Genomic DNA, 57671 nt, shown 5'->3' on the forward strand with positions numbered 1-57671 from the left:
GAGTATTTTTTTTCATGTTTTCAAATCGGAAACATGTATTTGGCCTGCTTTTTTGTCTGAAAAAGCTGAGTAGTTACTGTTTTTTTATACAAAAATATGTTTGTTTTATTAAAATAATATTGTTATAGATTCGGTATACACTTATAATTTTATATATATTCTGAATATTCTTTATAAAAAAGGAGGGGGAATATTGGAAGATATTGTAAATTGGATAAATAATATTGTTTGGAGTCCCGCACTTGTTTATTTATGTTTAGGAGTAGGGTTATATTTTTCCATTCGAACGAGGTTTTTACAAGTAAGGCATGTAGGAGAAATGGTGAAGCTGACATTTCAAGGAGAAAAATCAGAGGCTGGTGTTTCTTCATTCCAAGCGTTAGCACTTTCGTTATCAGGACGCGTTGGGACAGGAAATATCGCTGGAGTAGCAACAGCAGTTGCCTTCGGTGGCCCAGGAGCTGTATTTTGGATGTGGGCAGTGGCTTTTTTAGGAGCAGGATCAGCTTATGTAGAATCAACACTCGCGCAAATATATAAGACGAAACACCAAGGACAGTTTCGCGGTGGCCCTGCTTATTACATTGAAAAAGGTTTAGGTGTGAAATGGTATGCATTAGTATTCGTTGCAGCGACAATTATTGCAACGGGGCTCTTATTGCCAGGTGTGCAAGCAAATAGTATTGCCGTAAGTTTAGAAACAGCTTTTGGAATTAACACTACCGTATCAGGGGCTTTATTAGTAGTTGTATTAGCTATTATCATCTTCGGTGGCGTAAAGCGAATCGTTAACGTTGCACAGGTTGTCGTACCGTTTATGGCAGTTGGTTATATTTTAGTAGCTTGCGTTATTGTTGCTATGAATATTGAAAAATTGCCAGAAGCATTTATGTTAATTATAAGAAGTGCTTTTGCATTAGAAGCGGCTTTCGGTGGTATTATCGGTTTAGCAATTTCTTGGGGAGTAAAACGTGGTATTTATTCCAACGAAGCAGGACAAGGGACTGGACCACATGCAGCAGCTGCTGCGGAAGTATCACATCCAGCTAAACAAGGTTTAGTGCAAGCATTTTCCGTTTACATTGATACATTATTTGTTTGTTCAGCAACAGCATTTATGATGATTATTACAGGCATGTATAACGTATTTGATGCAAGCGGAAAAAACTTTATCGTAAATAAATTAAATGGTGCTCAGCCAGGACCAGGATATACACAGGCAGCGGTAGAATCTGTTTTCCCTGGATTTGGAAACGGTTTCGTTGCCCTCTCACTGCTATTCTTTGCATTTACAACAATTATGGCGTATTACTACATTGCAGAAACGAATATCGCGTACTTAAATCGTGATAAAGACCGCCCTTGGATGTCTATGGTACTAAAGTTTGTATTTTTAGGAGCTGTATTCTACGGCTGTATAAAAACAGCAGCAACGGCTTGGGCTTTAGGTGACATCGGTGTAGGAATTATGGCATGGGTAAATATCATTGCGATTTTACTATTACAAAAACCTGCATTAGTCGCATTAAAAGATTATGAAAAGCAGAAAAAAGAAGGAAAAGATCCAGTATTCGATCCAGGGCCATTAGGCATTAAAAATGCTGATTTCTGGGAGCATGAATATGGGAAAGATAAGAAAGAAGAAGTATCTTAATGAACACTCCCCCACTTAGCAAAGCTTGAAGTGGGGGTTTCTAACGTTTCGACCTAACGGACGATTAACGTCAGGGGAGTTAACACATTAGCGAGCTGTTTGACGCCTAACCCCTCTATCCCATTTGTCCATGCATTTGGGACTACTTTTCGTAAAATGTTAGCCGCAGCATTTACATCTGCATTAATTAAAGTTTTATTTGCTGAACGATATATGCCGCGCTCTATTCGTTTTCCTGAAAAAGTTGTATTTTGGTCATTTTCTCCATACGTTGGAATGAAGTCGTTATCCAGAAAACTTGCTTTCGATGTATATGATTCTTCAGTTACAACAACTTGAATGCCTACAGCATTTGCTTTGTATGTAATCATTTGAATCAGTAAATTATGTGGGATATGACAAAACGATTGGTTATTTCTTTTTCCCATATTCGTTTCTTGTTTCCAACTTTTGTTTTGACCAATAACGATTTTACAAACTTCTTCTTCTTGAGCTAGTTTTACGATATGGTGACTAACTTTATGGAAGACGTCTTTTATTTTCAAGTAACGTTTTTGATGAAGTTTTTCTATCCTTTTAGAAGTAAAAGGTCCTTCATTAGTTTGTTTTCCATTTCTAAGAATGCTTGTAAAATGACTCTTCATTTTGTTGTAATATTGATTTATGCTTTTGACATGTTTGCCCTTAACAAGGACAGGTTTCATACCTGTGTTTGTTACGATGGTTGCAAGGTTATCAATCCCTAAATCAATACTCATATAACGAGCATTCTCTTCAATAATTTGTTGTTCAGAAGGAACATCAATTACCAATTCCACTACATATTCATTGTATTTTGGAATCACACGAACTTGTTTCAGTTTACCTTCAGTGAAACCTAGTTTCCTAATATTTAATTGTAATTTTGTCTTTGGAAACTTTAAAAATCTACCGTTTTTAATAATGCAATCTTGGTTTGTATACAGAATCTCTTTTTCAGAAGAACGAATATACTTTGGAATCCTAGGCATTCCAGCATATTTGTTTGGATTCTTTTTATAGTCTTTTAAACTAGCAAAAAAAGATTTCCAATTTTGGAACAGACCTTTCATGATTGACTGGCTACATTGCGTAGGCAAAGCTCGATAATCATTTTGAATCATAACCTTAAATAGTGCATCTAGAAAGTTGTAATCTACATAAGGTTTTTCAAAATTAGGTTCTGAAAACAAATTACATTTAATCTCTTTCTGTTCTTCTTTAGGCTTTAATTTCTCTTTTTCCAATTTCTTCTCATAGGCAAGACGTTGTGTGTCATTCATCTTACCAATATTTTTATGAATATTATCCAGAACTTCTTTTTGCAAAGGCTGCAACTCTTTTTCTTGTGTTAATCCAGTGTACACCTGGCGTATATAAAAGTTTGTGGTGTTGTACATGTTCTTAGCGTTATGACAACATTCTTGAAAATAAGAATACATACGATGCCCTTTTTTAATCCAAATTTGAAGAGTTTTATAGTTTGATGGATTTTCCTTTGTCATTTTATTCACCTCCTTGTTAAGGATATTATAGCAAAAATAGAACGTATGTTTCTGTTTTTTTCTTGAAAATAAAATATTTCTTTCGATTCACCTCACCACCTTCACTTACGTTTAGAGGTGGGAGTTCTCTCGAAAGGCATGATAGAAATGAAGGAGCAAAGGGAAAATCCCTTTGCTTTTTTTATGGGCAAAATGAGGCTGGAAGTTATTTTTTTGCCTATTTTTGAATATAAAAAGAATGTACATGCTTTGTTAAGGGAAGGGGGGAGTATGTTGATAGAGTTTCGTAATGTAAATAAATATTATGGTACCTTTCAAGTTTTAAAAGATATTAATGTACAAGTGAAAAAAGGTGAAGTGGTAGTAGTTGTTGGGCCGTCCGGATCAGGAAAAAGTACGTTGCTTCGGTGTATAAATCAGCTAGAGACAATTACAGACGGAGAGTTAATTGTACAAAATACGGAGGTACACAATGTCAAAACAGATATGAATGAATTACGCCGAAATATTGGGATGGTCTTTCAACATTTTTATTTATATCCACATAAAACGGTTCTTCAAAATATTACACTAGCACCGATTAAAGTAAATAAAGTTTCAAAAGAGGAAGCTGAGCAAACAGCGATGTTTTATTTAGAGAAAGTAGGAATTCCTGAGAAGGCTAGTGTATACCCGCATCAATTATCCGGAGGACAACAGCAAAGGGTAGCAATTGCTAGGGGGCTCGCAATGCAGCCGGAAATTATGCTATTCGATGAGCCTACGTCTGCTCTTGATCCAGAGATGATCGGGGAAGTGCTTGATGTTATGAAGACGCTAGCTAAAGAAGGGATGACAATGGTCGTTGTCACGCATGAAATGGGATTCGCGCGAGAAGTAGCAGATCGGATTTTGTTTATGGATGAGGGTCAAATTATTGAAGATACAACACCAGCGCAATTTTTTGCAAGTCCTGAACGAGAAAGAGCGCGTCTATTTTTAAGCCGAGTGTTAAACCATTAAAGGAGGAATTTCATGCTTAAAATGAAAAAGTTGTTTACGTTAATCGTATTTTCATGTTTATTCGTACTTGTCGTTGCCGGGTGCGGAAGTAAAAAAGATGAGGCGAAAGAAACGAATACGAAGCAAGGTGGGGCCATTGAGCAAATTAAAAAGCGCGGGAAGCTAGTAGTTGGGGTGAAGAATGATACGAACTTATTTGGCTTGAAAAATCCTTCGACAGGACAGGTAGAAGGGTTTGATGTTGATATCGCAAAGGCGCTTGCGAAAAAAATTCTTGGAGATGAAAAGAAATTAGAATTAAAAGAAGTAACGTCTAAAACGCGTATTCCACTACTGAAAAATGGTGATATTGATGCGATTATCGCGACAATGACAATTACGGAGGAGCGTAAAAAAGAAGTAGATTTTTCAGATGTATATTTTAAAGCAGGGCAATCGTTACTTGTGAAAAAAGGAGTCGATATTAAAAGTATCGATGATGTGAAAAAGGGTGTGAAAGTGTTAGCTGTAAAAGGTTCAACGTCTACAAATAATATTCGTCAAAAGTCACCGGAAGCGACCGTATTAGAATTTGAAAATTATAGTGAGGCATTTACGGCGTTAAAAGCAGGTAAAGGCGATGTCTTAACGACAGATAACGCAATTCTTTACGGCATGGCAAAACAAGATTCAAATTATGAAGTTGTAGGGAAAATTTTCACAGATGAACCATACGGAATTGCAGTGCAAAAAGGTGCAGATGATTTAACGAAAGAGATTAATAGCTTGCTAAAAGATATGAAGGCGAGTGGAGAGTACGACAAATTGTATGAGAAATGGATTGGGCAAAAGCAAGAGAAGTAAAGTGATAGTTTAATGAATGGAGCTTTATTCTCATTGATAAATAGTAAGAGGATGGGGGATACTCATCCTCTTCTTGTAAAGAAAGAGGGGAGAATATGTGCCTGATTTTTCTATATTAACGAATAACATTGATATGTATGTAGAAGGCTTCAAATATACAGTGATGTCTAGTGTAATTGCATTAATAGGAAGCTTTATTTTGGGAGTAATTTTGGCTGTAATGCGTATTGCACCTATTCGTATTTTAAATTGGTTGGGAGCTACTTTGGTGGAATTTGTAAGAAATATTCCACTCGTATTAATTGCATTTATATTCTATTTCGCTTTACCTGTAATAGGAATTACTTTAAATGGTTTTGTAGCAGGAACAGTTACGCTTACCGTATATACGGCAGCGTTTATTGCGGAAGTTATTCGCGCTGGTATTCTATCAGTCGCGAAAGGTCAGATGGAAGCAGCACGTTCCTCAGGATTGACTTATACGCAAGCAATGTACCATGTTGTTTTACCTCAAGCGATGAAAATCGTAATTCCTCCTTTAGGAAATCAATTTCTCAATTTAGTAAAAAACTCTTCCATACTCGGAATTATCGCTGGTACCGATTTGATGTATCAAGGAGATTTAATTTCAACGAAGACGTTTGTTACGTTCGACGTCTATATATTTGTCGGGATGTTTTATTTAATATTAACAATTCCGCTCAGTATGCTAGTGCGTTATTTAGAAAAACGCTTAGCAAAGGAGGCGGTGTAAATGGATTTTAAGGGAGCAATTACAGGAGATCATATTCTGTTTTTATTAAAAGGATTACTTATAACGTTAGAGGTAGCGCTCGTTGCAATTGTACTTAGTTTTATTATTGGTAGTGTAATAGGGATATTACGCTACATGAAAATACCTGTCGTCTCACAAATATTAGGAATTGTTGTTGAAGTAATTCGAAATTTACCGCTACTTTTAATTATATTTTTCACGTATTTTGCACTTCCAGAAGCAGGCTTGAAATTAGAAATTATAACAGCAGCAATTGTTGCTTTAACAATATTTGAAGCAGCAATGATATCTGAAATTGTTCGAAGTGGTCTATTATCTATTGAAAAAGGACAGATTGAGGCCGCAAGATCTTCAGGATTAACGTATGTTCAGGCGCTGTGGCATATTATTTTGCCACAAGCATTAAGAAGGATGGTCCCGCCGCTTGTCAGTCAGTTTATATCTTTGCTCAAAGATACATCATTAGCAGTTGTTATATCATTGCCAGAGCTTATGCATAATGCTCAAATTATTAGCGGACAGAATGTAAATTATATGATCCCAACGTTTATAGTAGTAGCTTGTATGTACTTTATCGTAAATTATAGTTTATCAATTTTATCGAGAAGATTAGAACTCCGTTAACCTTTACAATATATGTAAAGGTTTTCCCTTGTTTATCCTTATTTTCCTCTAATTAGAATCTAAATCTCGCGATAATTCGATTTTTTTGTATTGTTTTATCAGAAAAGTTTTAATTTTATATAGAAATTGTAATCGCTTTCGTGTATATTTTTATTATCAGAAAATTTTAACAAGATATAGGGGTATCGGTAGGGGGAGGATTTAGATGCAGCAACCAACGAATGAGAAATTACATCGTACGATGAAGAGTAGACATTTATTTATGATCGCACTAGGTGGTGTAATCGGTACTGGTTTTTTCTTAGGTTCAGGTTACACCATTAATCAGGCTGGACCAGGGGGAGCCATCCTTTCCTATTTAGTGGGCGGATTTATTATGTATTTAACAATGCTTTGTCTTGGAGAGTTAACGGTAGCGATGCCAGTTTCAGGTTCTTTCCAAAAGTATGCGACGAAGTTTATTGGACCAGGAACAGGCTTTATGATTGGCTGGCTATATTGGCTTGGCTGGGCAGTGACAGTAGGTTTAGAATTAACGTCAATCGGTTTAATGATGAAAAGATGGTTTCCGAATGTTGATGTTTGGGTGTGGTGTCTCGTATTCGGCGTTATTTTATATGCTTCAAATGCAATCTCAGCGAAGAGTTATGCTGAATTAGAGTTTTGGTTCTCTAGTATTAAAGTAGTTACAATTCTTGCCTTTGTTGTTCTTGGTGGTAGTGCATTACTAGGGTTTATATCATATGACGGAAAAGAAGCGGCACCTCTTTTCTCTAACTTTGTAAGTGATGGTGGATTATTCCCGAATGGACTAGCTGCCGTATTACTTACGATGATTACAGTTAACTTCTCGTTCCAAGGAACAGAGTTAATCGGGATTGCAGCAGGAGAAAGTGAAAACCCAGAAAAAACAATTCCACGTGCGATTCGTAATACAGTATGGCGCATTATGTTATTCTTCATTTTAACAATGACGATTTTAGTAGGGTTAATTTCTTGGAAAGAAGCTGGCGTAATTGAAAGTCCATTCGTAGTCGTATTTGATAAAATTGGTATTCCATACGCAGCTGATATTATGAACTTCGTTATTATTACAGCGTTACTATCTGTAGCGAATTCAGGATTATATGCGGCAACTCGTATATTATGGTCACTTGCAAATGAAGGAATGGCACCAACATCGTTCCAGAAAGTAAATAAGCGTGGTATTCCAATTACAGCATTAGTTGTAACGATTGCAGTAGCTGGCCTTTCTTTATTCACAAGTTTCCTTGCAGAAGATACAGTATACATGTACTTATTATCTATAGCTGGTTTATCGGCTGTTTCAAGTTGGATCATTATTGCTCTATCTCAACTTCGCTTTAGAAGTCAGTATATAAAAGGCGGAGGCAAGTTAGAGGACTTAAAGTATAGAACACCGTTATATCCAATTGTTCCTATTTTAGCTTTACTTACAAATAGTATCGTTGTTATTAGTTTAGCGTTTATTCCAGAGCAAAGAATGGCGTTATACTGTGGTATTCCATTTATCATTTTCTGCTATATATATTATTATATGAGTAAGAAACGGAAGAAACCGATGAAAGTGGAGATGGAAGCGAAGTATGAAAATAAAAATTAAGCATGATGGTATAGAGGCAGATTTATCGTATGGTCCATTAGCGATTGGAAAAGAAAATGGGTATTCACCGTTACAATTACTCGTTTCTTCTATCGCAGGATGTAGTGCAATTGTCTTTCGAACAATTTTAGAAAAGAAACGTATTACATACGATACGTTTACAATTGAAACGGAAATTGGTAGAAGTGAAGCTTTATCAAAACCAGTTGAAAGTGTTCATTTGCACTATAAAATTAAAGCACAAAACATTACAGAAGAGCAATTGGATAAGGCACTACAACTTGCAGTGAAAAATTGCACGATTGTTCAATCGGTAAAAGATAGTATAAAAGTTACGGAAACAATTGAACTAATAAAGTGAAGCATAAAAACGTGAGAATACGGCTCTCACGTTTTTTTGTTTTAGAGAGAGGAGAAAGTGTAATGGAATAATTAGACTGAAAAAGCTGCTTATATTTAGCAGCTTTTTCAGTCTTCATACATATGTAAAATTTCTTTCGCGCGCATACGTAAACCGTCTATCAATTCTTTCGGTTCTAAAACTTGTGCATCTTTTCCAAGTCTATAAAACAAAGGGGTAATAAAATTGATTTCTCCTTTATCAATTGTTGAATGTATATATCCTGTCTGGTCTTCGTTTACTACTACGAATTCTTCAAGGTAAGGAACGCTTTTACATTGGCGCACACCTTCTGCTGTTAATGAGACATGTAACTGGGTAGGAGTGTGTACTACGTTAGAGCTCGAGTCGAACCATTTTTCTAAATTCATGAACGTATCTTCATTTTCTTCTGTTGATAATATAGAAAGAATACGATCAACGCGATACAGTAATACTTTTTTTCTGCTGAAGTCATAGGATGGTAGGTACCATAGCCCATCATGAGCGTATACACCGATAGGATGAACATGTTTTATTTTTATCCCCGATTTAGATTCGTATTGAAAGTGTAAATTTTTATTTTCAATAGCCGCAGTTAGTACTTCGTTTAAAAGAGGTGTATTAATTGTTCTCTTCGGATTCCAAAACGCGATATAAGAACGTATTTTATCAACTTTCGCTTTCGCATCATGCTGTAGAGAGCTATACAGTTTATGTGTAACAGAATTGATTTCTGTGTTAAAAGGTAAGTCTCGATAGTAACTTAAAGATTGAAAAGCAAAAAAGATGGATACTGCTTCTTCTTCGGTAAATAAAATAGGCGGAATGACTCTATTCGTTAATACTTTATATCCTCCGTTACGACCTTGTTCTGCGTAAAGGGGTAATCCCATATCACTTAAATCTAAAATATATCTATGGACAGTACGAACAGAAATGTTAAATTCATCAGCTATTTCCTGAGCTGTAAATGTTCTTTTCGCAGAAGCGAATATAAGAATGTCTAGTAAACGTTTTGCTTTTGACAACTATCTCACTCGTTTCTTTTTTTAACATGACATGAATTGTCATGTTTTAAGGTTAGTATAGTGTGTATAAGGTCATTTTATCAATATACGTTGTAAGGAGGAAAAGAGATGTCACGTGAAATTGTTTTATTTATAGCCGCTAGTTTGGATGGATATATTGCGAAAGAAAATGATGATTTAGAGTGGTTAATGGAAACGGAAGGAGAGGGAGATAACGGTTATACAGAAATGTATGAAACGATTGATACAATAATTATGGGAAAAAGAACGTACGATTATGTAGTAGAGCATATAGAACCATTCCCGTATTTAGATAAAAAATGTTTTGTTTTCTCTAACTCAGAAAAAGGTTCAAACGAACACGTGGAGTTTGTAAATGAAGATGTAGTGGAGTTTACGAAAAGGTTGAAAGAGCAAGAAGGATCTAAAATATGGATGGTCGGTGGAGGGAGTCTACTAAGAGAATTCTTTAAGAATAATTTAATTGATGAATATGTTGTTACGATTACACCGCATATATTAGGTTCTGGAGTTCCGTTATTTCAAGACAAGAATCCAGAAATTAATTTAACTTTAACGGATACGAAACGTTTTGGGCAATTTGTAAATTTATATTATGAAGTAAAATGATAAAAAAACACGACTACTATCAGTAGTCGTGTTTTTGTATAGATGCAATGAAATGATAAAGCAAGACCCATGATCGACTTCGCTCGTTACAGTAATATTCCCGCCGTGTAGTTCTACAATTTCTTTTACGATAGATAGTCCTAAACCAGTTCCGCCTGTAGCTCGTGATCTTGCTTTATCAACTCGATAAAAACGGTCGAAAATGTGAGGGAGGTCTTCAGGCGGAATACCTTCGCCTTCATCTTCAATTGTAATGGAAATACGTTTATGTTCTTCTGTAACAGAAATATTTATATGAGAATGCTCTTGTGAATGTCTATAAGCGTTATTTAAAATGTTTACTACAACTTGTTCAAATCGCTGTTCATCTAAGTTTATTAGCAGTGTAGGAGGACAAGAGAAAGAAACTTTAATGTATCTTTCTTTATACATGGCATTTACTTTTTCGGCTATGCGAGTAAGGAAGGTGTGTAAATATACTTCCTTTACTTGAATAGAAAAGTTATGTTGTTCCATTTGTGCAAGTGAAAATAAATCTTGAACTAAGTTCGTAATATAATCAGACTCATCTTTTATAATAGATAAATATCGCAAACGTTGCTCAGGAGATGTGTTTTCCTTTAAAGCAATGTCAGCATAACCTCTTACGTATGTTAACGGCGTTCGTAATTCGTGAGCAACACTTGCTAGAAATTCACTTCGCTCTGTTTTCATATAATGTAAATCATTAGCAAGCGTTTGAATAGACGATGCTAGTTCACCAATTTCGTCATTTCGATTAGTCGTTAACGAAACGGATAAATCGCCTTTACTCATTTTTTCAGTGGCATGTTTCATGTGTAACAATGGTTTTGTTAACAACCGTGATAAGAGAAAGATGGTGATGACTGTTAATAGAAACGTAATGACTCCTGCAATAATGAATTGTCTTGTTAGCCCGTTAACCATTTCCTCGATTGATTCCGTTCCGAGAAACATATATACGTAGCCTTCCGTTTTTCCTGCCACTATAATGGGGCTAACTGTACATATATAATTAGATGTTTTCCAATGATTCTCTATAATTGCTCCGTCATGATCTGTCCGTGTTTGCATCTTTTCAATATGCTTTTTTATAGTAGTAGTTATTTCGTTGGATTTAGCTAGCACATCCTTATTGGCATTTGTAATAACGACAGTGGTTTCGGCTTCAGATTCCATTAGGGCAACATGGGAGATTGTTTGCTTATCAAAATACTTTTCAAGGACATCTCGGTGACTATTTCCACGCTTTAATAAAGCTGTCATTTCTTCATTTACTCTATTGTTGACAAGGCTATAATAAAGCAAGACAAATAGAACACTTTCAATTAAAAGTGTAACAATTAAAAAATAAAATCCGAGTTGAATAGATATTCGCTTCATCGTTTTGCTCCTTAATCTAGAGTATCAACCCATCGATACCCGACTCCGTAAACAGTTTTTAAATGATGATCAATAGGGAAATTTACTTTTCGTAATTTATCACGCAAATTACGAATATGTGAATCGACTGTTCTATCTTCTGTATTTGTATTTAGTCCCCAAATTCGTTCAATGAGCTGATCGCGGCTTAATACGTAGTTCACATGACGTAAAAATAACCCGAGTAAAGAGAATTCGATTGGAGTGAGAAGAAGTTCTTCATTATAGACAGAAACGAAATACTTTGCCTCATCCCATAAAATGCCGTGATATTGGATTTGCGCGTGTTGATTCGTTCGCCTTAAAACAGCTTCAATTCTTGCGAAAAGCTCTTCTTCATGGAAAGGTTTCGTTACGTAATCATCCGCTCCAAGTTTTAACCCTTGGATGACATCTACCGTTTGATCACGAGCCGTTACCATAATGATAGGAACGTTACTAAAGGATCGAATTCTTTTGCACGTTTCCCATCCATCCATCTTTGGCATCATAATATCGAGTAAAACAAATTTGAAATTTCGATTTTCTATATGTGAAATAGCTTCTTCCCCGGACACTGCACATACGCAGTTATATCCGATTGGAGTAAGATAAAGCGTTAATAATTCAAGCATTCTCGGCTCATCATCTACGAGTAGTATATCGACCATAGAGTACCTCCGCATTTGTAGTTATTACTTAAATTGTAAGTCAAAATCATGAAGAAATGGTGCAGATTATCATGCATCTGCATAATTTCTTCAGAATTGCTTGTTATTGTAAAGTTGAAATTCCATTTTAGGTAATCATATTGGCTCGAAAACGATTCATATGGAGGCGGTATAGTGAAAAAGATGACCCGAATCTTTGGGATAACAATAATTACAGCAGTTGGTCTTGCTGCATGTGGACAAACGAACACGGATCATAAAAACCATGAATCTAAAGAAGAGAAAAAAACAGAGCAAACGGAAATGAAAATGAATCAGGAGGTAACTGCGCCGAAAGAAATGAACGAAGGTGCATCGAATGATTTATTAACGACAAGTTTAAAAAATGTAACGAGATTAAACACAAACGATCCTTTGCAAATGGCAGTAGTAACTTCGCAAACGATATGGCCAGCAACGCATAAAGAGAATCAGCCAGGCGCTGTTATTTTAGTGCCAGTAAACGAGTGGCAATTAGGTATTGCGAGTGCGGATCTTATTCACCATCCGAATAACGGTCCAATTTTATTTATAGAAAAAGAAAAGGTACCCGAAATGACGTTAAAAGAAATAAAACGATTAAATCCGCTCGGAACGAAAGATGGAACACAAATTATGGTGATGGGGGATGTAGGTCCATCTATCCTTGAGCAATTAAAAGCATATAAAGTAAAGCAAATAAAAGAAACGGATCCAGCTATATTTGCTAAAGATGTGGATAAAGAATATGCTGATATAACAGGAAGTTATCCAAATAGTGTTATTATCGGTTCGTCTGAAGAAGAAGGGCGTTTATACACAACACCAGCTGTAAACTGGATTTCTCATATGCCAGAACCGCTTTTATATACAGAAAAAGATAAGGTGCCAGAAGCGACGATAGAGGCATTAAAAATGAGAAAAGATAAAGCGAATATATATGTATTAGGACCAGAAAAAATTATTTCAAAAGCAGTAGAAAAAGAGTTAAGTAAATACGGGAAAGTAACGCGTATTAGTGGGGAGACTCCAACAGAAAATTCGGTTGCATTTGCGAAGTTTAAAGATGAAAAAACGAAATTTGGCTGGGGGTTCACAAAACCAGGTCACGGTTTATCATTTGTTTCAAGCAAAACACCAGATTTAGCAGTTGCAGGAGCACCATTTTCACATATGGGTAAACACGCACCTATTGTATTGTTAGAAGAAGGGAAAGCTTCACAACCAGTGTATGACTTCCTTGCTAGTATTCAGCCGAAGTTTAAAGATGACCCAACGCTTGGACCATATAACCACGGCTTCTTATTAGGAAGTACGAGTGATATTTCATTTGAAACACAAGGTATATTGGATGAGAGGCTAGAGATTGTTCAAGAAAGTGGTCAAGGGCACGGTGGACATTAATAAAGTGAGTAAAGGCGCTGCTAAGGTAGCGTCTTTTTCTTTAGGAAACTTTTACATAGCAAAAATCTCTCTACTCGTTATATAATATCCTTCGTGCAGTCGGCCGAGATTTTCTTATGGAGAAAATCAAATGATAAAAGAGTAGAGGAGTGGTATTTTGTTTCAAACGATAAAAAATGACTGGTTCTCCAATGTGAGAGGAGACGTGCTATCGGGAATTGTCGTTGCTTTAGCGTTAATTCCTGAAGCGATTGCTTTCTCAGTTATTGCAGGCGTGGACCCGACCGTTGGGTTATACGCAGCTTTTTGTATTGCAGTTACCATTTCATTTGTTGGCGGACGAACTGGGATGATTTCAGCTGCAACAGGTGCAATGGCATTATTAATGGTCACGCTCGTTAAGGATCATGGTTTGCAATACTTATTTGCTACAACAATATTAACCGGTATTGTCCAAATTATTTTTGGCGTGTTCAAACTGAGCTCATTTATGAAGTTTGTTCCTAAATCTGTTATGAGTGGTTTTTTAAATTCACTTGGAATTTTAGTTTTTACAGCGCAATTGCCACATTTTAAAAATGCAACTTGGCAAATGTATGCACTTGTCGCATTAGGACTTGTAATTATATATGTATTTCCACGTATTACGACAGCTGTACCGTCTACACTTATTTCCATTATTATTGTGACAAGTATTGCACTTATGAGCGGATTACAGTTAAAAACAGTAGGGGATATGGGAAGCTTGCCGAAAGAATTACCGTTCTTTAGCATGCCTGACGTGCCTTTTACACTTGAGACATTAGGGATTATTTTACCGTACGCAGTTATGCTTGCAATTATCGGTTTACTAGAGTCTTTATTAACAGCTTCAGTTTTAGATGATATGACGCATACGGAAAGTAATAAACATAAAGAGGCACGTGGTCAAGGTATCGCAAACATTGTCGCTGGTTTCTTCGGAGGAATGGCAGGATGTGCAATGATTGGACAATCTGTTATTAATATTAAATCAGGTGGACGAGGTCGTTTATCAACATTTGTAGCGGGTGGATTTCTAATCGTATTACTGTTCGTTTTAGGTGATTATGTCGTTCATATTCCGATGGCAGCTTTAGTTGCAGTTATGATTATGGTTTCAATTGGAACATTTGATTGGAACTCTGTAACAACGATTCATAAAGTACCAAAAGGAAACGCATTTGTTATGATCGTAACAGTTGTGATTGTCTTAATTACACATAATTTAGCATTAGGTGTAATTATCGGAACAGTAATTAGTGCGGTTTTATTTGCATTCAATATGGCAAAGATTCACGTGAAACATTTATATATTGAAAATAAGAAAATATACGAAATTCATGGTCAACTTTTCTTTGCATCTACAGCAGACTTTATAAATAATTTTACATTTGAGGAAGATGTAAAAGAAATTGAGTTGAATTTTACTCACGCACACGTATGGGATGATTCAGCAGTAGCCGCAATTGATAAAGTTATCATGAAGTATGAACAAAGTGACGTGAAAGTAAGTATAACGGGATTAAATGAACGAAGCTCGAAAATTATTTCAAATTTAGCTACTTATAATAAAAGAATCGCAAGTTAGAAGCCTCCTTTTTAGGGGGCTTTATTATATAATACGGGTAGGATAACGAAAAGGGGATTCAGCATATGTACAAACAAATTATATTAGCATGTGACGGTTCTGAACATGCACTTCGAGCAGCGGAACATGCAACATATATTGCGAAATGTAGCGAAGAAACAAATGTTGAAGTTGTGTACGTAGTAGATAATAGAACGGCAAAATCAGATATTATACAAGGTCAAACAGATTTAGAAACAATATCGGCTAGTCGAAAAGATAAATTAAAAGAGATTGAAGGTTTATTAAAGAAAGAGAACATTTCTTATAAAATTACGATATTACATGGCGATCCAGGAGATACGATTGTTCAATATGTAAATACAGGGGATATAGATCTCGTTATCGCTGGCAGTAGAGGGTTAAATACATTGCAAGAGATGGTACTTGGTAGTGTCAGTCATAAAATAGCAAAGCGTGTAAAATGCCCGGTGATGATTATAAAGTAAATTGAATGAGATATTTTGTAGTGTAAGCAAGACCTTGATGTAATTCGAGGTCTTTTTTGACGTATAAAGGGAGAGAGCTTGGACATACTAGATATATAAGTTTAAAGGGAAATTATTAACTTACAAATTTGTAAGTTAGTTGTTAGTAAAATCGATGTTACTCTTATTTTCCCATTGGTAAAATAAGAGTATCAAAGGGGAGATAGGGAGGATGGAAGCAATGAAATCATTTCAAAATTTATCATACAGTCAAGGGGTAAGCTTAATTTGTTTAGGAGGATTTGCTGCATCTGTTACGTTAGCTGTTGTAATAAAGATGATTCATCAAATCTTTTAATCTTACAGTAGGAAAGGAATTGGTTGTTATTAATAGTGAGAGAAGGGTTAGAAATAAAAAATAGCTCCTAGCATGTATCTCAGTGCTAGGAGCTATTTTCTTATTTCTCTGTTTCTGCTTTATCGCTTGTTACGCTAACTTTACCCCATTTGTATTGATCTTCTGGTGTATATTTATAATCTTTTACGCGATTATTTACACCTTTTAAATCAAATTTATAATGAAGTGGAATTAATGGTACTTCGTCATGAACTAATTTTTGCCATTTATCGTATACATCTTTACGGTACTTTTCATCAGCAGCTTCTTTAGAAATACCCTGTTTTAATAATTCTGTGTTTTTGTCAGTAGACCAACGTGTGTAATTGAACGCTGCATTTTTAGCCCAAATACCAGAAGGGTCTGGATCAGATGCAGTTCCCCAAGCGGCAGCGAAAAGATCAACTTTTGGATCATCTTTTTTAATCATATCGTAGAAGGAGTTGAATTCGTGTAAGCGACCATCAAGAAGTTCTACTTTTAGGCCGATGTCTTTCCAAGATTGAATAAAGAATTTTGCAAGTGGTTCACTTACATCGCTACCACTCATTGATAAGAAATTAGCTTTAAATTCTTTACCATTCGGATCTTCACGGAATCCATCTCCGTTCGTATCTTTATAGCCAGCTTCATCTAATAACTTTTTAGCTTTTTCTACATCTTTATCATAGGCACCAACTTTATTGTTATGATATTTTGGTAGAGATGGTGGGATTGGTGAGTTAGCTGGATAACGTAGGCCATGATATAATTTTTCACCAATTTCTTTTCTATCAATAGCATAAGCCATTGCTTGACGTACACGAACATCTTTAAATTTCTCCTTATCCATCACTACTTCTTCTTTTTCTTTATCCATATGGCCTAACTTAAAGCCGATATAGCTATAGTATAAATCGGTTTTACCGACTAATTGTGCATTTTTTAATTTACTTACATTTGGATACTGATCTGCACTTACTTCAGCAATGTCAATATCACCATTTTTTAAGGACGCGTTAACAACGGAAGGGTTAACAACTTTTAAAACCATGCTTTTCAGCTTTGGTTTTCCGCCATAATAGTCATCAAAACGTTCAAATTCAACGGATTCTCCAGGAGTAATTTTCTTCACTTTAAAAGGTCCGAAACCAATTGGGTTTTTACGGATTTTATCAGACTCTGCTAATTTATCGATTGGTACATCTCCTAAGTATTTCTTATGAAGAGGATATGCCCAAAGTCCAGTTTTCACTGAAGGATTCGGTTCTTTAAACGTAATCGAAATTGTTTTTGGATCCGTTACCTTGATACCTGAAATTTTTTCGGCTTTTCCATTGTGGTAATCTTCCATACCTTCAATCATTTGCATTTGAGTGTCATAGCGAGAACCAGCATATTGTTTGCTACCAATTACTAGATAAGAGTATTCTAAATCCTCAGCAGTAACAGGGTTTCCATCATGCCATTTTACATTATCTTTAATTTTTAGTGTAATTGTCTTTTTATCTTTAGAAATTTCATATGTAGCAGCACCATCATTCGTGTATTCCCAGTTTTCGTCATTTGATAATAAAGATTCATCAAAAATTGTAATGACCTGGTTATCAGGATCTCCTTCATATACAGCGAAGTTCAAAAGTCCTTCAAATGGTGTGTTAGAAACAAGACCATATGTTAATGAACCATCTTTAATTTCCTTTTTATCATTTTTAACAGATGCACTAAATTTATTTGTATCTACTTTTTTTGTGCTGCTCGTTTTTTCACTACCACCACTGCCCCCACATGCTGAAAGTAGTAATGTTGAAACTGCAAGTGTACTTAATACTTTGAAAAACTTTGGCTTATTTGTCATTTCTTCCACCCCTTATCCTTTTCTTTGTCTTGCGTCGGCCGAACGGCGTAGCGCTTGACCAATAAAATTTATACACAGCATCAATGTTAAAATCATGATTGATGCGGGTAACCAAATCCACCATTTCTCTTGTAATACATCTGGATTTCTAGCATAACTAACAAGTGTACCAAGGCTTGGTGTACTTTCTGGTAGACCAAATCCTAAGAAGGTTAGACCAGATTCAATACCGATGTTTCCAGCAAGGTTTAATGTAACGCTAACAATGATAATGGAACTTAAGTTAGGTAGTACTTGGAAAAGAATGATCTTCCAGTTTGGTGTTCCTAAAGTTTTTGATGCAGAGACATAATCGAGTTCTTTTTCAGTTAATACTTTTGAGCGAATTAATCTTGCCTTTCCTGTCCATAAGAACACGCTCATAATTAAAATGAAAGTGAAGATATTGAATGTAGGAACAAGTGTAATAAATACAATTACAAGCATTAAAAATGGTAAAACCATAACAAAGTCGATAATGCGCATAATGATATTATCAATTGCTCCTCCAAAATAACCGGCAATTAATCCAATTGAAAGGCCAATTACACAAGAAAGAATAGTAATTGCTAATCCAATTGTAAAGGAGTTACGTGTACCAATAATAAGTTGGCCGAAAATGTCGCGTCCTCCGTAATCTGTTCCTAACCAATGTTCAGCAGAGGGAGGAGCATAAATAGCGAATAAATCAACTCGTACAATATCTTCTTGTTTCATAATAAAAGATGTTGCGTAGACTGCTAGTAATAAGATTGCTAGGAAAATAAGTGAAAACATTGCTAATTTATCTTTACGAAGTTCTCGCCACATAATAGAGAAACCAGAAGGGCTTTTTTCGTAATGAATAACTTCAGTTTGTTTTTCAGGGTTTGCTAACATAACGTCATCTCCTTTCTTTAATCAATACGAATACGTGGATCGACGATGCTTAGAATAATATCTGAAAGGAGAGTTCCAAGTAACGTTGCAAATCCAGTAAACATAACGAGTGCAGTTATTACACTAAAATCACGCTGAGAGATAGATTGTATAAATAGTTGTCCAATTCCTGGATAGCTAAAAATACTTTCTAAAAAGATGGCACCGCCAACTAATCCTGTAATTTCATAGCCTAAGAAGGCTGCAATTGGTAAGAATGAATTTCGTAAAATATGTCTAGAATAGATTTTTGATTCTGGAACACCCTTTGCTCTTACTGTACGCACAAAATCTTTATGTTTCGTATCAATAATTTCGCTTCGTAAATATTGAACCGTACCAACTGTCGCAATTAATGCACCAGATAAAGCTGGTAATAGCATGTGATTCAATTTGCTTAAATAGTAAGCAAATGTACCTGTTGCAACTTGAGGATCAACGCTACCGCCGGTTGGGAATATTGCAAACTTAAATCCGAATAGGAAGAGCATAATTAATGCAAATATAAATAGTGGTGTAGCAAAACCTAGATAGTTGTAAATGGTAATGAGTCGATCAGCCCATGTATCATTCCACCGCCCACTTATAACTCCTAGTGGTATGGCAATTAAATAGGTAAGGATAAGAATAACAAGTGCTAAAGATACTGTATTTCCAAGTCGTTCTCCAATTAAATCGGTTACTTTCATTTTATGTGCATAGGAAATACCGAAGTCACCTTGGGCTGCATTTTTAATCCAGCGAACATATTGTGTTGCAACTGGGTCATTTAATCCAAGCTTTTCACGTTGTTCTTCAATCACTTTTGGATCCGCTTTTGGATTCATTGCTCTGCCGGTTAAGGCATCGCCTGGCATTGCCTTAGCTAATAGAAAGACAAGTACACTTAACACGAATAATTGCGGGATCATCACTAAAAATCTCCGTAATATAAACTTCCACATGTTTTATCACTCCCTTATGGTAATGCCACCCGGTGCGTTGGCGAGATTGCTTTTAAGTCATAAGCACGACCGTTTTCATTGAAATAATTTTCGTATGATTTCTCGTATTCAGAGCTTACTTGTTGACGGAGCTTACGCTGTCTCTCTCTGTTTTCAGGACGAATATCAGGAATTGCTGATATTAGGCGCTTCGTATAAATATGTTGCGGATTACTATAAATTTCTGCACTAGTTGCTTCTTCGACAATGCGTCCGCGATACATAACACCGATACGATCACACATATGACGAATTACACCTAAATCATGACTAATGAATAAGTATGTTAGTCCGAGCTCAGCTTGTAAATCTTGCAAGAAGTTTAATACTTGTGCTTGTACAGAGACGTCAAGCGCAGATACTGGCTCATCAGCAATAATAAGCTTCGGTTTTAATGTAAGAGCACGTGCAATACCAATCCGCTGCCTTTGCCCGCCGGAAAATTCATGTGGATATTTATAAATTGACTCTGGATTTAGACCAACTTTATCAAGATATTCTTGAACCGCTCTACGTTCTTCATCAGGTGAGAGCTTCTCAAAATTTCGAAGAGGCTCAGCAATAATGTCGAGAACACGTTTCTTCGGATTTAATGATGAATAAGGATCTTGGAAAATCATTTGAATATCTTTTCGTTGTTCACGTAGCTCGGAGCGACTTAATTTTGTTAAATCTCTATTATTAAAATGAATGCTACCCTCTGTTGCTTTCGTTAAATGCATAATTGCTTTACCCGTTGTTGATTTGCCACTTCCAGATTCACCAACGATCCCGTATGTTTCACCCGGTTGTAATTCAAAACTTACACCATCGACAGCACGCACGTAATCTAATGTGCGGCCGAAGAAACCACCTTTAATTGGAAAATGTACTTTTAAATCTTCTACTTTAAGCAGTGCCATGAGCTACGTCATCTCCTTTCTTATCTTGGAAGTTGAAATGCTTGTAGCAAGTACAACGTACCCAATGGTCTGGTTTTACTTCATGTAAAATTGGATTTTCCTCGTGTTGATCAGGTCTAATCCATGGAATTCGAGCTTGGAAGCGACAACCTGTGCGAGGAAGCTTCGCTAACGAAGGAACGACCCCTTGAATTACATGCAATTTTTCTTTTTCACCATACGCAGATGGAATGGAGTTTAATAGAGAACGAGTATATGGGTGAAGAGGGTTGTTAAAAATCTCTACAACTTTTCCTGTCTCTACAACTTGTCCAGCGTACATAACGACGATACGATCTGCTGTTTCTGCGACAACACTTAAATCATGAGTAATTAAAATGATGCCCATTTTCGTTTGTTCTTGAATAGATTTTAGTAAGTCTAAAATTTGTGCTTGGATGGTTACGTCAAGAGCCGTTGTTGGCTCATCCGCAATAATGAGTGCTGGGTTACAAGCAATTGCAATTGCGATAACAATTCTTTGTCTCATTCCGCCAGATAATTCGTGTGGGTATTGTTTATATGTAAGTTCTGGTTTTGGAATACCAACTTGATGAAGTAGTTCTAAGGTGCGTTCTTTTTTTTCAACTTTTGAAAGGCTTGTGTGGTAGTCTAAGTTTTCTTCGATTTGTTTTCCAACTGTCATAAGAGGATCGAGTGCTGTAAGAGGTTCTTGGAAAATCATACCGATGTTTGATCCGCGTACTTTATTCATCTCTGCGGCTGACATAGTTAGTAGATCCTTATCTCTATAGTTAAGCTGCCCTTGTAATTTTGTATTTGCTTCATTATGCAGTCGCATAATAGAAAGGGCAAGTGCACTTTTTCCGCAACCTGATTCACCAACTATCGCGACAATTTCATTTTCATGGACAGTTAACGAAACATCATCAACTGCGGCATGATAGTGATCTTGTATGCGAAAGGAAGTCTGTAAGTTTTCAATGCGAAGAAGTGGATTCTTCATGGCTATCCCTCCATCTTTTCTGAAAAGACTAAATATTTTGTATGTTGTTGTTATTTTAATATAAATTGACAATGTTTGACAAGCATAAGTTGAGAAAATATTCAAAAATCTTTTTATACAGAGATTGAATGCTGTTATATAAGGGATTGAAGTTAGTTGAAAACGCTAACATATATGTGAGAGGGAAATAAATCTTTTGTAAGAAAAAAGTATTATATGTAGAAAAAAGAGAGGTGTTCTGGAAAGAACAGTCTCTCTTTTTTTGATAAGAATAATATTAGTACTTAAGCTTGTTTTGGTTTTGCAGATCCTGTCTTTAAAGTAAGAGCAAGGAAGAACATTGCAAGTACACAAGATACAAGTAATAAGATGAATCCGCCATCCCATCCGAATGCATCGACGATAAAGCCCATAGCTGCGCTAGCAAAAGTAGCTCCACCTAGGTAACCGAAGAACCCAGTTAAACCAGCGGCAGTTCCAGCAGCTTTTTTTGGTGCTAAGTCTAGTGCGTGTAGGCCGATTAACATAACAGGTCCGTAAATTAAAAATCCAATCGCGACAAGTGCGATACTATCAACCATTGGATTACCAGGAGGGTTTAGCCAGTAAACAAGAACGGCGATAAATACACCAACCATAAATAAAATACCAGCAGGTGCGCGGCGCCCTTTAAATAGTTTATCACTCATCCATCCGCAAAGAAGTGTACCTGGAATACCAGCCCATTCATATAGAGCGTAAGCTGTACGGGAGCTACTATGAGTGAAACTTTTTTCCTCTACTAAATAGGTAGGAGCCCAGTCTACAACGCCGTAACGTACGAAATAAACGAAAACGTTCGCGATAGCGATGTACCATAAAAATTTATTGTTTAGTACGTATTTAAATAAAATTTCTTTTACTGAAAGTTCGCGTTCTCGATCTTTTACTTTTTCATCTGATGGATATTCTCCAGTATGTTCTTCGATAGAAGGTAATCCACAAGATTGAGGTGTATCTCTCATCGTAATTAATACATAAATACCAACTAAAATTGAAAGAATACCTGGGAAGTAAAAAATACTCTTCCAGTCATTTGCGAAGAAGTATAAGCCTAATGTCACAAGAGAAGGCATAAGCGCGCCACCGACATTATGAGCAACGTTCCAAATAGACATTTTTGTACCACGTTCACTAATAGAGAACCAGTGAACCATCGTACGACCACAAGGAGGCCATCCCATACCTTGTACCCATCCATTTAAAAACTGAAGGACAAACATAAGTATAATGCTCGTTGTAATGAAAGAAAATGAGCCGAAAATAATATTAATGATACCTGATAAAAATAGCCCAGCTGCTAAAAAGTAGCGAGGATTACAACGGTCGGATACGATACCCATAAGAAATTTACTTAATCCGTAAGCGATAGATACTGCTGAAAGGATAACCCCAAGTTCCCCTTTACTAAAGCCTTGTTCGATTAAGTATGGCATCGCTAGTGAAAAGTTTTTTCGAACAAAGTAGTAACCTGCGTAGCCGATGAAGATACCTAAGAATACTTGTAAACGTAATTTACGGTATTCGCTATCAACGCGATCAGCTGGTAAGCGTTCCGCGTGGGGCGCAGGCTTAAATAATTGTGTGAAAAACATAAAATGAAAATCCTCCCCTAATGAATTCGAAATGTTGTAAGTCAGAGAGAATATAAAAAGGCCATGAAATATAAAAAAGTTTCCTTTTTTATGATTCATAGCCGTATACTCCGATTCTCCGTGACTGTCAATATTAACTTCGTCGAAAATTATACAACTTTGTGACAGAAATGTAAACGTTTTTATAAATAAAAAGTGTTGACGGATTTTGTTCGTGGGATTAATATTTAAATATGTTAAATATTTTATTGCTTAAATAAGAGGTGGATAACATGCCAAATGATATGACGCATATCGATAAAATTCAAGCTCTTGCCTTTTCAATTGGAAAGAAAATGCAGACGGAGTTATTAGAACAAATGCAAGCAACAGGACTTACACCACCGCAGTTTTATATTTTAAAGATTTTAGATCATTACGGTGCTTCAAGAGCGACAAAATTAGCAAAAAAGATGTATGTAAAGCCTAGTGCAATTACAGTGATGATTGATCGCCTAATTGACCAAGAGCTTGTAGAACGCTATCACGACAAAGATGACCGTCGTGTTGTCATCATTGAGTTAACAAAAAAGGGGAAAGCTAGAGTAGAAGAGGCAATGACCGCTCGTAATGAGCATATTGCAAAATATTTCTCACATTTAGAATTACAAGAAAGAGAAGATTTGTTACGCCTCTTTGAGAAGTTAGAAACAATTATTTGCGGGACACAAGAGAAAAAAGAGAATAACTAAGAGGAATTGAGGAGATTACATGGAGCAACAAGAAAACATAAATAGAAAGTTGCTGTTAATTGGTTTAATAATCGCGATGCTATTTGCTGCATTAGATGGAACGATTGTTGGTACAGCAATGCCGCGTATCGTCGGTGAACTAGGCGGATTAAGTTTAATGACGTGGTTAACAACAGCTTATATGTTAACATCAACGACAGTTGTACCAATTGCAGGTAAATTAGCGGATTTACTTGGCCGTCGTAACGTATATATTACAGGACTAGTTATCTTTATGGTTGGTTCGGCGTTATGTGGTATGGCAAATGGTATGACGGAATTAATTATTTTCCGTGGTATTCAAGGTCTTGGTGGCGGTATTATGATGCCAATGGCTATGATTATTATCGGAGATATGTTTACGGGAAAAGAACGTGCGAAATGGCAAGGTATTTTTGGTGCGTTATACGGTCTTGCTTCTGTAATTGGACCACAAGTGGGTGGTTGGATTGTAGACGCAGTGAACTGGAGATGGGTATTCTACATTAACTTACCAGTTGGTATTTTAGCAACAATCTTTATTGCAATGGGATTAAAGTCACATAAACAAACAGGACCGATCAAGATTGATATTGCTGGAATCTTTACGATGATTCTCGGTGTTGTAAGTTTATTACTTGCATTAACGTTTGGCGGAAAAGATTATCCATGGGATTCTTGGCAAATTATAGGTTTATTTGCATTAGCTCTAATTGGTATTATTAGCTTTGTTATCGTTGAAACGAAAGCAGAAGAACCGATTTTACCGATGCATTTCTTTAAAAATCGCACGTTTACAATACTGAATGCGATTGGTTTCTTTATGAGTATCGGAATGTTCGGTGCGATTATGTTCGTACCATTCTTCATGCAAGGAATTGTAGGAGTAAGTGCTGCTGAATCAGGAACAATTATGACACCGATGATGATTACAATGATAGTGATGAGTATTATCGGCGGTCAACTTGTATTAAAAGTTGGTGTGAAACCACAAATTATTACAGGGATGCTTATTATGGCTGGTGGTTTCTGGTTATTAACAACGATGGATATGCACACGACTAAACTTACTGCTACTTTCTATATGAGTATTATCGGTTTAGGAATGGGTCTTGTTATGCCGACATTAACATTAGCGTTACAAGAAAGTTTCCCGAAAAAAGATCTTGGAGTCGTAACATCATCAAGTCAGTTCTTCCGTCAAATCGGTGGAACATTTGGTATTACAATTTTAGGGTCAATCATGAATAACACTTCAGGTACAACATTAACAAATAAATTAGTACCTGTATTAGATACGTTCCCGAAAGAAGCGGGCCAAATGGTAACGAAATTTAAAGATATGATTCACACAGATCCACAAGGTTTATATTCGATGCTATTTAGTCCAGAAGCATTAAAACAAATGCCAGAAGCATTCGCTAACAGCATTGTACCAATCTTGAAAAACTCTTTAGTAGACTCACTTCATACTGTATTCTTAACAGGATTAGTATTTATCATAGTAGGCGCTATCTTTACAATTTTCTTACAGAAGATTAAACTGTCAGATCGTAAAAAAGATGCTGAAGAGCCAGCTACAGAGGAAAAAGAACAAACTGTATCCTATTCGTAATGAAAAAGCATCGCCTTATGGCGGTGCTTTTTTGAGTATAACCTTAAAAGCTTTTTCGTGAGAAATGATTGACGTATTTCTAGAAATACGTTATATTATTTTCTGTAAACGGTTACATGGAATGGAATGGAGAGGAAAGAGAATGAGTACGATTAAAGACGTTGCGAAATTAGCGGGAGTATCTGTGGCGACCGTTTCCAGAGTGTTAAATAAAAATGGATATGTTCATGAAGATACATTAAAGAAAGTAGAACGAGCGATTGAGATGCTAGATTATAAACCTAGTACAGTAGCGCGTTCATTGTATAATAAAAAATCACGTTTAATTGGCTTAGTTGTTCCAAATATCGTGAATCCATTCTTTCCAGAAGTTGCACGTGCCGTAGAAGATGTAGCGCATAAACAAGGATACACAGTTGTCCTTTGTAACTCTGATGAGAGTTTAGAGAAAGAAAAGCAATATATTGATGTACTTAGGCAAAATAATGTGGATGGATTTATTGTAGCAACGAATCCACAAAATAGTGTTAATTACATGAAGTTGTCTGTTCCAGTTGTTGCAATTGACCGTATGTTTAATGAGCGTATCCCTACTGTATATGCAGATAACTATGCAGGGAGTCAGGCAGCGACAAAGCTATTAATAGATAAAGGCTGTAAACATATTGCGCATATTCGTGGACCGCGTGATGTAAGCACTGCTAATGAACGTTTTGAAGGTTTTGTAGACGTTATTACACAAAATAATCTTTCTTATATGATTGCGGAGAGTACATTTGATCCAGCTAATAGTGAGCGTGTAGCAGTGGAATTATTAGAAGAATACCCACATATTGATGGAATTGTTGCTGGAAATGATTTAATCGCAATAGGTATTGTAAAGGCTGCACTCCAAAAGGGGATTTCTATTCCAGATGATTTACAAATTATCGGATTCGATGGAATTTCTTTAACAGAAATGATGTATCCATCTATTACAACTGTTGCACAGCCAATTTATGAAATGGGAAAAATTGCAACAGAGCTGTTGTTAGAGCAGATGGAAGGAAGCGTATTAGAAGAGAAACACTATCGTTTACCGATTGAAATTATAGAACGAAATACAACGAAGTAAGGAGATGAAACAGATGCCAAATATTGCAGTGGTAGGTAGTATTTCAATGGACTTAGTGGCTGTTTCAAAAAAACGTCCGAAAGCAGGAGAAACAGTAATTGGTGAAGCATTTCATACAATCCCAGGAGGGAAAGGAGCCAACCAAGCAGTTGCTGCAGCTAGATTAGGCGCAAATGTAGCGATGGTTGGAGCGGTTGGAAACGATAATTATGGAACTGTAGTTAGGAACAATTTAGAGAACGAACGCGTTTTTATCGACTATGTGGTACCGGTTACAGATACGGCGACAGGAATTGCTCATATCGTTTTAGCAGAAGAGGATAACAGTATTGTTGTCGTGCAAGGGGCGAATGCTCTTGTAAATGAGTCGGTTGTAGATCGTTCAAAAGATCTTCTTATAAAAGCAGATATGGTTGTTCTTCAACTAGAGATCCCACTTGAAACAGTAAAATATGTATTGGCTATTTGTGAGGAGCATAATATTCCAGTTATGTTAAATCCAGCGCCAGCACAAGTGTTATCAGAAGATGTTTTAGAAAAGGCAACTTATATTACACCAAATGAACATGAGTGTCGCATCGTATTAGATGATTTCACGTCACCAATTGAAGGTTTACTGGCTAAATATCCAAATAAACTATTGATAACAGAAGGTTCTAAAGGTGTTCGTTTCCATAATGGTACGGAGATTGTACATGTTCCTAGCATCGCTGTTGATGTAGTAGATACGACTGGAGCTGGTGATACATTCAATGGTGCATTAGCAGTTGCGCTTTCTGAAGGAGAAACACTTCAAAAAGCAATTCGTTTTGCGAATATTGCTGGTGGTCTTTCTGTAACGAGACTTGGAGCACAGGGCGGTATGCCAACGAGAGATAGAGTACGTGAAGTGCAGGTGATTGTCGGATGAAAAAGCACGGTGTATTAAACAGTGAGATTGCATCAGTCCTTGCTTCACTTGGACATACAGATACGATTGTAATCGCAGACTGCGGGTTACCAATTCCTGACGGAGTAAAACGAATTGATTTAGCTGTTGAGATTGGAAAACCTAGCTTTTTAGACGTATTGCAAGTGGTAGCTAATGATATGGCAATTGAAAAAGTAACGTTAGCAGAAGAAGTCATTAATAATAATGCGGAAGTAAATAAAGAAATCGAGCTGAAATTAATAGAGCCAGCATTTGAATATGTATCGCATGAACAATTTAAAGAGCACACGAAGAAATCGAAAGCAATTATTCGTACAGGAGAGGCTACTCCTTATGCCAATGTAATTTTACATGCAGGCGTGATTTTTTAATAAAAGGAAGTGATGGGAATGCGTATTGAAATGAAAAATATTTCAAAGGCGTTCAATGGCAATCCTGTTTTGAAGAATGCACAGTTTATGATTGAAACAGGGGAAGTCCATGCATTGATGGGGGAAAATGGAGCGGGCAAATCAACGCTCATGAAAATTTTAACAGGTGTATACAAAAAAGATGGTGGAACAATCACGATTGATGGACAAGAACGAACTTTTAAAAATGCGAAAGAAGCAGAAGAGTACGGTATTGCATTTATACATCAAGAATTGAACATATTATCGAATTTAACAGTAGCTGAAAATATGTTTCTCGGTAAAGAGTTAATGTATGGGAAGACAGGTATTTTGCGTACGCGTCAAATGAACGCGATTGCGCAGCAGCAACTAGCGGAGTTAGGGTTACATGTAAAAGGCGCTATGTTGGCAGGAGAGTTATCGGTTGGACAACAGCAAATTATCGAAATTGCGAAAGCGTTAATGACAAACGCGAGCGTTATTATTATGGATGAACCTACAGCTGCATTAACAGATCGTGAAATTGAAACGTTGTTTACTGTCATTAATAAATTACGTAAAGAAGGCGTTTCGTTCGTTTATATCTCACACCGAATGGAAGAAATTTTTTCAATATGTGATGCCATTACGATTTTACGTGATGGGGAATACGTAGGAAAGAGACTCATTCCGGAAACATCATTTGATGAAGTAGTGAGTATGATGGTGGGGCGCAGCATTGGTGAACGTTACCCAGAGCGAAATAGTCAAATTGGCGATGTCATTTTTGAGATGCGTAACGGAACGAAAAAAGGGAAGTTTGAAAATGTTTCGTTTCAAGTAAGAAAAGGTGAAATCCTTGGTGTTGCTGGCTTGATGGGAGCTGGCCGTACAGATATTATGAAAGCGATATTTGGATACGAACCTTTAGATTCTGGCCAAATTTTTATAAATGGACAAGAAGTAAAGATTGATAGTCCGATAGATGCGATTAGACAAAGAATAGCTTTTATTACAGAGGATAGAAAATCTGAAGGGTTAGTTTTAGATTTCTCAATTCGAGAAAATTTAGCTTTACCGAATTTAGAAAGTCTTTCAAAGGGAAGTGTCTTAAGTAACGAACTAGAACAACAGTTTACAGCGGATATGATGAAACTTCTTAATGTGAAAGCAGCTAGTGGAGAGCAAGCGGTGAAATCTCTTTCTGGTGGAAATCAGCAAAAGGTTGTTATTGCAAAATGGCTAGGTATCCACCCGCAGTTACTCATTTTAGATGAGCCAACAAGAGGTGTAGATGTTGGAGCGAAAAAAGAAATTTACTCTATTATGAATAAGCTTACTGAGCAAGGCGATGCCGTTATTATGGTATCATCTGAGCTTCCAGAAGTTTTAGGAATGAGTGATCGTGTTCTTGTTATTCATGAAGGAAAGGTCGGCGGCATTTTAGAGAAAGATGAGGCATCACAAGAGTCTATTATGGCACTAGCTACAGGGGGAGAGTAAGGATGGCTAAGAAGGGGAATGTATTACAACAACTCGGTTCTTTAATCGGTTTAGTATTAATTATCGTCGTAATTACAGCTTTAAATCCGGCATTTATTGAGATTCCAAATTTATTTAATATACTGCGTCAAGTATCGATTAATGCGCTTATTGCATTCGGAATGACCTTTGTAATTTTAACAGGGGGTATTGACTTATCGGTAGGTTCTATTTTAGCATTATCAAGTGCACTTGTTGCTGGAATGATGGCAAGTGGCATGGACCCGTTCCTTGCGATGGCAGTTGGATTATTAGCTGGTCTTGTAATGGGAATTGTAAACGGTATCATCATAGCGAAGGGAAAAGTAGCTCCATTTATTGCAACTTTAGCAACAATGACTATTTTTCGTGGGTTGACGCTTGTTTATATGGACGGACGTCCGATCACTGGTCTGGGTGATCATTTAATGTTCCAAATGTTTGGCCGCGGTTATTTTCTTGGTATTCCGGTACCAGCTGTTACAATGATGATCGCTTTCGCAGTACTGTACTTCATTTTGAAGAAAACGACATTTGGTCGCCGTACATTTGCAATTGGTGGAAATGAAGAAGCAGCAGCATTATCAGGTATTAATGTTACGAGAATTAAAGTAATGATTTACGGTCTTTCCGGAATTTTGGCAGCGCTTGCAGGTATAGTCTTAACATCACGACTAGATTCTGCACAGCCAACTGCAGGTACTTCTTACGAATTAGATGCAATTGCAGCAGTTGTATTAGGTGGAACAAGTCTTTCTGGGGGAAGAGGATGGATTGTTGGTACATTCATCGGTGTACTTATTATCGGTGTACTAAATAACGGTTTAAATTTATTAGGTGTATCTTCTTTCTTCCAACAAGTTGTAAAAGGACTTGTAATCTTACTAGCTGTATTAATTGATCGCCGAAAAGAAGCGTAATGGAGGGATAGTTCATGAAGAAATGGTTACTTATACTCGTTGCATGTATTATGGTCATTACTGCTGGTTGTTCAATGGAACCACCAGAATGGGCAAAGGATTCTAGCGATAAAGGTCGAAATAAAACTATTAAAGTTGGATTCTCTGTTTCAACTTTAAACAATCCATTTTTTGTGACTTTGAAAAAAGGAGCAGAAAAGCAAGCGAAAGCAAGCGGCATTGAATTGATTGCTGTTGATGCACAAAATGATGCAGCAAAGCAAACAAATGATGTTGAAGATTTAATTCAAAAAGGTGTCGATGTAGTTGTTATTAATCCAACCGATTCAGATGCTGTTGCTTCAGCAGTAAGTGCGGCAAATGCAGCGAATGTCCCTGTTATTACTGTAGACCGCGTTGCAAATTCAGGTAAAGTTGTTTCTCACATTGCCTCTAATAATATTGAAGGTGGTCAAATGGCTAGTGATTACATTCGTGAATTAGTTGGCGGGGGAGCAAACGTTGCTGAATTAGAAGGAATCCCTGGCTCTTCTGCTGCTCGCGAGCGCGGGAAAGGATTCCACAACGTAGCGGATAAGTCTTTAAAAGTAGTTGCAAAACAAGCAGCTGATTTTGATAGAGCAAAAGGATTATCTGTTATGGAAAACATTTTGCAAGCAAATGGTGATATTAAAGCCGTGTTTGCGCATAACGATGAAATGGCATTAGGGGCACTTGAAGCATTGAAGTCTGCTGGAAAAACAGATGTAGTCGTTGTTGGTTTTGATGCAACAGAAGATGCTGTAAAAGCGGTTAACGATGGGCGTATGGCTGCAACAGTTGCTCAAAAACCGGAATTAATCGGGGAGAAGGCGATGCAAACAGCAAAAGAGATAACACAAGGTAAAAAAGTGGACAAATCTATTCCGATTGAATTAGAGCTTATTAAGAAAAACAAATAAATATAAAATGAAAATCAGGAAGGAAGAATAACAAATGAAATTCTTTATTGATACAGCAAACATTAACGAAATTAAAGAGGCAAATGCATTAGGCGTATTAGCTGGAGTAACGACAAATCCATCACTTGTAGCAAAAGAAGGCGTAGATTTCCACGAGCGTATTCGTGAAATTTGCAACGTTGTAGAAGGACCTGTAAGTGCAGAAGTAATTAGCTTAGAAGCTGATAAAATGATCGAAGAAGGAAAAGAGTTAGCGAAAATTGCTCCAAACGTTGTTGTAAAAGTACCAATGACAACGGAAGGTTTAAAAGCAGTAAAAGCATTCTCTGATTTAGGAATTCGTACAAACGTTACATTAGTATTCTCAGCAGTTCAAGCATTACTTGCAGCTCGTGCTGGTGCAACATACGTTTCACCATTCTTAGGTCGCTTAGACGATATCGGTCATAACGGTATGGACCTAATCCGCCAAATCGCAGAAATCTTTGCAATTCACGGCATTGAAACAGAAATTATTGCAGCATCTGTACGTCACAGTGTTCACGTAACAGAGGCAGCATTAAACGGTTCACATATTGCAACAATCCCAGCAAACGTAATTGCTTCATTAGTGAAGCACCCATTAACAGATCAAGGAATTGAGAAATTCTTAGCTGATTGGGAAAAAACACAAGAGAAATAATAGAAAATCGAGAATCCTAGTTTAATTGACTAGGGTTCTTATTTATTTAAAAGAATTTTCATGCAATTTTGCATATTGTCTTTTAAATTTGTTATATAAGCTATTTAATATATACAAATCACTTTTTATTTTTCATATTTCGACATAAAAAGGTAGAGGTTCTGACCAGAAAACTGGAGGGGCATGATTCTATAACAGAAAGCTTAACGTTTATAGAATTATGCCTTTTTATATAGGGAGGGCAGAAAGTGGGGATTTCGATTTAAATACACTAATTTATCTGAATTTTAAGTTTTATAAAAGGAGAGAAATAGAATGAGAAGAAAAGCGCCATTTAAAGTGTTATCATCTTTAGCAATTGCGGCAATTATCGGATGCACATCTGTAATGAGTACTCCGCTAGCATACGCAGAAACGACAGTAAAAGAGAAAGACAATGTATCTACAACACCAATTGATTACAATTTAATTCAAGAAGATCGTTTAGCGGAAGCGTTGAAAGAAAGAGGAACAATTAATCCAGCATCTTCTAAAGAAGAGACGAAAAAAGCTGTAGAAAAGTATATTGAAAAGAAACAAGGCGATCAGGCAAATAAAGAAATTCTTCCAGCGGATACTGCTAAAGAGGCATCTGATTTCGTGAAAAAAGTAAAAGAGAAGAAAATGGAGGAAAAGGAGAAAGTAAAGAAACCTGAAAAAAATGTTAGTCCTGAGCAAAAACCAGAACCAAATAAAAAGCAATTGAATGGACAAGTCCCAACTTCTAAAGCAAAGCAAGCGCCATATAAAGGGTCTGTTCGAACTGATAAAGTATTAGTATTACTCGTTGAATTTAGTGATTATAAACATAATAATATTGATCAAACACCAGGGTATATGTATTCGAATGACTTTAGTAGAGAGCATTATCAAAAAATGTTATTTGGTAATGAACCGTACACATTATTTGATGGTTCAAAAGTAAAAACGTTTAAACAATATTATGAAGAGCAGTCTGGTGGAAGTTATACGACAGATGGATATGTAACGGAATGGCTAACTGTTCCAGGAAAAGCGTCTGACTACGGTGCTGATGGTAGTAGTGGTCACGATAATAAAGGACCAAAAGGCGCACGTGATTTAGTGAAAGAAGCTTTACATGCAGCTGCTGAGAAAGGGTTAGATTTATCTCAATTTGATCAATTCGATAGATATGATACAAATGGTGATGGAAATCAAAATGAGCCTGATGGTGTAATTGATCATTTAATGGTAATCCATGCTGGTGTTGGTCAAGAAGCTGGTGGCGGTAAATTAGGTGATGATGCAATTTGGTCACATCGTTCAAAATTAGCAATAGATCCAGTAGCGGTTGAAGGTACAAAATCAAAGGTAGATTACTTTGGTGGAAAAGTAGCGGCACATGATTATACAATTGAACCAGAAGATGGAGCAGTAGGTGTATTTGCGCATGAATTTGGACATGATCTTGGCTTACCAGATGAATATGACACGAAATATACTGGAACTGGTTCACCTGTCGAAGCGTGGTCATTAATGAGTGGAGGTAGTTGGACAGGGAAAATTGCAGGAACAGAGCCAACTAGTTTCTCACCACAAAATAAAGACTTCTTACAAAAGAATATGGGCGGCAACTGGGCAAAAATTTTAGAAGTAGATTACGATAAAATTAAGCGTGGAGTAGGAATTCCTACATATATTGATCAAAGTGTTACGAAATCCAATCGTCCAGGCGTTGTACGTGTTAACTTACCGGGTAAGAGTGTTGAAACGATTAAACCGGAGTTTGGAAAGCATGCATATTATAGTACAAGAGGAGATGATATGCATACAACACTAGAGACACCATTCTTTGATTTAACAAAAGGAACAAATGCAAAATTCGATTATAAAGCAAATTATGAGTTAGAAGCAGAGTGCGATTTTGTCGAAGTGCATGCAGTAACAGAAGATGGAACGAAAACGTTAATTGATAGACTTGGAGAAAAAGTATTCCAAGAAGATAAAGATACAACAGATGGAAAATGGATGGATAAATCATATGATTTAAGTCAATTTAAAGGGAAAAAAGTGAAACTGCAATTCGATTATATTACAGATCCGGCTGTAACATATAAAGGTTTCGCGATGGATAATGTAAATGTAACTGTTGATGGACAAGTTGTATTTTCTGATGATACAGAAGGACAGGCTAAAATGAATTTAAATGGTTTTGTTGTTTCTGATGGGACAGAAAAGAAAGCTCATTATTACTACTTAGAGTGGAGAAACTATGCGGGATCAGATAATGGATTAAAAGCAGGAAAAGGTCCAGTGTATAATACAGGTCTTGTCGTTTGGTATGCAGATGATAGCTTCAAAGATAACTGGGTTGGGGTGCATCCAGGTGAAGGATTCCTTGGTGTTGTGGATTCGCATCCAGAGGCATTTGTTGGGAATTTAAACGGAAGACCAACTTACGGTAATACAGGTATGCAAATTGCAGATGCTGCATTTTCATTTGATCAAACACCAGCATGGAGTGCAAATTCACTAACACGTGGACAGTTTAACTATTCTGGATTACAAGGTGTTACAACATTTGATGATTCAAAAGTATATAGTAACAAACAAATTGCAGATGCAGGAAGAAAAGTTCCAAACCTTGGACTTAAATTCCAAGTTGTTGGACAGGCAGAGGATAAATCGGCAGGCGCTGTTTGGATTAAACGTTAATAACATAAAAGCACATTCTTCATATGAAGAGTGTGCTTTTCAATTTGTACAGTAAGTTATTATTTTAGCTTATGTAATACAAGTGTCTGTCCATATGTAGTGTATCAAATTATGTGGGGAAAGGAAATATTTCCGAGGAAATTGTCGAAGTATCGTTGGTATTTATACACTTTTTTTGTAAAAGAAGAACTGCAGTGTTGCCTTTACAGTTCAATTTATTTACATTGTTATTTGGTTAGACACAAAAGTAATATATTAGGCAAAAAAAGACAATGATGGAATTAACCCATCATTGTCTTTTTTACTTTGCTGTTTGCTTTACTTTTTATTTTGCTTCTTACATAAATCATTCCAGCGAATGTTAATAAGAATGCAGTTCCGATAACGAAGCTGACGCTAGGGGATGCCCCGATTGCACCAACTGTAAAGGATCCAGCAACAACTCCTAATGAGAAGAAAGCATAAAACAATCCGAATGCTTTTCCGCGCTTATCATCTGTCGTATTTTCAACAAGTAATGCATTTATCGATGGGAAAAGGATAGCGAATCCAATGCCATAAATCATCATAACGATAAAGAGCATACCTTTTGTTGCGAATAATCCAAGTAAAGATAACGCGAATGCCATTACTGCAATCCCAATTAGCATGAGTTTTGAACGATTAAATCGATCGTAAATACGGTTTGTTGGCAGCAAGAAGAAGAGGATAGCGGTAATGCCGAATACACTTAACATCATGCCTGTTGTAGATGCTTTAAGTGCTAATGCCTCAACTTTCACTGGTAGCATATAAGTGACAATTCCTTGTGAAAACATTAGCGTGAAGGCACCAATATATGCTTGCAATAACGGTTCTGATTTCAATAGTTCAATCATATCCTTTTTGTTCATCATTTGTGTTCTTGAAGTATCTTTTCTTGATACGTTATTTGGTAAGAAGAATAGAGATACGATTGTACCAAGGACCATTAAAATAGAAATGGTAATGAACACCCACTCTATACCAGCAGTTGCTTTCATAATTCCACTGAAAGCCGGTCCTACAATTGCCGCTGTTCCAACAGCAGCACCAGATAGGGCCATTGCCTTACCTTGTCTTGCTGAATTTGTTTGTTTTGATAAAAACGTAAAGGCAGCAGGAATTAAAAATCCGTCACTAAAGCCGTGCATAAAGCGCACAACTAATAGTTGTTCACCACTTTGAACAACGGTGTATAACAAGACTATGAAACTCGTAAGTCCCATGCTTATATAAAGTATTTTTTTTGCACCAAATTTATCGACAGCAGCGCCAGCAATAATATTACCGATCATATTAGCGAATGAGTACATACCGACAACTAGCCCAATAATAAGAGGAGATCCTCCAAGACTTTGAGCGAACGTACTCATAATAGGTAATTGTGAAAATGTATCTAGAAACGCTACGATAACAATAAAGTAAATAAAATATTTCAAGCGATATTCACCTCTCCTATGCTATTATGGCATAATGCTAATTTCAACCGCAATGAAATTAGCATTAACAGATGTGGAAAAAAGTACAAAGTGACAAAATATTGAACGTTATTTGTTAAAATTTAGTGGGAATGAGATTGTTTTTTTGAAATATCTGGATAGAAGTATTATAATAGATTTGTAAACTTCACCAGGTTAAGTATATACGTAGAGAGGGATGTATAAAATGAAAGCATTACTTTGGCATAATCAACGCGATGTACGAGTAGAAGAAGTACCAGAACCAACTGTAAGACCAGGAGCAGTTAAGATTAAAGTGAAATGGTGTGGTATCTGCGGAACAGACTTGCATGAATATTTAGCAGGACCTATTTTTATTCCAACAGAAGAGCACCCATTAACACACGTAAAAGCACCGGTTATTTTAGGTCATGAGTTTAGTGGTGAGGTAGTTGAAATCGGTGAAGGCGTTACTTCTCATAAAGTGGGAGATCGCGTCGTTGTAGAACCAATTTATTCTTGTGGTAAATGTGAAGCTTGTAAACATGGACATTACAATGTTTGTGAACAACTTGTTTTCCACGGTCTTGGCGGAGACGGCGGCGGTTTCTCTGAATATACAGTAGTACCAGAAGATATGGTCCACCATATTCCTGATGAAATGACGTATGAACAAGGTGCACTTGTAGAACCAGCAGCGGTAGCAGTTCATGCAGTACGTCAAAGTAAATTAAAAGAAGGGGAAGCTGTAGCAGTATTTGGTTGTGGTCCAATTGGACTTCTTGTCATTCAAGCAGCTAAAGCAGCAGGAGCAACTCCTGTTATTGCAGTAGAACTTTCTAAAGAACGTCAAGAGTTAGCAAAATTAGCAGGTGCGGATTATGTATTAAATCCAGCTACTCAAGATGTACTAGCAGAAATTCGTAACTTAACAAATGGTTTAGGTGTAAATGTGAGCTTTGAAGTAACAGGTGTCGAAGTAGTACTTCGTCAAGCGATTGAAAGTACAAGCTTTGAAGGACAAACTGTAATTGTTAGTGTGTGGGAAAAAGATGCGACAATTACGCCAAACAACCTTGTACTAAAAGAAAAAGAAGTTATCGGTATTCTTGGATACCGTCATATCTTCCCAGCTGTTATTAAATTAATTAGCTCTGGCCAAATTCAAGCAGAGAAATTAATTACGAAAAAAATCACAGTGGATCAAGTTGTTGAAGAAGGATTTGAAGCACTTGTAAAAGATAAAACACAAGTGAAAATTCTTGTTTCACCTAAATAATAGAGAATAGTAAAAAGTAGCTCTTTTCTAGAAATAGAAGAGGGCTCCTTTTTTTCTATACAGAAAGGTGATAGACTTTCCTTTAACTACAGGTATTTTGTTTGGAAGGGGAAGTCTAATGCTTTCATTTATGTTGACATTGAAACGAATGCTAAAAGCTTGTTTACGAGCGTGGAAAGATAAAGAATTTCAAGTGTTATTCGTATTAACATTTTTAACATTAACATCTGGTACGATTTTTTATAGTACAGTTGAAGGGTTACGTCCTCTTGACGCTTTATATTTTAGTGTGGTCACGTTGACGACTGTCGGTGATGGGAATTTTAGTCCGCAAACTGATTTCGGAAAGATATTTACAATCTTATACATATTTATTGGGATTGGATTAGTGTTTGGATTTATTCATAAGTTGGCAGTTAATGTACAACTACCAAGTATATTATCGAATAGAAAAAAAGAGTAAAGCATGTGGATGCTTTACTCTTTTTTTACATTAGTTTAGACAATCATTCGTAGTAGCTTAACAATACTTTACTACAATATAAGTGCATTCATTCATTATATTCACTATGTATAAAGTTATAATGATATTAACATTTGCATATTTTAATTTATTGATAGAAATTTCATGAAAGGTGGGATATTCTAGTCATAGGTTAACCGGACGATATCATAGGATCCTAACAAAAAGTTTACAATAATTCAATTATAAAATGGAGGATTTCAGATGAAAAAGAAAGTACTTGCTTTAGCAGCAGCTATTACATTAGTAGCGCCGTTACAAAGTGTTGCATTTGCTCATGAAAACGATGGGGGAAGTAAAATAAAAATAGTTCATCGCTGGTCTGCTGAAGATAAACATAAAGAAGGCGTAAACTCTCATTTATGGATTGTAAACCGCGCTATTGATATTATGTCTCGCAATACAACACTTGTAAAACAAGATCGAGTTGCACAATTAAATGAATGGCGTACGGAATTAGAAAATGGTATTTATGCTGCTGACTATGAAAATCCTTATTATGATAATAGCACATTTGCTTCACATTTCTATGATCCAGACAATGGAAAAACATATATTCCATTTGCAAAGCAGGCAAAAGAAACTGGCGCTAAATATTTTAAATTAGCTGGTGAATCATATAAAAATAAAGATATGAAACAAGCATTCTTCTATTTAGGATTATCTCTTCATTATTTAGGAGATGTAAACCAACCGATGCATGCGGCAAACTTTACAAATCTTTCGTACCCACAAGGATTCCATTCTAAATATGAAAACTTTGTAGATACGATAAAAGATAATTATAAAGTAACGGATGGAAATGGATATTGGAACTGGAAAGGTACAAATCCAGAAGAGTGGATTCACGGAGCGGCAGTAGCAGCGAAACAAGATTACGCTGGCATTGTAAATGATAATACGAAAGATTGGTTCGTAAAAGCAGCTGTATCACAAGAATATGCAGATAAATGGCGCGCTGAAGTTACACCAATGACAGGTAAGCGATTAATGGATGCACAACGTGTTACTGCCGGATACATTCAGCTTTGGTTTGATACGTACGGAGATCGTTAAGTATTAAAAAAAAGGTCAAATCTCACAATAGAGTATTTGGCCTTTTTATAACTAATACATGGAGGTATGAAGCGTGAAAGGAAAATTACTAAAAGGTGTACTTAGCTTTGGGATTGGTTTAGGAGTTTTATACGGAGGATCTTCAGCTCAAGCAGAAACGTCTACAAATCAAAATAATACTTTGAAAGTGATGACGCATAACGTGTATATGCTATCAACAAATTTATATCCGAACTGGGGACAAAGTGAGCGTGCTGATTTAATTGGGGCGGCAGATTATATAAAGAATCAAGACGTTGTTATATTAAATGAAGTGTTTGATAATAGCGCATCAAATCGTTTGTTAGGGAATTTGAAGAAAGAATATCCAAATCAAACAGCGGTATTAGGTCGTAGTAACGGAAATGAATGGGATAAAACGTTAGGTAGCTATTCATCTTCAACTCCTGAAGATGGGGGCGTTGCAATCGTGAGTAAATGGCCGATTGTTGAAAAGATTCAATATGTATTTGCAAAAGGATGCGGGCCAGATAATTTATCGAATAAAGGATTTGTATACACAAAAATTAAGAAGAATGATCGTTTCGTTCATGTAATCGGGACGCATTTGCAGGCTGAAGATAGTATGTGCGGAAAAACTTCACCTGCATCTGTACGTACAAATCAGTTAAAAGAAATTCAAGACTTTATTAAAAATAAGAATATACCAAATGACGAGTACGTCCTATTTGGTGGTGATATGAACGTGAATAAAATAAATGCAGAGAACAATAGTGACTCAGAGTACGCATCCATGTTTAAAACATTACACGCTTCTATTCCATCTTATACGGGACATACAGCAACTTGGGATGCGACGACAAACAGTATAGCAAAATATAATTTCCCTGATAGTCCTGCCGAGTATTTAGATTATATTATTGCAAGTAAGGACCATGCGAATCCGTCATTTATAGAGAATAAAGTATTACAACCGAAATCTCCACAGTGGACTGTTACATCATGGCTTAAAAAATATACATATAATGATTACTCTGATCATTATCCAGTAGAGGCAACTATTTCTATGAAATAGTCCTAAAAAAGTTTCTTCTTAATAGGAAGAAACTTTTTTATTTTGTAGAGGAAATTTCAACTTTCTTTCCAATATGTATAAGACATATTGAAAAGAGGAGAGAAAAATGTGGATCGAGGAATTTTTAAAGAAGTTCCATTACCGTGTGCATTTTTGGATGAAGTAGCTTTAGATAAAAATATTCAATCGGTTATGGAATTAAGTGGAAACAAGAAGATTCGTATAGCGAGTAAATCGCTACGTTCTGTTCCGGTTATGCAAAAGATTTTAGCTACAAATGATCGATTTCAAGGTATTATGTGTTTTTCACCTAGAGAGGCTTTGTTTTTAATTGAACAAGGATTCAATGATTTATTGCTCGGATATCCTGCTTATGATAAAAGGGCTTTACATGAAATAAGTTTGCTAACAAAGCAAGGCCCCATTATAACTTGTATGGTGGATTGTGAAGACCATATTGTTTATTTAGAAAAAATTGCTGAGGAGTCTAAAGGGTGTTTTCGTGTTTGTTTGGATATTGATATGAGTAGTCGTTTTTTTCAATTTCATTTTGGGGTAAACAGATCACCGGTAAAAGATGTGCAAGGTGCTTTGAAAATAATAAAAAGGGTAAAAGAATCATCATTTTTAATACTAGATGGTGTAATGGGATATGAAGCTCAAATTGCTGGGGTAGGAGATCACATACCGAATCAAAGAGTGAAAAGTAAAGTAATTTCGTATTTAAAGAAGAAGTCAGTGTTAGAAGTTAAAGAAAGAAGAGGACATATCGTAAAAGAAATACAAAACCTAGGTATTGAACTAAGGTTTGTAAATGGGGGAGGCACAGGAAGTATAAAAACAACTGAGCAAGATAATTCAATTTCAGAGATTACAATAGGTTCTGCTTTTTATGCCCCGAAGCTGTTCGATTATTATAAAGAGGTGCAATTTCATCCAGCTGTCGGATTTGCTTTACCAGTTGTGCGTAAACCAGCCCCGTTTATTTACACTTGTTTAGGTGGTGGATATATTGCCTCAGGTGCAATCGGGAAAGATAAAGAACCTGAGATTTGGAGACCAAATGGTGCCAAACTATTAGCTTTAGAAGGCGCTGGCGAAGTGCAAACACCGATTTTTTATAACGGTAAGGAACGAGTAGAGATAGGAGATTCTATCTTGTTTCGCCATAGTAAAGCTGGAGAGTTATGTGAGCGTTTTCCTTTTTTATATCGTGTGAAAGAAGGAGAGATTGTTGGGGAGTATTCAACATATCGGGGGGATGGCCAATGCTTTCTATAAAGGGACAAAAATGGAGAAATTGGACAGGGAATGTAGAAGGAACGCCGCATTATACGATGTATCCAGAAAGTATACAAGATGTAGTAGAAGTTGTAGGGCTTGCTCGAAAAAAAGGGAAGAAAATTCGTGTTGTCGGTTCAGGACACTCGTTTACACCTCTTGTGCAAACGGAAGAAATTTTAGTTTCTTTAGATGAATTGAAAGGTATTTTGGATATGGATGCAGAGAAGATGGTTGCCGAAGTATGGGCAGGAACAAAGCTACATGATTTAGGGAAGTTACTTGAAGAAAAAGGTTATGCACAAGAAAATTTAGGGGATATTGATTCGCAATCGATTGCAGGAGCGATTAGTACAGGGACTCATGGAACGGGTATTACCTTTGGAAGTTTATCAACACAAGTTATAGAGATTACCGCAGTTTTATCTACAGGCGAGAGTATAGTTTGTTCGGAAACTGAGAATGTGGAATATTGGAGAGCCTTTCAGTTGTCGCTAGGAATGTTAGGTATCATTGTAAAAATAAAATTGAAGGTTATTCCAGCCTATTCACTCGTTTATAAAAGTGAAAAACAGTCATTATCTACTGTAATGAACAAGCTAGAAGAATATAAGAAGAATCGCCATTTTGAATTTTTTGTTTTTCCTTATTCAGATGAAGTACAAGTGAAATTTACAAATGAAACAACGGGTAAAAAAAGTGACTTGAAATGGCATAAACTAAAGGTAGAGTTGCTTGAAAATAAGATGTTCTCTTTGTTATCTAAAGGATGTAAATGGTTTCCTTCTATAAGTAAAGGTGTAAGTCGATTATCGGCTAAAGCTGTACCGAATACAAAAATAATTGGTCCGAGTTATGAAGTATTTGCTACATCGCGTGCGGTTCCATTTTATGAAATGGAGTATAGTGTTCCTTCAAAGTATATGCGGGCTGTTGTAGAAGATATTTCAAACCTTATTGAAAAGAAAAAGTATAAAGTGCACTTCCCAATTGAATGCCGTTATGTGAAAAGGGATGATATATGGCTCAGTCCAGCGTACGGAAGGGATTCAGCGTATATTGCCGTTCATATGTATAAAGGTATGAAGTATGCTGCTTATTTTGGTGAGGTGGAGAAAATTTTTCTAAAGTATGAAGGGCGCCCGCATTGGGGGAAAATGCATACGTTAACGTACGAAAAATTACAAAATATATATCCAGAAATGCATTCGTTTCTAAAGGCGAGAAAGTTACTAGATGAAGCAGAAATGTTTTCAAACCCTTACACAGAAAAATTATTTACGATTATGAAAAAAAGCTGACAAAGTATTACTTGTCAGCTTTTTTTAGTATAATCGCATTTCTTGTTTGACTAATGCGCTCGTAAAATAGTAACTTATCACGACTAAATACATGTAATAAAACATGAATAATAAATAGACCGTTAATTACAAATTGGAATAATAGTATAACTAGTAATACTAAAGGCTCTGTATGATTTAAGATAGAGCTACTCGAAAGAATATAATTGATTCCGCCTAAAATGAAATAGAATATCCCGTAACGAATGAATAATTCTTTTAGTGTAATACGCTCAGCTTGTCCTTTAATGTAAATCCGAAGCAACGCTTTTCCTATTGTTCTTCCATTCGTAAAGTATGGAATGATAATAAAGTAAATTAAGATTGAACATGTAATGAAAAGGAGTTCGTATACATTTGTATAAGATTGGATGTTAGCGATAAATAGTGAATTTCCTTTATTTTTAATGAAAGGTACAACGATAGATAAGAAAATCCAATCAATTTGCATAGCGATGAGACGACGAATGAATCCGACTGGTTTCGTTTCTAAATCAATATGAATATCTAATTCGCTTGTTTTCGGAAGGAAGTACGTAAAGATTGGTGCAATGATAAAACCAATTACGCCGCCTAGCGTGTTTAAAAACAGATCGTCAATATCAAATAAGCGGTATGCACAATTATAAATACCATATAATCCAGTTACTTGTGTTAATTCAAAGAATAGTGAAAGACAAAAAGAAATACACACTGTTTGTAAGAAGCTACGTCGGAAATAATAACGTAAGTACATACCGAACGGAACGGTTAGTAAAACGTTAAAAGCGACTTGTAAAAACGCAGATTCCTTTAATAAATAGAAGTACGTAGCTGGCTTCGTTAAAATCGCCGAGGTATGATTACTAATCTCTTGTATGAAATAAAATGGCGAGAGTTGCAAATGTTGCGTATTAGCCGGTTGTAGGCTACAAGTATCATACGTTTGTGGTAATGGCAAAATCACAAGAAAATAGGCATTTAATAAGTAAAGTAATAATGAATATAAAATAAATGAACGCCATTTATTTAAATAACCGTATTTACGATAATTAAATATTAAAAAAGGGATTAATAGAAACATTGCTAAAATAGGAAATAAAATAAATGCTGTTTTTATTGGAAATAAATATGCAGTCAAAATGAAGCTCCTTTCAATGAAAATTCGTTTATCATTATAACGTTAAAAGAACCTGAAAACAAAATTAAAATATTTCGAAATAGAAAAAATTTCAAATTTAAACGGGATTAAGTTATAATAAATTTAATATAAGGATATAGTGATTATTATAAGTTGAGAGAGGGTACAAGATATGCGATATGAGCTTTTTTCTGTAAGTGGGGATCATATTACAACTTTTGAAAGTGCATGGCGTTTTCAGGAGGGAGAACAGATTTTTGTTCATGATGATCAAACAAAACGAAATTTTATTATTATCCGCCTAACGCATGATGTATTTCAACAAAATAAACATGTTATTCGTTTGTATTGTCAAGAAAAGAAAGTATACGCATAAAAGGGACCCCTCTTACTGTACAGAAAGAGGGGCTTTATCATTATAAAGATATAAAAAAGCGAGTCATCCTAGTTTAATAGAATGACTCGTTTTTCGCTTTGTAAGTTTCACTTTATAAGAAAATAAGAGTAAGTACACCTACGATAATACAATAGAAAGAGAAATATTTTAAATTTCCTTTTGCCATAATGTTCATAAACCATTTTAATGAAATGTACGTCATGATAAATGTTGCGATAAACGCAACGATATATGGCACGAATAATGTGTCTAGATTTGGATCTTTTGCAATGTCTGTAATACTTAGTAATAAACCACCTAAGCTAACAGGGATATATAGTAAGAATGAGAAACGAAGAGCTGTTTCTTGCTTCATACCAAGTAACATCGCTGCGACGATTGTTGCACCTGATCGGCTTATTCCAGGAATTAATGCGCAAGCTTGTGCTAATCCGACAATAATTGCATCTTTCATAGAAAGATCGCCATCATTTTTACGTCCACGTAAGTTTCTAATAATCCAAAGGCCGACAGCAGTAATAAGAAGGGAAATCCCAACCATTTTCACACCTTTTAAGTACTGGTCGATGTAATCTTTAAATAAAACACCGATAACACCTGCTGGAATGGTCGCAATAACAAGGTAAATTATAAAGAAGAAATCTGATTTTGCGTCCTCTGCTCTTGTAAAGATATAAGATAGACCATTCTTCGTTAGACGAATTAAATCATTTCTATAAATAAGTAATACAGCTAATAATGAAGCTGAATTAACAAGTAGTTCGAAGCTGAACCCTTCTATTTTTAGTCCTAGCAAATGTTGTGCTAAAACGAGGTGACCACTTGAAGAAATCGGAATTGGTTCTGTTAGCCCTTGGAACAGACCGAGAATTAAATATTTTAAAATGTAGTGAAATTGTTCCATAATAACCTCCTTGTTTATTAGTCGAAAGAAACAACTTGTCCATTATAACAAAGATACGGATGAATATTGAGAAGAAATAAATATTCCAAATATAATAAAAATCCCTTATAAAAGTATAAGGGATTTTTATTATTAATGAGAAACTACTGTTTCTTCAAGACTTTCCGTTAATTGAACATCGACTTTCTCAGCATCATGAATGTGATTCATAATAGTAGTATTTAACTTTTGGAACATTTGTTGTGTATTAGCGAATTCACGTAATATATCATCATTACAAGATTTTTGGTTTTCGATAGCTTTAATAACATTGGTAGCACCGTTTTGTAACGTTTGAATCATAATTAAAATATTTTCGATTCTAGCGTTTGTATCGGCACTCATTTCTACACCTTCATCGACTAAATGTAAATTATCTTTTGTGTTATCGTATGCTTTTTCAATTTCTTCTTGAATTTTTTTCGTTAAGTTGCCTATGTTTTTTGTACTTTCCGCTGTACTTTCTGCTAGTTTTCTTACTTCATTAGCAACGACAGCGAATCCTTTACCGTGCTCTCCAGCACGAGCAGCTTCAATACTCGCATTTAAAGCAAGTAAATTTGTTTGTGCTGCAATGTTTTGAATGACTTCTACAATTTGCTCGATTTCTTTTGAACGTTCACTTAAATGATTCATACTGTTAGACGTACGCTGAGATTGTTCACCTAATTTGTTAATTACAATAAGTAAACGGTGAACAGATTCTTTACCTTCATTAGAACAGTCAATAATTTCTTCAATAGATTGAATTAAGCTTTGTTCTTTTTGTAACATTTCGTTATTCAATTCATTGGAATGTGTCGTGCGCGTTGAAACATTTTCGAAACATAAGTTTAATTGTTGAACTAAATTTTGAAGTGTATGGTGCTGGCTATTTACAAGTTTATGTTCTTGAACAACGCTTTGTACACGATCGTGGATAGAAGAAATAGTCTCTTGTTGTTCGATATCCTTTTGTTTTAATTCTGCTTCTAGTTCTTGTATACGACTTTCTAATTGATCAATTTTATGTTGGAGTGATTTCTTTTGAGTAAACATATATTTATTTCAACCGCCTTTAGAAGTTATATTTTCTCTATATTTGGATTTTAGCATCTTTTATAATTTTTAAATATAGGAATTGTTAAATATTTAAGAATCTATTACATTTTATGCATAATTCCCTTTTTTTTGTCATGAAAAATAAACTGTATTTAATGGTATTGTAAACAAACTGTAAAATAAATCATGTATAACTGTATAAGAAGGGAGTCGGATTATGAACTATTTTAAGCGAATCAGTAGTCTAGTATTAGCAGGAATTATAGGTCTTTCTAGTACAGTCGCTGTTAAAGCAGAGTCAAACGACGAGAAACTTAACAACATGCAACAGCAATTGCAGCAAAACGATGCAGAAATGCAAAAGAAAGAGCAAGAGAAGCAAGCTGTTAATAAAGAAATTAAAGGTATCGAAAACGAACTACATAATTTAAATAATACAATTGCAAAAAATAAAGAGGATCAAGCTGCTATTCAACGTAAAATCGATGAAACACATAAGCAGATTGAGCAAAAAAAGAATGAAATTGTCGTTTTAGAGGATAAAGTCCTTGCTCGTAAGGATATTATGAGAAAACGTATGGTTTCTGTTCAAAACAGTTCAAATACGAGTTTAGTAGTAGAAGTTGTAGTAGAGTCAAAAAACTTTGCAGATTTCTTACAACGTATGAACGCAGTTTCTACTATTCTAGAAGCTGATAAAGAAATTTTACGTCTACAAGAACAAGATCTTCGTCAAATTGAAGAAGATAAGAAAACAATTGATGAAAAAGAAGCATCTTTAGTAGTAGACAAACAAAAATTAGCAAAAGCACAAGCTGAGTTGCAAGATAACTTGAAAAAGCGTCAAGCTAACTTACAAACAGTTCAAGATAAATATAATCAGGTTGCAAGCCAACTTAATTTAGCAGCAGAAGAGAAAGCTAAAATTGAGTCAAATATGAAGGCAGTGCAAGAAACAATTGCTCGTGAGCAAGAAGCAGCAAGAATTGCAGCAGAAGAGCGTGCGAAAGCAGAAGCAGCTGCAAAGGCTGAGCAAGAAGCTTTAGCTAAGGCACAGGCGGAAGTTGCTGAAAAGAAAAAGCAAGAACAAGCTAGTAAACCAGCTAGTAAACCAGCCGAACCTGTTGCTAATAATAATTCGAAGGTAGAACCTGCACAACCTTCTAAGCCAACTGCTGGTGGAAAAGAACTTTATGTACATGCAACAGCTTATACAGCAGACCCAGCTGAAAATGGTTATGCAGCAGGTCAACAAGTATATTCTGCATGGGGAGGCTATAATTTAACTGCAAACCCAGGAATGAAATTAATTGCGGTGGATCCATCTGTTATTCCATTAGGATCTACTGTAAATGTTGAAGGCTATGGAATTGCAATTGCAGCAGATACTGGTGGCGCGATTAAAGGTCACAAAATCGATGTTTTAATGCCGGATAAAGCTTCGTCTAGTAATTGGGGCAGAAAAAATGTTAAAGTTACAATTTTAAACTAAAACGTAATCCAACTTTACAAAACGTAAAGTTGGATTTTTTGTGAAAATAATGTTAAGTTGAGTTTACATTTTGTTAAGGAAAGCATACAATGAAATTGAGAGGTGGTAAATTTGTCCATTTTAAATAGAGTGAAGGAATTAAGAGCTCGATTTAATTTTTCGCAAAGTGTATTAGCAGAAAAGGTTGGAGTGACGAGACAAACAATTGCTGCAATTGAAAAAGGTGATTATGTTCCTTCATTGTTATTAGCACTTACGATTTGTGATGTATTCGAGTTAAAGATGGAAGATGTGTTTGTTTTAAATAAGGAGGGGAAAGAGGATGAGTAGGATTGTTTTTTCTTATATCGTAAACGTGCTTTATACGGCTTTAGCATGCTGGACATTTGTTGAATTTTATAGTGTTATTACAGAGTTAGCAGATATAATTAAAAATGAGAAATTCCCTTTTGAAATATGGTTTAATGGAGTACCATTCATTTTATTATTTATTGGAGCTATTATAGTTACAATTTTTTATAGAATTCAAAAGAAAAAATACAAGAATTTATCTTTTTGGATGTATCCATTATTGTTTCCACTAGAAGATGAACGTGAAAAAGCGATTACAGATAAAGCTTGTCGAACAACATTTGTATCGTTATGGTTTGTGTTACCTTGTGCAGTTGGATTTTTAACTTTTTCGCCTATTATTAATGAATATCTTCCTGGATACCCATTGTATATTATATTTTCTATTTTCTTTATTCAAATGACAGTATTCCACGTATCACTATACAGAAATAAATTAGCTTAAAAAGAAACCTTCTTGCATCGGCAAGAAGGTTTCTTTTTAGCTTATACTTGTACATATAGCAATATTATCTTATCATTTTATATAGAGTAAGATTTTGTAAGGGAAAGGAATTGTATATGAATAAGCAAAGAATTTATAGTATAGTAGCAATCCTTCTATTTGTTGTAGGTGGTGTGTTAATCGGAAAGCCATTTTATGATGGATATCAGGCTGAAAAGAAACAGACTGAAAATGTACAGGCTGTTCAAAAAATGGATTATGAAAAACATGAGACGGAATTTGTAGATGCTTCGAAAATTGATCAACCAGACTTGGCAGAAGTAGCGACTGCATCATTAGATAAGAAACAAGTAATTGGTCGTATTTCGATCCCGAGTGTTTCATTAGAACTTCCTGTTTTAAAATCTTCTACTGAGAAAAACCTATTATCAGGTGCAGCAACAGTAAAAGAAAATCAAGTAATGGGAAAAGGGAACTATGCATTAGCAGGACATAACATGTCTAAAAAAGGTGTTTTATTTAGTGATGTAGCCTCTTTAAAAAAAGGCGACAAAATTTATTTGTATGATAATGAAAATGAATATGAATATGCGGTTACTGGTGTATCTGAAGTAACTCCTGATAAGTGGGAAGTTGTAGAGGATCATGGGAAAGATGAGATAACGCTTATTACATGTGTATCTGTGAAAGATAATTCTAAACGTTACGTTGTTGCTGGTGATTTAGTAGGAACGAAGGCGAAGAAATAAAAAAGATGAGGGGAATCCCTCATCTTTTTTTAATCCATCCATTTCACTAATCTCTTAGAAATTAGTAATAAAACACAACCTAATACAATTGCTACAGCTCCGATTACTGTAAATACTTCAGCATATCCAAGTGAAGTTGTGAAGCTTGCAAGTTGTCCGCCTAAAATGTTAGCAATTCCTGAGCTTGCTAACCATACTCCCATTAATAAAGAAGCAAGTTTTACTGGGGCAAGTGCACTAACCATTGATAGTCCAACAGGTGATAAGAATAGCTCACCTAACGTATGGAAAAGATACGTAAAGACGATAAATAGTAAGTTTGCTTTTTCTGTAATGTTATGTTCATCACTACCTGTTTTTAATGTAGCGATAACGAGAATGATATAACCGATACCAAGCAAGATCATACCAAGTCCCATTTTAGTTGGGATTTTTAAATCCCCGCGCTTGCGAGTTGCAAGTTTTGCCCATAATGCTGAAATGACTGGAGCAAGTAAAATAATAAATAATGGATTGACCGATTGGAACCAAGATGTTGGAACTTCCCATCCGAACACAGAGCGGTCTACAAATTTGTTTGTATATAATGTTAATGAGCTACCAGCTTGTTCAAAGCCAGCCCAGAAGAAGACAACGAAGCATGTTAAAATGACGATAACTGCGGTACGTTGTTTTTCTTTTTTTGTTAACGGTGTATCTCCTACTGATGGTTGTCCATCTGTTGTTTGCAAATCACGAGTTGGTTTTTTACCGATATCACCAAGGAAGCGATTTGATAATGTTGTAAATAAAATTTGTCCAATGATCATTCCAATTGAAGCGGCTAAGAAACCGTAACGGAATCCGTAATGTACAACGCCATCAACTGTTGTTTTGAATAAATTTTCTGATAAAAAACCACAAACGAGTGGAGCTAAAAATGATCCGACGTTAATACCCATATAGAAAATGGTAAATGCACTATCACGTTTTGGATCGTTCTCTTCGTATAATTCCCCAACCAGTGTAGAGATGTTCGGTTTGAAGAATCCGTTACCGATAATAATAAGCGCTAATCCGAGGTATAGGCCGGCTTGGTTTTGCATGGCAAATAGTGTAAGGTTACCAATTGCCATTGTTATACCACCAATTGTGATCGCTTTTCGTCTACCTAGGAACCGGTCTGTTAAGTATCCACCAATCATTGGTGTGAAATAACAGGCTCCAGTGTAAAATCCGTAAATGGATAGTGCCCACGCAGGACTAAACCCAAGACCACCGCTTACTAAAGCTGTCGTTAAATATAATGTTAATAATCCTCGTAATCCATAGTAACTAAATCTTTCCCACATTTCTGTAAAGAAGAGTAAGTATAAACCTGGAGGATGTTTCTTTTTTCTTTGTTGTTCTCTTTCTAGTTGTATCGCTGATTCCATGTTATTTTCCTCCTGACACAAACAAAAACAAAGTTAATAATTTTGTACATTTAATATTTTACCTTATTAACTATTATAAGTCAATAAAGGTTGATTTTTCAGAAGAAATTGGAAAAGAGGGATAGCTATAGAATGGGTGTTTCTTTTATGTTAGACTATGGACTATGTTTTCTTTGTTAGGAAGCGAATTATTGCACTTTTTTATATGTGAAATTGATTTCATAAAAGATGAAATTAAAGAAGGAGAAACAAATGAAATTGTTACAGAAAAAAGAAATTTTACTGATTAGCCTTATGTTATTCTCGATGTTCTTTGGAGCGGGGAATCTTATATTCCCACCTTTCCTTGGGTATGAAGCAGGAGAACATGTGTGGATTTCATTAATAGGATTTATTATATCAGCAACAGGTCTTCCTATATTGGGTGTTATCGCTATTGCGAAAGCGGGAAGCTTTCAAACGTTAGCGGGGAGGGTTCATTCTTCATTCGCCATTATTTTCCCATGTATCGTGTATTTATTTATTGGACCAGGTCTTGGTATACCACGTGCAGGAAGTTTAGCTTTTGAAATGGGACCAGGTCAGTTCTTCACAGAATCGGGAAGTGTAGTTTTATTATGTTACACGGTTATTTTCTTTAGTATTGTGTACTGGTTAAGTTTATCACCGTCTAAATTAATGGGGTTGTTCGGAAAAGTTTTAACACCGTTATTATTAGGGATGATTGCCCTTATTTTTATAAAGAGTATGTTTACATCAGTAGGCAGTGTGAAAGAGGCTGCTGGAAACTATGGACAAGCTCCTATGTTCCAAGGCTTTTTAGATGGATATTTAACAATGGATGCGCTAGCCGCTTTAATTTTTGGGATTGTTATTGCAAATGCTCTTCGTGCAAAAGGTGTTGAAGATGATAAAGGTTTAGCGAAATATATGAGTATTGCTGGAATTGGTGCAGGACTATTATTATCTATTATTTATGTCATACTTGGATATGTTGGTTCAATTAGCGGTTCGTTAGGTACATTTGATAATGGGGCGAACGTGTTAGCGCAAGTTATGACTACATTATTTGGACAAGGCGGAGTCGTTTTATTAGGTCTTATTTTTACGATCGCTTGTTTATGCGTTTCAATCGGGCTTGTTACATCTTGTAGTCAATTTTTCGCAAGTGCATTTCCGAAAGTAGCGTATAAAGTTTGGGCATTTATATTAAGTTTTGCTAGTATGATTTTAGCTAATTTAGGATTAACACAAATTTTAAAAGTATCAGTACCGATTCTTGGATTTATTTATCCAGTTGCATTAACACTCATTATTCTAGGGTTATTCCATAAATATATTGGAAAGTATGCATACGTATATGCAGTAGCTGTTGGGATTGTAGCGGTATTTAGTGCAATCGATATTTTCAATAAAAATGTAATGATGAATCAGTGGACGTCAATATTGAAATACATTCCGTTTTATACAGAAGGTGTTGGATGGATTGTTCCAGCTATTATAGGTGTTTGTATTGGTGTCATCGTTAGTGTTGTTCTAAATAAGAATAAATGAGTAAAAAGGTGTTTTCCTATTTCGGAAGATACCTTTCTTTTTTTAGGAAAAATAGTATTGAAAATGAATAGACTAAGAGTATGATAAAGATAATTGGTAATATATAGATTTTGAATGAATGGTGAGGGGGGAGCGTATGAAGGAGGATTTAAATAAGAAAATAGAAGCGCTCGAAACGGCAATTGAAACAATTCAAGAAGCGCTTTTTGAATTGAAAGCAAAACAAAGAGAAATAGAAGTAGAAAATGCTCAGCAACATGTTAGTAAAGAAAAGAAAGAATATATTGAAACGGTAATGGAGGAAAAGCAAAAAGAAGAAGTAGTTACAATAAAGGAGCCCGTGCAAGAACGTGAGGTAAAACAAGTAGATATATCTGCATTTAAACCAGAACCATTTAATATTATTAAGTTTTGCCAAACTTGGTTGCCACGTATATTTGTCGGCATTATGTTACTTGGAGTAATCTGGTTATTTAAAGCAGGGGTAGATGCTGGATTATTAACACCTGTAATACGAATTGTGTTTGGTATTGTCCTATCAATCGGTTTTTATTATATAGGTGATATTCAAATTAAACGAGAGCGGCAAGCGTTGGGTTTAGTATTAGCAGGAGGAAGTATTACGGGTATAGTTTTAACGACATTTGCGGCGCATTATTTATATGGATTTATTCCAGCAAGTGTTGCGTTTGTATGTAATATTGCATGGGTCATTTTAGGTATTTATGTAGCGAAGAGGTATCAATCGGAATATCTTACTATATTCGTAGCCGTAGGAGCGTTCTTCGTGCCATTCTTATTAAATAGTACGACTCCTAATCCTTATATTTTCTTTGGATATGAGACGATACTAACACTTAGCTTATTATGGTATGCGTTGAAAAATCGTTATCAGTATTTATATATGATTTCTTATGCTGTTGCTGCTATTGTCCTTTTTGTTTTCTTTGCTATTATGTCAATGTTAGTAGAGGATTTGCAAATACAGTTAACGGTTGTTTATGGTTTGATTCACTTACTATTATTTTGGCATATGTTTACGGAGAGAAGTTTTATATTAGAGCCACGCTTGGCGATATTTAGTGCGAATGCAGTTCTCTTTATATTAGCCATTTCAAAAATACCTGAATTTACAACATAGGGATTAATGATTAGTGCACTCGTGCACGCTACTATGTTTGTGTTTGAATATAGGAAGAATAGACATTCTACATTTACAAATCTTTTATTTGGTTTCGCAATGGGTGCATTTAGTTTAGCGATTTTATATGAGTATAGTTTAGTAAATGCAGCGATTGTATTATTATTGCAAGGTTTCCTCGGTATGGTGACTGCTATTAAAGTAAAACAACAGGTGAAATTGTATGTTAGTGCGACGATTTACGCGATTGGAATGATACAAACTATTTTTAGTCCGTTTGATCATTTCATTTCAGCTGGGTTTGTTGCCCATATTATTTTAATAGGTACATTTTATTACTGCATGAAACAAGCGAAAGATGTGTTAAGGAGCTTCGGAAAATATGTTTATTCTATAACGCTCTATTGGTTTATGGTTATCGTATTTATTGCAATTACTAGAGTCGGTGAAGTGCTGTCTACAGATGGAAGTATAATAAGCGTATCTGTATCGTTATTATGGATGGTATATGCATTATTTGCCGTTTGGCTTGGACGGAATAAAAATATGAATGAAATATTGTATGCCGGCTTAGTCGTGTTAGTCGTAACGATAGGGAAGCTATTCCTTCTGGACTTACCAGAAGTATCGATGATGATCAGGGCTGTGTTATTCTTAATTGTAGGAAGTATAGGTATCGTTATTTCAAGAATGTTTTTCTCGAAAGAAGAGAAGTGAGAAAAAGGCAATCCGCATGCGGATTGCCTTCTTCATTATTTCTTATCAATTATTACAGTTTCATTGTATTTCGCTGTCGTATTTTGGCGTAGACGAAGAGTTGTTTGTCCAGCAGTATTTGGATTGATTTGTACATTTACAATCTTCTCAGCAGAACCTAAGCTGTTTGTTGTGAAAGAGAATGCACTACTATATCCAAAAGCAGATGGCCAAGAACCATTTGTATTTTGAACTTTTGCTACTTGTGTACCGCCAGTAGTGAATATACCTAAAGAGTAATTAGTGTATGTTGTGTTTGGTAATAAGTTATTTACTTGGATTTTTATTTGGAACACTTCATTGTTTGGTAGAGTGCTAGGGTGTGTAACTACGTAGTCGTTTGCTGTTACAGCACTGTTATAACCGCATGAACCTGGTTTAAAAGTGTTTGTATTAAACCATTGATAACCTGCATTTGGTGCACTCCAAGGTTCAGGTTGTGGCTCAGTTGATAAGCTTGGTTGTTCAAATGTTTGTAAAGTGGTAGGTAAATCAAGTTGTAAACCATTTACTTGATCTAAACTTGTAAATGTTTCTTTATTCGATAGCCAATTTACGATATTTTCTAGTAAGATAGCATCGTTTTCTTCTTTATATCCATCGTAAGTTTTCTTTGTTTGGCCAGAATCTTCACGAACGTATTTTGGCGATGCATCTTCAACTGGAGAAGAATCACCGATAAAGGCAGCTTTTCCAAGCCCTACTTTTGCGATAGCGGCATAAGGCCCCTCTGCAACGCCACCGCCGTTATAAACACCGCTATCAACAGCATTATTCCATTTTGACGGGTTTTCTGGAAGATAAACAAGCCCTTTTGCTAGTTTTGGGTTTGTAATTGCTAGAGTAGAACCTGCATGCATTGCTACAGATGAAACACCTTTTGTAATTCCGAATGATTGTTCAGGTGACACAATATTTTTAGCTGCAACATCACCGATTGCATTGTAGCGGAAGCGAATACCGAAGTTGTCAGATAGCCAATCAGAGCTTTCTACTCCTTGCATAGCTTGTGAATTTACTTCATCACTTGACATTCCTTTTGCAGGGTTATCCCATGCACCGCGTCTATATCCATTAAATACTTCAGAAGAGTCCCAGCGATTTTTATTACGATCTGCATTATAATGGTCAGCGATAAAGAAAATACTACCGCCATTTTTCACGTATTGTAACATAGCATCTTGTTCAGATTTTTTGTAAGGAATATTTGCTTCTGGAACGATAAACACATTGTAGTCTTTTAAATCTTCGTATGTAATTGGTGTTGATTTACGTAGTTCTTTTACATGATAGCCATTTTGAGCAATACCATTTCCGAAATCAGAAAAGCCACCATCAATAACCCAATCAGCGGTTCCGGCAGTTTGACCGTGTGTATTATCGAATAATACTTTTTTCCCATTGTTTTGATTTACAACTTTTGCAGCAATTTCAGGAGCTGGGTCTACAGAGCTTTCTGCATAAGTAGACGGTATGAACGAAGTCCCTATACTTAGTGTAATTGCTGTTGCTAAAGAAAATGTAATCCATTTTTTATTCTTCATAGAAGAATCCCCCTAATAATAAATATATGTGCTTTAATAATGTAATTTATTTTTCTGTAAAAATAAAGACGGAAAACATAAAAAATATTAAAAAATTGTAAAAATAACGTGAATTTTGTTGAGAAATATTTATATAGATTTAAAAACATCCCTTCCAAGTAATAAGGAAGGGATGTTTTGTTTAACTAATTTTTGAATTAGGTGTTTCATCAATTTTATGGAAACCTTTCATGTAATACACGATAGCTAAACCAATAAGCCAAATAGGACCAACAATCAATGCAATTCTTGTATCTTCTGAATACGCCATAATACCTAATACGAGTGCAAGGAAAGCGAGTGAGAAATATGAACTGAATGGATGTAAAGGCATTTTATATGTTAGCTTGTCCTTTTTATCAGTTTGCAAACCTTTACGGAATTTAATTTGAGCGATTAAAATGATCCCCCAAGTCCAAATTGCCCCGAAAGTTGAAATACTAGTCAGCCATGTAAACACTTTTGCGGGCACAAGATAGTTTAATATAACACCAACGAGTAAAACGATAGCTGTTGCTACAATTCCTTGACTCGGAATACCGTTTTTATTTAAACGACCAAATCTTTCAGGTGCTTTCTTTTGCTGAGCTAATGTAAATAGCATACGGCCTGTACTAAATAAACCACCATTACAAGAAGAAAGAGCTGCTGTTAATACGACAAAGTTAATAATCCCTGCTGCTTTTGCGATACCGATTTGCTGGAATGTTAATACGAATGGACTTCCTTTTTCCCCAAGTTCATTCCATGGATAAATTGCCATCATAACGAATAGAGCCCCAACGTAGAACAGTAATATTCTCCAAAATACGTTATCGATTGCTTTTGCGAGTGTTTTTTTCGGATTTTGAGCTTCACCCGCTGTAACACCGATTAATTCAACGCCTAAATAAGCGAATAACACCATTTGCATGGAGAGTAGTAACCCAGAAAAACCATTTGGGAACCAGCCACCATGTGACCAAAGGTTTGAAATACCAGTAGCGATACCACCGTTTCCAAATCCGAATAAAATAATACCAGCTCCAACAATTATCATACAGATAATTGTGACAATTTTGATGAGAGCAAACCAAAATTCAAGTTCTCCAAATACTTTTACGGATAAGAAGTTGAAAGCACTCATTAATAATAGAGCGAGTAAAGCCCAAGTCCAGCGCGGGATATCTGGGAACCAGTATTGCATGTAAATGCCAGCTGCTGTAATTTCAGCCATGCAAGTAACAACCCATAAAAACCAGTAGTTCCAGCCAGTAATATAGCCAGCTAGTGGTCCAAGGTAATCAGAGGCATATTTACTAAAAGAACCGGCAACAGGTTGTTCAATTGCCATTTCTCCGAGTGCTCGCATAATGAAAAAAATAACGAGTCCGGCGATCATATAACCTAGTAGAATAGAAGGGCCAGCTAGCTTAATAGCAGAAGCGGATCCTAAAAATAGTCCAACGCCAATAGCGGAGCCGAGCGACATTAAAGTAATATGTCGTTCTTTTAAACCGCGGTTTAAAGTTTCAGATTTGTTTGTGTGCTGCATAAGAAGAATCCCCCTTGTAGAGTGAACGATATTTGAATGCGTTTGCTAAATATTTAACTATTTCAAATTATAAAACATTTCTATCTGTTATGCTACAAAAATAATCATGATGAACTGTACTACATCTAAACTTGTCAGACTTAAACTTAAAATTCGAACTATTAGCGAATATATTGACTCTTCTT

The 57671-nt window shown here is 35.8% G+C and carries 51 protein-coding genes and 1 pseudogene; 35 read left to right on the top strand and 17 right to left on the bottom strand.

Going from position 1 to position 57671, the window contains the following annotated elements; translation table 11 throughout:
• Positions 1 to 193: 193 nt before the first annotated feature.
• On the top strand, positions 194 to 1654 hold the full coding sequence (locus JDS99_RS15950) for an alanine/glycine:cation symporter family protein (protein ID WP_199695345.1): 1461 nt from the start codon (positions 194 to 196) through the stop codon (positions 1652 to 1654).
• Between the two features lie 53 nt (positions 1655 to 1707).
• Here the strand turns inward: JDS99_RS15950 and JDS99_RS15955 are convergent, their stop codons facing one another.
• On the bottom strand, positions 1708 to 3177 hold the full coding sequence (locus tag JDS99_RS15955) for an RNA-guided endonuclease InsQ/TnpB family protein (RefSeq protein WP_199695346.1): 1470 nt from the start codon (positions 3175 to 3177) through the stop codon (positions 1708 to 1710).
• Positions 3178 to 3450: 273 nt separating this feature from the next.
• Between JDS99_RS15955 and JDS99_RS15960 the strand changes: the two genes are divergently transcribed.
• The 6 genes from JDS99_RS15960 (at position 3451) to JDS99_RS15985 (ending at position 8406) form a co-directional block, all read left to right on the top strand.
• Entirely contained in the window at positions 3451 to 4179 is a 729-nt protein-coding gene (locus tag JDS99_RS15960; RefSeq protein ID WP_179861927.1) for an amino acid ABC transporter ATP-binding protein, read from the top strand.
• A 12-nt stretch (positions 4180 to 4191) separates the two neighbouring features.
• A complete protein-coding gene (gene glnH / locus JDS99_RS15965) occupies positions 4192 to 5022 on the top strand; it encodes a glutamine ABC transporter substrate-binding protein GlnH (protein ID WP_199695347.1) in 831 nt (276 codons plus the stop codon).
• A 97-nt stretch (positions 5023 to 5119) separates the two neighbouring features.
• On the top strand, positions 5120 to 5776 hold the full coding sequence (locus JDS99_RS15970) for an amino acid ABC transporter permease (protein WP_097907403.1): 657 nt from the start codon (positions 5120 to 5122) through the stop codon (positions 5774 to 5776).
• Positions 5777 to 6421: an amino acid ABC transporter permease gene (locus JDS99_RS15975; protein WP_131933967.1), complete on the top strand. Its 645-nt coding sequence runs from the start codon at positions 5777 to 5779 to the stop codon at positions 6419 to 6421. It begins immediately after the preceding gene.
• 205 nt (positions 6422 to 6626) lie between these two features.
• The gene (locus JDS99_RS15980; protein ID WP_097907401.1) at positions 6627 to 8045 is read left to right on the top strand and encodes an amino acid permease; all 1419 of its coding nucleotides are present in this window, start codon (positions 6627 to 6629) and stop codon (positions 8043 to 8045) included.
• A complete protein-coding gene (locus tag JDS99_RS15985; protein WP_060486998.1) occupies positions 8029 to 8406 on the top strand; it encodes an OsmC family protein in 378 nt (125 codons plus the stop codon). Before JDS99_RS15980 ends, JDS99_RS15985 begins: the two co-directional genes overlap by 17 nt.
• A gap of 107 nt (positions 8407 to 8513) precedes the next feature.
• Here JDS99_RS15985 and JDS99_RS15990 read toward each other — a convergent pair whose 3' ends face one another.
• Positions 8514 to 9455: a helix-turn-helix transcriptional regulator gene (locus JDS99_RS15990; protein WP_106383436.1), complete on the bottom strand. Its 942-nt coding sequence runs from the start codon at positions 9453 to 9455 to the stop codon at positions 8514 to 8516.
• A 108-nt stretch (positions 9456 to 9563) separates the two neighbouring features.
• On the opposite strand from JDS99_RS15990, the gene JDS99_RS15995 reads away from it, so the two are divergent.
• Entirely contained in the window at positions 9564 to 10085 is a 522-nt protein-coding gene (locus JDS99_RS15995) for a dihydrofolate reductase family protein (RefSeq protein WP_106383437.1), read from the top strand.
• Here the strand turns inward: JDS99_RS15995 and JDS99_RS16000 are convergent.
• Together JDS99_RS16000 and JDS99_RS16005 are read right to left on the bottom strand one after the other, a co-directional pair.
• Complete coding sequence (locus JDS99_RS16000; RefSeq protein WP_242475738.1) at positions 10065 to 11489, bottom strand: sensor histidine kinase; 1425 nt, start codon at positions 11487 to 11489, stop codon at positions 10065 to 10067. The two genes, JDS99_RS15995 and JDS99_RS16000, sit on opposite strands and share 21 nt — an antisense overlap.
• Positions 11490 to 11500: 11 nt before the next feature.
• Entirely contained in the window at positions 11501 to 12178 is a 678-nt protein-coding gene (locus tag JDS99_RS16005; protein ID WP_199695348.1) for a response regulator transcription factor, read from the bottom strand.
• A gap of 174 nt (positions 12179 to 12352) precedes the next feature.
• On the opposite strand from JDS99_RS16005, the gene JDS99_RS16010 reads away from it, so the two are divergent.
• The 4 genes from JDS99_RS16010 (at position 12353) to JDS99_RS16025 (ending at position 16034) form a co-directional block, all read left to right on the top strand.
• Positions 12353 to 13600: a cell wall-binding repeat-containing protein gene (locus tag JDS99_RS16010; protein WP_199695349.1), complete on the top strand. Its 1248-nt coding sequence runs from the start codon at positions 12353 to 12355 to the stop codon at positions 13598 to 13600.
• A gap of 157 nt (positions 13601 to 13757) precedes the next feature.
• Complete coding sequence (locus JDS99_RS16015) at positions 13758 to 15209, top strand: SulP family inorganic anion transporter (RefSeq protein ID WP_088061873.1); 1452 nt, start codon at positions 13758 to 13760, stop codon at positions 15207 to 15209.
• A 65-nt stretch (positions 15210 to 15274) separates the two neighbouring features.
• Positions 15275 to 15697, top strand: coding sequence for a universal stress protein (locus JDS99_RS16020; RefSeq protein ID WP_000277996.1), 423 nt, complete (start codon positions 15275 to 15277; stop codon positions 15695 to 15697).
• A gap of 211 nt (positions 15698 to 15908) precedes the next feature.
• The gene (locus JDS99_RS16025) at positions 15909 to 16034 is read left to right on the top strand and encodes a DUF4027 family protein (RefSeq protein WP_082181333.1); all 126 of its coding nucleotides are present in this window, start codon (positions 15909 to 15911) and stop codon (positions 16032 to 16034) included.
• 100 nt (positions 16035 to 16134) lie between these two features.
• On the opposite strand, the gene opp4A is transcribed toward JDS99_RS16025, so the two are convergent.
• The 6 genes from opp4A to glpT all read right to left on the bottom strand — a co-directional run bounded on the left by opp4A (position 16135) and on the right by glpT (position 23392).
• Positions 16135 to 17910 carry an oligopeptide ABC transporter substrate-binding protein gene (opp4A, locus tag JDS99_RS16030; RefSeq protein WP_147787929.1) on the bottom strand — a complete coding sequence of 592 codons (1776 nt, stop codon included), beginning with the start codon at positions 17908 to 17910 and terminating at the stop codon, positions 16135 to 16137.
• 12 nt (positions 17911 to 17922) lie between these two features.
• A complete protein-coding gene (locus JDS99_RS16035) occupies positions 17923 to 18828 on the bottom strand; it encodes an ABC transporter permease (RefSeq protein WP_088061880.1) in 906 nt (301 codons plus the stop codon).
• A 17-nt stretch (positions 18829 to 18845) separates the two neighbouring features.
• The gene (opp4B, locus tag JDS99_RS16040; RefSeq protein ID WP_088061882.1) at positions 18846 to 19811 is read right to left on the bottom strand and encodes an oligopeptide ABC transporter permease; all 966 of its coding nucleotides are present in this window, start codon (positions 19809 to 19811) and stop codon (positions 18846 to 18848) included.
• A gap of 14 nt (positions 19812 to 19825) precedes the next feature.
• On the bottom strand, positions 19826 to 20752 hold the full coding sequence (locus JDS99_RS16045; RefSeq protein ID WP_001196372.1) for an ABC transporter ATP-binding protein: 927 nt from the start codon (positions 20750 to 20752) through the stop codon (positions 19826 to 19828).
• Positions 20739 to 21758 carry an ABC transporter ATP-binding protein gene (locus JDS99_RS16050; protein ID WP_199695350.1) on the bottom strand — a complete coding sequence of 340 codons (1020 nt, stop codon included), beginning with the start codon at positions 21756 to 21758 and terminating at the stop codon, positions 20739 to 20741. Before JDS99_RS16050 ends, JDS99_RS16045 begins: the two co-directional genes overlap by 14 nt.
• A 284-nt stretch (positions 21759 to 22042) precedes the next feature.
• Positions 22043 to 23392, bottom strand: coding sequence for a glycerol-3-phosphate transporter (glpT, locus tag JDS99_RS16055; protein WP_088061884.1), 1350 nt, complete (start codon positions 23390 to 23392; stop codon positions 22043 to 22045).
• A 272-nt stretch (positions 23393 to 23664) separates the two neighbouring features.
• Between glpT and JDS99_RS16060 the strand changes: the two genes are divergently transcribed.
• The 10 genes from JDS99_RS16060 (at position 23665) to inhA2 (ending at position 34951) form a co-directional block, all read left to right on the top strand.
• Positions 23665 to 24123: a MarR family winged helix-turn-helix transcriptional regulator gene (locus JDS99_RS16060; RefSeq protein WP_001132358.1), complete on the top strand. Its 459-nt coding sequence runs from the start codon at positions 23665 to 23667 to the stop codon at positions 24121 to 24123.
• A 19-nt stretch (positions 24124 to 24142) separates the two neighbouring features.
• On the top strand, positions 24143 to 25756 hold the full coding sequence (locus tag JDS99_RS16065; RefSeq protein ID WP_088061886.1) for an MDR family MFS transporter: 1614 nt from the start codon (positions 24143 to 24145) through the stop codon (positions 25754 to 25756).
• A 142-nt stretch (positions 25757 to 25898) separates the two neighbouring features.
• Positions 25899 to 26870, top strand: a complete 972-nt coding sequence (rbsR, locus tag JDS99_RS16070) for a ribose operon transcriptional repressor RbsR (protein WP_088061888.1) — start codon at positions 25899 to 25901, stop codon at positions 26868 to 26870.
• Between the two features lie 13 nt (positions 26871 to 26883).
• Complete coding sequence (gene rbsK / locus JDS99_RS16075; RefSeq protein ID WP_199695351.1) at positions 26884 to 27780, top strand: ribokinase; 897 nt, start codon at positions 26884 to 26886, stop codon at positions 27778 to 27780.
• Positions 27777 to 28172 (top strand): D-ribose pyranase, encoded by a 396-nt coding sequence (gene rbsD, locus JDS99_RS16080; protein ID WP_088608983.1) that lies wholly within the window; start codon positions 27777 to 27779, stop codon positions 28170 to 28172. The genes rbsK and rbsD overlap by 4 nt, the downstream gene beginning before the upstream one ends.
• Before the next feature lie 18 nt (positions 28173 to 28190).
• Complete coding sequence (gene rbsA / locus JDS99_RS16085; protein WP_046953796.1) at positions 28191 to 29675, top strand: ribose ABC transporter ATP-binding protein RbsA; 1485 nt, start codon at positions 28191 to 28193, stop codon at positions 29673 to 29675.
• 2 nt (positions 29676 to 29677) lie between these two features.
• A complete protein-coding gene (locus tag JDS99_RS16090) occupies positions 29678 to 30613 on the top strand; it encodes an ABC transporter permease subunit (protein WP_001074641.1) in 936 nt (311 codons plus the stop codon).
• A gap of 14 nt (positions 30614 to 30627) precedes the next feature.
• Positions 30628 to 31554 (top strand): ribose ABC transporter substrate-binding protein RbsB, encoded by a 927-nt coding sequence (rbsB, locus tag JDS99_RS16095; RefSeq protein ID WP_087983326.1) that lies wholly within the window; start codon positions 30628 to 30630, stop codon positions 31552 to 31554.
• Between the two features lie 34 nt (positions 31555 to 31588).
• The gene (gene fsa / locus JDS99_RS16100; protein ID WP_000667662.1) at positions 31589 to 32236 is read left to right on the top strand and encodes a fructose-6-phosphate aldolase; all 648 of its coding nucleotides are present in this window, start codon (positions 31589 to 31591) and stop codon (positions 32234 to 32236) included.
• 315 nt (positions 32237 to 32551) lie between these two features.
• Positions 32552 to 34951 (top strand): M6 family metalloprotease immune inhibitor InhA2, encoded by a 2400-nt coding sequence (gene inhA2 / locus JDS99_RS16105; RefSeq protein ID WP_199695352.1) that lies wholly within the window; start codon positions 32552 to 32554, stop codon positions 34949 to 34951.
• Positions 34952 to 35232: 281 nt separating this feature from the next.
• Here inhA2 and JDS99_RS16110 read toward each other — a convergent pair whose 3' ends face one another.
• A complete protein-coding gene (locus JDS99_RS16110) occupies positions 35233 to 36411 on the bottom strand; it encodes an MFS transporter (protein WP_087983321.1) in 1179 nt (392 codons plus the stop codon).
• A 226-nt stretch (positions 36412 to 36637) separates the two neighbouring features.
• On the opposite strand from JDS99_RS16110, the gene bdhA reads away from it, so the two are divergent.
• From bdhA to JDS99_RS16140, 6 genes are all read left to right on the top strand, one after another.
• On the top strand, positions 36638 to 37690 hold the full coding sequence (gene bdhA, locus JDS99_RS16115; protein ID WP_000645832.1) for a (R,R)-butanediol dehydrogenase: 1053 nt from the start codon (positions 36638 to 36640) through the stop codon (positions 37688 to 37690).
• Between the two features lie 118 nt (positions 37691 to 37808).
• Complete coding sequence (locus JDS99_RS16120) at positions 37809 to 38153, top strand: potassium channel family protein (RefSeq protein ID WP_000948236.1); 345 nt, start codon at positions 37809 to 37811, stop codon at positions 38151 to 38153.
• A 264-nt stretch (positions 38154 to 38417) separates the two neighbouring features.
• On the top strand, positions 38418 to 39269 hold the full coding sequence (gene cerA, locus JDS99_RS16125) for a phospholipase CerA (RefSeq protein ID WP_000731008.1): 852 nt from the start codon (positions 38418 to 38420) through the stop codon (positions 39267 to 39269).
• Between the two features lie 73 nt (positions 39270 to 39342).
• Positions 39343 to 40344: a sphingomyelinase C gene (gene sph / locus JDS99_RS16130; protein ID WP_199695353.1), complete on the top strand. Its 1002-nt coding sequence runs from the start codon at positions 39343 to 39345 to the stop codon at positions 40342 to 40344.
• Positions 40345 to 40452: 108 nt separating this feature from the next.
• Positions 40453 to 41625 carry an alanine racemase gene (locus tag JDS99_RS16135; protein WP_199695354.1) on the top strand — a complete coding sequence of 391 codons (1173 nt, stop codon included), beginning with the start codon at positions 40453 to 40455 and terminating at the stop codon, positions 41623 to 41625.
• The gene (locus JDS99_RS16140; RefSeq protein ID WP_088061903.1) at positions 41613 to 42926 is read left to right on the top strand and encodes a D-arabinono-1,4-lactone oxidase; all 1314 of its coding nucleotides are present in this window, start codon (positions 41613 to 41615) and stop codon (positions 42924 to 42926) included. The genes JDS99_RS16135 and JDS99_RS16140 overlap by 13 nt, the downstream gene beginning before the upstream one ends.
• Before the next feature lie 7 nt (positions 42927 to 42933).
• Here JDS99_RS16140 and JDS99_RS16145 read toward each other — a convergent pair whose 3' ends face one another.
• Positions 42934 to 44085 (bottom strand): VanZ family protein, encoded by a 1152-nt coding sequence (locus JDS99_RS16145; protein WP_087983313.1) that lies wholly within the window; start codon positions 44083 to 44085, stop codon positions 42934 to 42936.
• Between the two features lie 172 nt (positions 44086 to 44257).
• Between JDS99_RS16145 and JDS99_RS16150 the strand changes: the two genes are divergently transcribed.
• Positions 44258 to 44461: a hypothetical protein gene (locus JDS99_RS16150; protein WP_001268332.1), complete on the top strand. Its 204-nt coding sequence runs from the start codon at positions 44258 to 44260 to the stop codon at positions 44459 to 44461.
• 112 nt (positions 44462 to 44573) lie between these two features.
• Here the strand turns inward: JDS99_RS16150 and JDS99_RS16155 are convergent, their stop codons facing one another.
• A complete protein-coding gene (locus JDS99_RS16155; protein ID WP_044791332.1) occupies positions 44574 to 45386 on the bottom strand; it encodes an undecaprenyl-diphosphate phosphatase in 813 nt (270 codons plus the stop codon).
• Positions 45387 to 45518: 132 nt separating this feature from the next.
• On the bottom strand, positions 45519 to 46463 hold the full coding sequence (locus JDS99_RS16160; RefSeq protein WP_199695355.1) for a methyl-accepting chemotaxis protein: 945 nt from the start codon (positions 46461 to 46463) through the stop codon (positions 45519 to 45521).
• A 220-nt stretch (positions 46464 to 46683) separates the two neighbouring features.
• Between JDS99_RS16160 and JDS99_RS16165 the strand changes: the two genes are divergently transcribed.
• The 4 genes from JDS99_RS16165 (at position 46684) to JDS99_RS16180 (ending at position 49503) form a co-directional block, all read left to right on the top strand.
• The gene (locus JDS99_RS16165; RefSeq protein WP_088608988.1) at positions 46684 to 47958 is read left to right on the top strand and encodes a 3D domain-containing protein; all 1275 of its coding nucleotides are present in this window, start codon (positions 46684 to 46686) and stop codon (positions 47956 to 47958) included.
• Between the two features lie 111 nt (positions 47959 to 48069).
• Complete coding sequence (locus JDS99_RS16170) at positions 48070 to 48288, top strand: helix-turn-helix transcriptional regulator (protein ID WP_048527833.1); 219 nt, start codon at positions 48070 to 48072, stop codon at positions 48286 to 48288.
• Positions 48281 to 48754: a DUF2178 domain-containing protein gene (locus tag JDS99_RS16175; RefSeq protein WP_087983307.1), complete on the top strand. Its 474-nt coding sequence runs from the start codon at positions 48281 to 48283 to the stop codon at positions 48752 to 48754. The genes JDS99_RS16170 and JDS99_RS16175 overlap by 8 nt, the downstream gene beginning before the upstream one ends.
• Before the next feature lie 116 nt (positions 48755 to 48870).
• Positions 48871 to 49503, top strand: coding sequence for a class A sortase (locus tag JDS99_RS16180; protein WP_088061911.1), 633 nt, complete (start codon positions 48871 to 48873; stop codon positions 49501 to 49503).
• Between the two features lie 29 nt (positions 49504 to 49532).
• Here JDS99_RS16180 and JDS99_RS16185 read toward each other — a convergent pair whose 3' ends face one another.
• The gene (locus tag JDS99_RS16185) at positions 49533 to 50918 is read right to left on the bottom strand and encodes a peptide MFS transporter (protein ID WP_088061913.1); all 1386 of its coding nucleotides are present in this window, start codon (positions 50916 to 50918) and stop codon (positions 49533 to 49535) included.
• A gap of 252 nt (positions 50919 to 51170) precedes the next feature.
• Between JDS99_RS16185 and brnQ1 the strand changes: the two genes are divergently transcribed.
• Both brnQ1 and JDS99_RS16195 read left to right on the top strand, forming a co-directional pair.
• Positions 51171 to 52472, top strand: coding sequence for a branched-chain amino acid transport system II carrier protein BrnQ1 (gene brnQ1, locus JDS99_RS16190; RefSeq protein WP_088608989.1), 1302 nt, complete (start codon positions 51171 to 51173; stop codon positions 52470 to 52472).
• A gap of 136 nt (positions 52473 to 52608) precedes the next feature.
• Positions 52609 to 54330 (top strand): annotated as a pseudogene (locus JDS99_RS16195) (DUF2339 domain-containing protein).
• Between the two features lie 35 nt (positions 54331 to 54365).
• On the opposite strand, the gene JDS99_RS16200 reads toward JDS99_RS16195, so the two are convergent.
• Positions 54366 to 55913, bottom strand: coding sequence for a DNA-binding protein (locus tag JDS99_RS16200; protein ID WP_199695356.1), 1548 nt, complete (start codon positions 55911 to 55913; stop codon positions 54366 to 54368).
• A 181-nt stretch (positions 55914 to 56094) separates the two neighbouring features.
• On the bottom strand, positions 56095 to 57486 hold the full coding sequence (locus tag JDS99_RS16205) for an amino acid permease (protein WP_087983295.1): 1392 nt from the start codon (positions 57484 to 57486) through the stop codon (positions 56095 to 56097).
• Positions 57487 to 57671 lie beyond the last annotated feature (185 nt).

This window comes from Bacillus cereus group sp. N6, from assembly GCF_016483705.1.
Lineage (GTDB): Bacteria > Bacillota > Bacilli > Bacillales > Bacillaceae_G > Bacillus_A > Bacillus_A wiedmannii.

Bases quoted from the DNA above. Each gene is read 5' to 3' on its own strand.
- JDS99_RS16140 (WP_088061903.1), top strand. From the start codon at position 41,613: ATGCTTTCTATAAAGGGACAAAAATGGAGAAATTGGACAGGGAATGTA.
- JDS99_RS16160 (WP_199695355.1), bottom strand. From the start codon at position 46,463: ATGTTTACTCAAAAGAAATCACTCCAACATAAAATTGATCAATTAGAA.
- rbsD (WP_088608983.1), top strand. From the start codon at position 27,777: ATGAAAAAGCACGGTGTATTAAACAGTGAGATTGCATCAGTCCTTGCT.
- JDS99_RS16150 (WP_001268332.1), top strand. From the start codon at position 44,258: ATGCGATATGAGCTTTTTTCTGTAAGTGGGGATCATATTACAACTTTT.
- JDS99_RS16060 (WP_001132358.1), top strand. From the start codon at position 23,665: ATGCCAAATGATATGACGCATATCGATAAAATTCAAGCTCTTGCCTTT.
- JDS99_RS16065 (WP_088061886.1), top strand. From the start codon at position 24,143: ATGGAGCAACAAGAAAACATAAATAGAAAGTTGCTGTTAATTGGTTTA.
- JDS99_RS16005 (WP_199695348.1), bottom strand. From the start codon at position 12,178: ATGGTCGATATACTACTCGTAGATGATGAGCCGAGAATGCTTGAATTA.
- JDS99_RS15975 (WP_131933967.1), top strand. From the start codon at position 5,777: ATGGATTTTAAGGGAGCAATTACAGGAGATCATATTCTGTTTTTATTA.
- JDS99_RS16000 (WP_242475738.1), bottom strand. From the start codon at position 11,489: ATGAAGCGAATATCTATTCAACTCGGATTTTATTTTTTAATTGTTACA.
- JDS99_RS16200 (WP_199695356.1), bottom strand. From the start codon at position 55,913: ATGAAGAATAAAAAATGGATTACATTTTCTTTAGCAACAGCAATTACA.
- JDS99_RS16155 (WP_044791332.1), bottom strand. From the start codon at position 45,386: ATGGAACAATTTCACTACATTTTAAAATATTTAATTCTCGGTCTGTTC.
- inhA2 (WP_199695352.1), top strand. From the start codon at position 32,552: ATGAGAAGAAAAGCGCCATTTAAAGTGTTATCATCTTTAGCAATTGCG.
- glpT (WP_088061884.1), bottom strand. From the start codon at position 23,392: ATGTTTTTCACACAATTATTTAAGCCTGCGCCCCACGCGGAACGCTTA.
- JDS99_RS16180 (WP_088061911.1), top strand. From the start codon at position 48,871: ATGAATAAGCAAAGAATTTATAGTATAGTAGCAATCCTTCTATTTGTT.
- JDS99_RS15980 (WP_097907401.1), top strand. From the start codon at position 6,627: ATGCAGCAACCAACGAATGAGAAATTACATCGTACGATGAAGAGTAGA.
- JDS99_RS16185 (WP_088061913.1), bottom strand. From the start codon at position 50,918: ATGGAATCAGCGATACAACTAGAAAGAGAACAACAAAGAAAAAAGAAA.
- JDS99_RS16045 (WP_001196372.1), bottom strand. From the start codon at position 20,752: ATGGCACTGCTTAAAGTAGAAGATTTAAAAGTACATTTTCCAATTAAA.
- rbsB (WP_087983326.1), top strand. From the start codon at position 30,628: ATGAAGAAATGGTTACTTATACTCGTTGCATGTATTATGGTCATTACT.
- rbsK (WP_199695351.1), top strand. From the start codon at position 26,884: ATGCCAAATATTGCAGTGGTAGGTAGTATTTCAATGGACTTAGTGGCT.
- opp4B (WP_088061882.1), bottom strand. From the start codon at position 19,811: ATGTGGAAGTTTATATTACGGAGATTTTTAGTGATGATCCCGCAATTA.
- opp4A (WP_147787929.1), bottom strand. From the start codon at position 17,910: ATGACAAATAAGCCAAAGTTTTTCAAAGTATTAAGTACACTTGCAGTT.
- brnQ1 (WP_088608989.1), top strand. From the start codon at position 51,171: ATGAAATTGTTACAGAAAAAAGAAATTTTACTGATTAGCCTTATGTTA.
- JDS99_RS16120 (WP_000948236.1), top strand. From the start codon at position 37,809: ATGCTTTCATTTATGTTGACATTGAAACGAATGCTAAAAGCTTGTTTA.
- fsa (WP_000667662.1), top strand. From the start codon at position 31,589: ATGAAATTCTTTATTGATACAGCAAACATTAACGAAATTAAAGAGGCA.
- JDS99_RS16050 (WP_199695350.1), bottom strand. From the start codon at position 21,758: ATGAAGAATCCACTTCTTCGCATTGAAAACTTACAGACTTCCTTTCGC.
- rbsA (WP_046953796.1), top strand. From the start codon at position 28,191: ATGCGTATTGAAATGAAAAATATTTCAAAGGCGTTCAATGGCAATCCT.
- JDS99_RS16205 (WP_087983295.1), bottom strand. From the start codon at position 57,486: ATGCAGCACACAAACAAATCTGAAACTTTAAACCGCGGTTTAAAAGAA.
- JDS99_RS15995 (WP_106383437.1), top strand. From the start codon at position 9,564: ATGTCACGTGAAATTGTTTTATTTATAGCCGCTAGTTTGGATGGATAT.
- JDS99_RS16035 (WP_088061880.1), bottom strand. From the start codon at position 18,828: ATGTTAGCAAACCCTGAAAAACAAACTGAAGTTATTCATTACGAAAAA.
- JDS99_RS15955 (WP_199695346.1), bottom strand. From the start codon at position 3,177: ATGACAAAGGAAAATCCATCAAACTATAAAACTCTTCAAATTTGGATT.
- JDS99_RS16020 (WP_000277996.1), top strand. From the start codon at position 15,275: ATGTACAAACAAATTATATTAGCATGTGACGGTTCTGAACATGCACTT.
- JDS99_RS16090 (WP_001074641.1), top strand. From the start codon at position 29,678: ATGGCTAAGAAGGGGAATGTATTACAACAACTCGGTTCTTTAATCGGT.
- JDS99_RS16165 (WP_088608988.1), top strand. From the start codon at position 46,684: ATGAACTATTTTAAGCGAATCAGTAGTCTAGTATTAGCAGGAATTATA.
- rbsR (WP_088061888.1), top strand. From the start codon at position 25,899: ATGAGTACGATTAAAGACGTTGCGAAATTAGCGGGAGTATCTGTGGCG.
- JDS99_RS15985 (WP_060486998.1), top strand. From the start codon at position 8,029: ATGAAAATAAAAATTAAGCATGATGGTATAGAGGCAGATTTATCGTAT.
- bdhA (WP_000645832.1), top strand. From the start codon at position 36,638: ATGAAAGCATTACTTTGGCATAATCAACGCGATGTACGAGTAGAAGAA.
- glnH (WP_199695347.1), top strand. From the start codon at position 4,192: ATGCTTAAAATGAAAAAGTTGTTTACGTTAATCGTATTTTCATGTTTA.
- JDS99_RS16025 (WP_082181333.1), top strand. From the start codon at position 15,909: ATGGAAGCAATGAAATCATTTCAAAATTTATCATACAGTCAAGGGGTA.
- JDS99_RS16175 (WP_087983307.1), top strand. From the start codon at position 48,281: ATGAGTAGGATTGTTTTTTCTTATATCGTAAACGTGCTTTATACGGCT.
- cerA (WP_000731008.1), top strand. From the start codon at position 38,418: ATGAAAAAGAAAGTACTTGCTTTAGCAGCAGCTATTACATTAGTAGCG.